The following is a 48,072-nucleotide window of genomic DNA, read 5'->3' as shown; positions in this document are numbered from 1 at the left end:
CTTTGCAAGCTCGAAGGCTTAAGAGCCGAAGGCTTAAGAGCCGAGGCAGCGTCATCGGAGCCTCCCGGGGTCACCAGGGGAATTGTGCCTGATCAGGGCACCGTTCCAAGACACAAGAGCCGAGCCCACGCTCGGCTGCTCTTCGCGCTGCGCGCATGAGTCGAGCATGGCTCGACTCTACAGAAGCGTCATCCACGCATGTCGGAGATCTACTGGGCAACGACCTACGCCGCAGGCAACTGCATCCCCACATATTCGGACAGCCCGCGGCAGGCCAGCAGCAGGCCGTCACGCACGTCATCGCCGACGTTCTGCACCTCTTCGCCATCCACACGCAGGCGCTCACTGGCGTGCAGCATTTCCAGCAGCACGGTCAGGCCCGCCGCCGCGCGGTCGATGCGGGCCCGGGCCATGCATTGGCCCGGCGAATGTTGTGCGCTCGGCCATGCCTGGCCATCGGCACCTTCGCCATGGCGGATGCGGCGCAGGTAGTCCAGCAGGCTGGGGCCCTCGCTGCTGTTTGCCGCCTGGGTGGCAGACAGCGTGGTTTCCAGCGTGCGCGCCAAGGCATCGGGGATGCTGGCGGCGGCGTCGCCCAAGGTGGCGAACAGCAGGGGATAGTGGGAAGCAGTCATGTCGGCAATCCTCATGCACAAGGCAGGAAGCCACCAACGCGTAGGCGAGGGTGGCGGGCGGTGGGTGGTTCCAATACCGGTGACCGTTGCTGAAACGCCGGCGGGCACGAGGCCCCCACGCACCGCCCGCCATAAGGCGCGCGGACGGATTGCCTGCCGGACGCCACGCACGAACACGCGCGCAACGCCGGCAGGCAAGCGTAAACAACACAACAGTCAAACGGGATTGGAAGCCCGTGCCATCCGTTGTCGATGGCCCCCCAACATTTCCATGTGAACCGTTGGCGCCTCTATGAGGATTGTTTGAAATCTCGAAATACGTGCAATCGAGGCGTGGGCGCGCGTTTGTGGTTGATTGCGTCAATCCTGGGTCGGAGGACTGGGGTCGGTCCATGCCCGGCGACCGTTCGCGCACCGCCTGTAGAGCCGAGCCCATGCTCGGCTGCCCTTCGCGCTGCGCGCGTGAGTCGAGCATGGGCTCGACTCTACAGAGGCCGCAGCCGACCAATGTCATCTTCATTCCTCCCCGGGGCAGGGTGGTCTTGCAACGGTCATCAACCCGGTCCACACTTCGTTGCCGATCTGAAGACGGCAACGATGACCCACAAGATCCCGCTGTTGATCGACACCGACCCCGGTGTGGACGACGCCCTGGCCCTGCTGATGGCCTTCGCCGATGAACGGCACGACGTGGTCGCCCTGACCATCGCCGCCGGCAATGTCGGCCTCGAGTACACCGTCCGCAACGCCCTCAAGCTCTGCGACATCGTCGGCCGCACCGACGTGCCGGTGTTCGCTGGCAGCCCCGATCCGCTCATCCACCCCTCGATGGACGCTGCCCACGTGCACGGCCGCGACGGCTATGGCGATGTCGACCTGCCGGCGCCGAGCCGCCAGGCCGAGGCCGAACACGCCGCGCTGGCCATCCTGCGCCTGTCGCACCAGTACGCCGGCGAGCTGATGCTGGTCATGCTGGGCCCGCTGACCAACCTGGCGCTGGCGCTGAAGCTGGACCCGACCCTGCCCCAGCGCATCAAGCAGATCGTGGTGATGGGCGGCGCCGTCACCTGCCACGGCAACATCACCCCGGCCGCCGAATTCAACATCGCCTTCGACCCCGAAGCGGCGCATGTGGTGTTCACCTCGTTCAAGCACCTGCGGGTGTCCGACTGGGAGGCCACGGTCGCCCACGGCCTGCCGCTGGAGCAGGCGGAGCAGTGGCTGCAGGCCGATTCCGAGCGCGCGCGCTTCTACGAGCTGATCTCGCGCAAGACCCGCGCGCTGTCCGAAGACGCCAAGGGGGGCCGCTGGTACACCGCCGATGCGGTGGCCATGGCCTGGGCGCTGAACCCGGAAGGCCAGCTGCAGGTGGAATCGCGCCCGCTGAACGTGGAACTGAATGGCACGTTCAGCCGCGGCGCCACCATCGTCGACTGGAACCGCCAGACGGGCCAGCCGGACAACTGCGACCTGCTGATGGCCTACGACCAGGCCCGCTTCGAGACCTTGGTCCGGCAGGCGCTGGGCGCGAATTGATCCCGATACGCAAACACCGGTTGCCCCGCGCGGCAACCGGTGTTTATAATGCCGCTCTTGACCACCAGCCCATTTACGGTGTGAGCCCATGAAGGCCGATATCCATCCGAACTACCGCGACGTCGTCTTCGAAGACGTCACTTCCGATTTCAAGATCCTGACCCGCTCCACCATGGCGACCAAGGAAACCACCACCTGGACCGACGGTAACGAGTACCCGCTGGTCAAGGTCGAAATTTCCTCGGCTTCGCACCCGTTCTACACGGGCAAGCACAAGGTGATCGACACCTCGGGCCGTATCGACAAGTTCCAGAAGCGCTACGCGCGCTGATCCGTCGATCCAGCTTCGAACCGACGGCCGCGCTTTGCGCGGCCGTTTGTTTTTGTCCGGCGCCCACCAAACGGGCGTTTGGAACGGCGGAACAGACCGTTCAGGGGATGGCATCTTTGCCCATCAAGGCCGCTTGCCGGCACGGTTGCGCCTGCCTGTCGTCTACGACTTCCGTCTAGCACCCGACAAATGCTGCTGTGCGATAATGGGCAGATCCCCGGCACAGGCCGAGGACGTCATTCACGTGCCTGACCAACGCGCTTGGGCAGGCGCCTTCCCATGAAGGAGCGCACACAGTGTCCGATCTTGATCAGGTCACGCTCAACGCCGGCGAAAAGTCGGTCGTTCTGCCCGTCATCAAACCCACCCTCGGCAACGACTGCGTCGACATCGCGAAGCTGACCAAGGAAACGGGGTTCTTCACCTACGATTCCGGCTTTACCGCGACGGCCAGCTGCAAGTCTGCCATCACCTACATCGACGGCGACAAGGGCGTGCTGCTGTACCGCGGCTACCCCATCGAACAGCTGTCGGAGAAGTCCAGCTACGTCGAAGTGGCCTACCTGCTGATCAACGGCGAGCGCCCGAGCGCCGAGCAGCTGAAGGCCTTCACCGATGAGCTGACTGCCGAAGCCAACGTCGATGCGTCGATCAACGCGCTGATCAGCAGCTTCGCCAAGGATGCCCACCCGATGGCCATCCTGACCGCGGCCATCGCGCAGCTGTCGGCCATCTACCACGACTCGCTGGACCTGTCCGACGCCGAACAGCGCCGCCAGGCTGCCGTGCGCCTGATCGCCAAGGTGCCGACCCTGTCGGCCTTGATCTACCGCCACGGCAAGGGCCTGCCGGCCAACAAGCCGGACACCTCGCTGGATTACGTCAGCCGCTTCCTGAAGCAGACCTTCGAGTCGGCCGATGGCCAGTACGATCTGAACCCGGACGTGGTCAAGGCACTGGACCTGCTGTTCATCCTGCACGCCGACCACGAGCAGAACGCCTCGACCTCGACCGTGCGCCTGGTCGGTTCGACCGGTGCCAACCCGTACGCGTCGGTCGCCGCTGGCGTCACCGCGCTGTGGGGTCCGGCCCACGGCGGTGCCAACGAAGCCGTGCTGAAGATGCTGGAAGAGATCGGCAGCGCCGACAACGTCGAGTCCGCCGTGGCCAAGGCCAAGGACAAGACCTCCGGCTTCCGCCTGATGGGCTTCGGCCACCGCGTGTACAAGAACTTCGACCCGCGCGCCAAGGTCATCGGTGAGATGACCAGCAAGGTGCTGGACCAGCTGGGCGTGCAGGATCCGCTGCTGGACGTGGCCGTGAAGCTGGAACAGGCCGCGCTGCAGGACGAGTACTTCGTCGCCCGCAAGCTGTACCCGAACGTCGATTTCTACAGCGGCATCATCTACAAGGCGCTGCAGATCCCGACCGAAATGTTCACCGTCATGTTCGCCCTGGGCCGTACCTCCGGCTGGGTGTCGCATTGGCTGGAACAGCAGGTCGACCCGGAAATGAAGATCGGCCGTCCGCGCCAGGTCTACACCGGCAGCGACGTGCGCGACTACCAGGGCTGATCGCCGGCGGTAGGTTGTGCTGAGAGCGCCCCGCATCCGCGGGGCGTTTTTTTTTGTTGCAGACTTGGTAGGTGCGGACCGTTGGTCCGCACGATCTCAGCGCCCGCACCGTACCCCGGTAGCGCCGGGCCATGCCCGGCGGCTGTTGCCCTGGTAGGTGCGGACCGTTGGTCCGCACGACGTCGGCGCCCGCGCAAAACCCTCCACCCACTGCGCCCATCAACCACGCCTGGTAGCGCCGGGCCATGCCCGGCGGCTCCTGCCCTGGTAGGTGCGGACCGTTGGTCCGCACAATGTCGGCGCACGCGCAAAACCATCCACCCACGGCGCGGACCCACCACGCCTGGTAGCGCCGGGCCATGCCCGGCGGCTTACAAACGCCAAGACCGCGTGATTTACAGGTCTCACCAGCTTCACAAGCGCTCGCGCAGCCTCGTCATGGCCAGCTGCAGCCGCAGCACTGTCATGGAGCGTCCACACATGAGTACCCGATTCGACCCACCCGAGCGCGGCCCGCTCGGCCCTGACGTCGCCACCGTCGTCACCGCCCCCATCGTGGCACCGCCCAGCGAAAGCGCTGTCTCCTGGGGCGCGATCTTCGCCGGTGCCGCCGCCGCTGCCGCACTTTCCCTCGTCCTGCTGATCCTCGGCGTCGGCCTCGGCCTGTCCTCGGTCTCGCCGTGGTCCTTCGAGGGCGTCAGCAAGGAAACCTTCGGCTGGTCCAGTGTGGCCTGGCTGACCTTCACCGCACTGGCCGCCTCCGGCCTGGGCGGCTACATCGCTGGCCGTCTGCGCACCAAGTGGACCCAGCTGCACGGTGACGAGACCTACTTCCGCGATACCGCACACGGCTTCGTATCGTGGGCCGTAGCCACGCTGCTCACCGCCGGTCTGCTGACCTCGGCCATTGGTGGCGTGCTGGGTGCCGGCGCCAAGGTTGCAGGCGCCACTGCAGGTGCTGCAGCGTCCACCGCGGGTGTTGCCGCAGCCGGCGCCGGTGCGGCGGCTGCGGGTGCGCCGGAAGGCGACCTCAACTACTGGGTGGATTCGCTGTTCCGTAATGCAACGGCTCCGGGCCCGGACGCCGCCGCTGCGCCGCCGGCCCCGCCTGCACCGGGCGCCGCCCCGGGTAATGCGCCGATGGACCCCGCTGCACCGCCGCCGCCGCCGGTGGCCGCCACTGCCGGCCCGCGTGATGCCCGCATGGCCCCGCCGCCGCGCCCGATGCCGGGCAATGGTCCGATGGGCGATCGCCGTGAGGTGCGTGCCGAGGTAAACCGGATCATCATCAACAGCCTGCAGGGTGATGGCCTCGACCCGGCGGACACCCAGTACCTGGCGAGCCTGATCGCCCGCGAGACCGGCATGAGCCAGGCCGAAGCCCAGGCCCGCGTGACCGACGTGCAGACCCGCATGCGTGCCGCGCTGGAGAAGGCCAAGAACACCGCCAAGCAAGCGGCTGACGATGCGCGCAAGGCCACGGCTTATGCCGCGCTGTGGCTGTTCATCACCCTGCTGATCGGTGCGTTCTTCGCCAGCCTCAGCGCCACCTGGGGCGGCCGCCGCCGCGACCTGTAACCCGCATTCCATGCAAGGAGACCTGCCATGAAAATGATTCTGCTCTGGCTGTTGGGCGTGCCGATTCCGCTGTTGATCCTGTACGCGATCTTCTTCTGATCGCGCGATGTTGAATGAGCATCAGGCCGCCGAAAGGCGGCCTGATGTTTTTGCGGGAATGTCCTGCGGCGGGCACGGCGCCCGACAGTAGAGCCACGCCATGCGTGGATGCCCTTTGCAGACGCTCTAGGCACGCAGCAAAGCATCCACTGCGGTTCTGTAAGCCTTTCGGTAGCGCCGGGCCATGCCCGGCGGCTTTGCTTTGCGCGTTGGGTGCCTGCAAAGAGCATCCACGCATGGCGTGGCTCTACAGCGGTTATGTACGCATCTCGGTAGCGCCGGGCCGTGCCCGGCGGCATTGCTGTGCGCGGATGGTATCGGCGAAGAGCATCCACGCATGGCGTGGCTCTACTGCTGCTCTGTACGCGCTTCGCTTCGGGACAGTGGGCATCTGCAAGAGCGCCCACGCATGGCGCCGCTCTCGTGCGGTGCGCCCGCGAACCTTGGAACGTAGCAATTGACCAGCGTCGCTTTGTCACCGCGCGCTCTGCAATGCATTTAATTGCATTATCGCGTGAGAAAAGTTGCATATCTTTAAATCTCTGATCGCCTTCAAAAAACGCTCTTAACAAGCCCAAATTTAGGAATCGTTGAATAGCCTCGGCAGCCAGACAATTCCTACCATTCTCTCCGTCACCCCATCACCCACCCTCCGGTGGGGTGACGCTCTCCTCCCACCTCCCCCCGGGAGGAGAGCACCTTCTTTTCATTGTCCGAGAGAGACAACACCGATGAACACTTTCCTGAAAAAGGCCGCGCTTGCTGCAGCGCTGGCCACCGCTTCGCTGTCCGCACACGCCGCCGAAGCCGAAATCGCTGTCTGGGCTGACGTTGACCCCACGCTCGCACTGCTCAAGGCTGACGGCAGGCCGTTGGACAGCTCTGTCAAGCTGGGTCACAACCCGGCCAACGGCAAGCTGACAAAGTGGAGCGAAACCGTGCGCATTTACTCCAATGCCACTGATAAGGATATTGAAGTTCGCCTGGGCTTCAGCCCCTCGCTGTCACTGGTCGGCGGCGGCGGTACCCCGGTGCCTTTGAAGGTGTCGTTGAACAAGCAGGTGCTGGCCACGACAGCGATCACCTTCGATGCCGATGCCATCTTCGATGGCGCCACGCCTGGCGCATCGCTGCCTATGGACCTTGAGATTGAACAGGGCAACGACGTTGCGATTGATAAAGAAGGCCGCTACGAAGGCATCGTCCGCATCGCCATGGTCCAGGCCGCTGGCACCCCGTAACACCCAGCGTTGACCCCCGCGCCGGCCCGACCACCGGGCCGGCCGCTCCAGGCACCACACCCATGAAAGCTCCCGCACCCGCCGTCACCCGGCTGGCGGTCGCGCTCGCCTTGTCGCTGGCCACGCCGCTGGTCGCGGCACGCGGCGTTCCCGTCGGTTTCGAGGATCTGGTCGAAGGCCAGACCGAACAACTCGATATCCGTCTGTTCGGCCGCAGCGCTGGGCTGTCGCCGGTGCGCGTCACCCTGGAACACGTGCAGCTGGAAGATCCCGCGCGCGTGATGCAGGCGCTCGATCTTTCACCCGAGGCGCAGGCCGCACTGCTGCCAGCGCTTTCTCAGCCGCTGCCGCGCAACAGCCACCTGGCTTGCCGTTTTGGCGGCGCCGAAGCCGGCTGCGGCTATCTCGATCCACCAGAGGATCCCAACGCCGTGCGTGCACTGTACGACGAAGGCGAGGGCGCGGTGCGTCTGTTCGTGGCCAAGCAGTGGATCACCGCTGAGCCCGCTGCCAGCCGCTTCCACCAGATCAGCAGCAACGCAGAAAATGCCTTCCTGCACCAGCAGACCATCAACCTCAGTGGTGGCCGCGGCTACCAGGCGCTGAGCGCGCAGGGCGCGGGCGCGCTGGGAATGTTCGAGCGTGGCCACGTGGCCGTGGACTGGACCTTCAACAGCCAGCAGTACCGCGGTGGCCGCCGCCGCCACGATTTCCAGTTCGACAACGCCTACTACCGCCATGACCTGGGCCAGCAGCATTACCTGCAGGCCGGGCGCATGGACCGCCGCAACCTGTCCAGCCCACAGGGCGGCACCTTCAGTTTCAGCATGCTGCCGATGGACCGCTTTGCCGGCCTGCGCATCGGCACCACCCAGGCCTATGTGGATACCGAAGCGGCCGTGCAGTCCACGCCGCTGACCGTGCTGTTGGCCCGCGATGCACGCGTGGACGCCTTCGATGGAGAGCGCCTGTTGCAGAGCTTCTACCTGCAGGCCGGCATCAACGATCTGGATACGCGCCGCTTCCCGTTCGGCAACTACACCGTCACCCTGCGCATCTACGAAGACGGTGTGCTCGTTCGCAGCGAGGAGGCACCGTTCGACAAGGGCGGCGACTGGGCCAACAGCAGCGTGCAGTGGTTCATGCAGAGCGGCCGCCGCAACGAGCGCCGCAGCGAGCGCTTCGATGGCGAGATGGCGGCCATGGCCGGCCTGCGCGTGCCGATGGGCCGCGACATGGCGCTTACCGCAGGCGTCGCCGATCTGGGCGGCTTCAGCTACGGCGAGCTGCGCGTGGACCTGCGCCACCTGTTCGCCACCCAGGACGTGCGCGCCAGCTTCAGCGGCATGCGCGGCAGCGATGGCAGCAGCGGCCAGCAGCACCAGTTGTCCTACCGCCGCAAGGCGTCCTGGAACGTCTACCAGCAGCGCATGCGTGGCCGTGCCTGCCAGTTTGAATTCGACGCCCGCGACCGCCTGGCCTGCGCTGATTCGCTCAGCGCCTCGATGTCATTGCCACTAGGCGGTGGCAACGCCTACGTCGCCTACACCCGCCGCCAGACCTGGAGCCGAGGCACCGTGCTCACCCCCGACCCCGATGACCCGATGGCTGCGCTCGACCCGCTGCTGCCGTGGGAGCCGCGCTACAGCCGCGACCCCAACCTCACCCGCACCTGGCAGGCCAGCTACAGCCGCGTGCAGCGCTGGCAGGAGTTCAGCGTTTCCACCCGCGTGGGCGTATGGCAGCAGGCCACGCAGCGCAGCGCGGGCGACAGCCGCGACCGCGGCATTTTCATCAACCTCAGCCTGACCCGCCTGCAGCGCCGTGACATCGGCAGCTCGCAGCGCCGCTACGCCGTGGACGTGCGCCAGCCGCAGCACGCGCGCCCGGATGTGAACTACGGCGCCAGCCAGACGCTGCGCCAGGAAGTGGATGCACTGTACCGCGAGGCCACCGTGGACCTGCGCGGCAACAACAATGACCGCTACAGCGCATCACTGAGCGCGCAGACCCAGAATAAGTACGGCCACACCGGCGCCAGCGTGTCGCACTACCAGCAGCGCGGTGGCGACGAACTGAGCTACACCGCCACCCACAGCTCCGGCCTGGCGCTGGGTCGTCGTGGTTTCTACTGGGGCGGCGGTCTGGGTGCCGAGGCCGGCCTGGCGGTGCAGGTGGATGGCACCGACGATCTGGAACTGACCGGCGTGGCCGCCGAGCTGCAGGTGGGTGGCCAGCGCAGGCAGCGCTTGGCGCTGGGCGAACGCCGGCTGATGCCGCTGTCGGCCTATCAATCGCACCGCGCCGAAGTGCAGGATGCCAGCGCCCTGAACAGCGACGCCGCCATCCGCGTGACCGGCGTAGGCGGCGCACGCCCGCTGTTCCTCGCGCCTGGTCGCCTGGTCCGCATGCCGGTACCGATTGAAGTGACCTACACCTTCATCGGCAATGCGCGCGACGTGGCCGGCGTGCCGCTGGGCGGCGCCCGCATCCTCAACGCCCCCGTGCCCGGCACCGGCAGCAATGGCGGCTTCGTGGCCGACTTCCCGCGCCGCGAGCGCACCTTGTACCTGCTGCAGGACGACCGCCTGCTGCAGTGCCCGCTGCAGGTGCGCGAACGCCGCAGCGTGGTGATGCTGGTGGGCGCGGTGAACTGCGAGCCGCTCTCAGTGGCGCAGCTGCCGCCGGATATTCGCCAGCAGGCGCGGGTAACTCGACTGCTGCAGGAACAGGCGTTGATTGCAGGCACGCAGCAGACCGCTGCGGCAGGAGGTACGCCATGAGGCGCGCGATGCGCGGGTTGATGTGGGTGATGTTGAGTACAGCGCTGGTGGTGATGGCGCCGCGCGCGTTTGCGCAGCGGCCGCCGGAGACGCATCCGGTGAGCGAGCATCGGGACATTGTGATGAGTTGGGATAGGTCGGCGTTGCCGGGGGATGTGGAGCTTTGGGTGCCGCGAACGGTGCTTGCCTATGACGGATCTGCGCCGTACCCGTACGCCGTTGCTCACGTCACATGCACGTCCTCCACAAGTGCGATCAACGGACGCTGCCCTGAGGTTGGGCAGCACGGTCTTGCGAGTCCCTATGGGGAGATATCCATACTCTTGAAGGAGTCTCGCTCAGGGATGCAAACCGAGGTGGCACTGCTGGGCAGCGGTCAGCGGCCAGCGTCCGGGCAGTCATGCTGGTCAAACTACTGGCCTAGCATTGCGACGATTCCGTTGTGGAATGCAGATGTAGAAGTTTGCGGACGGCATCAGGGCGCAGGTTTAGGTGCCGGACTCCTACTTCCAAGTGCGCAACTCACGAGGCTAGTGGCTGGCCACTGGACAGCGCAATTGATTTTGCGAATGAGCGCGTTGGTTGGTGGTCCCGCAATAGCTACATACACATTCAATCTTGATTTTACGATCACCGACCGCGACGCAGTAGCCATCTACTTCCCGCACTTCGACGAGATCTCTCCGCACGTCGGGATGAACCTGCGCTACGACCCTATCCACCAGACCGTGGGTGGCGGCACGACCGTGGATATGTGCCTGTATGACGGCCTCGGCTCGCAGGCCCCCTACCTGGGCGTCACCGTCCGCGATTCCGGCAGCCGAACACCCGGCCCCACCGGCTTCTCCGCATGGCATCGCGACAGTGGTGGCACGGGCGACAGCGAGCGCCTCGATTACAACGTCACCCTCGACTACAACGGCGCGCCGCTGCCCATGCGCAATGGGGTGGAAGAACAGCTTACCGGCATCGATGCCGCCAAGTTGAAGCTGGTGGTGCTGCCGGGCATGAGCCAGCCCGTGTTCTGCGTGGATACACCGCTGCGGCTGGAGATGCCGCGTGTGCCCATTGCCGAGAAACAGGCGGGCTATTACCGCGGCGATCTCAAGGTCGAACTGCGCGTCCCCACCGGTGTGCCCTGATCCCCACCAGGAGTGTCCATGAAACGTCTTTCTTTCTGTCTGCTGCCCCTCTGCCTGCTGCTGGCGGTGCCAGCCCAGGCAAACCTCACCGTGCATCCCATGCGCACCTCGGTGGATGCCAAGCGGGGCACGCAGATCCGCGTCTACTCGCAGTCCACCCAGCCGCAGTACATCCAGGCCTCACTGCGGCGCATCGTCAACCCGGCCGATTTCGATGAGCGTGAGGTGGAGGTGGAGCCTGGCGACGCAGCCATTGCGGTGACGCCTGCCAAGTTCGCACTGTCAGGCGCCGGCAATCGCCTGATACGGGTCATCCCACTGCAGCCAGTGGAACGGGAAGCGGCGTATCGCGTGTACTTCGAAGGCGTCAGCGGACCTGAAGAAGCAACCGCAGACGCCAAGGAAGTCGCGGAAGCCAAGGTCGGCGTCAACCTGGTCTGGGGCGCGCTGGTGAACGTGCTACCGGCCGACGGCACGGTGTTGCCACGCCTGCAGGGCGACACCCTGCGCAACGAGGGTACCTTGCGTATGGGCATTACCAGCATTTCCGATTGCGTCGGCAACCGCTGCACTGCGCACGACGTCTCCCGCAGCCTGTACCCCGGCAGTGCGCTGCAGCTGCCGTTTGCCGTGGCACCCGGTCACAGCGTTCAGCTGCGCTATCGGCTGACCCGCGATGGCTACCGCGAGCACGTGCAGACCCTTACCCCCTGATCCCCACACCCCGCCACGCGCAGGGTGCGGGCGGGTTTCTTCTGTATTCCCTGTTAAGGAGACACCTGATGAACAAGATCTATCGCCGTCTATGGTCCAGCGCCCGGCAGTGCTGGGTGGTGGCCAGTGAACTGAGCTGTACTCGTGGCAAGCGGGCGGACCAGCGTGGACTCAGCGCACCCCGCGCGATCTGCGCCACCGCGATTGCCTTGGCATTCGCGCCCGTAGCCCAGGCAACCTATTTTGTCGGCTGTGGGACGGGTACGGGCAGTGGCTTCGTAGGATGCACGCCGTTCATTGGCCAGAGCGACAGCACGCCGTATGCCAACGCGAGCTTGTCGAGCCACAACTTCATGTCCATGGGGGCTGGTGCGCAGACCGATGGTGGATACTCGACAAGTTTCGGCAACTATACGGTCGCGAAAGGCAATTACGTAGCAGTGTTCGGCTACGGCGCAAAGACCACGGACGGCTACTCTTCTGTCTTTGGTGCACGTGCGCTCGGCGATGGCGTCGGTACCAGCGTCTTCGGCAATCATGCAAAAGCATTCGGTGAGAACAGCATCGCCTTTGGCAGCGGCGCGCAGACCGCATCAGGCGCTGGCGAAAGCCGCGTCGCCATCGGTGGGGATGCCTACGCCGGCTCAAGTGGGTGGACCGGTGCCATTGCCGTTGGTGGCCGTGCCAGGGCAGAGCAGGACGCTGTTGCGCTGGGCTACGAGGCCGTGGCAAGCGGTGAAAAGTCGCAGGCACTAGGGCGGGGTGCGAAGGCCACGGCCACCGGCGCTACGGCCATAGGCGCCGCGTCACGTGCGTCCGGCAAGCAAGCGCTGGCAATGGGAATGAGCGCGCATGCTAGCGGTGAGCAGTCACTGGCAGTGGGCGAGAAATCAGTTGCAAGTGGCTGGTCGGCGTTCGCCGTGGGCGCAGGTGCAAAGTCCGAGGCAGAGAGCGGAATGGCATTTGGATATGAAGCCAGGGTATCCGGCACGTCCGCAGTGCGCGCGGTCGCGCTGGGTGAGAGAGCGAATGCAACGCATGCTGATTCGGTTGCATTGGGTGCAAAATCAGTCACCACCTCAGCCAACCAGGTGTCGGTCGGCAGCGCTTCACTGAAGCGCAAGATTGTTTTTGTGGCTGACGGAGCAGTGAGTCCTACCAGCAGCGAAGCGGTCAATGGCGGCCAGCTTTGGGATGCGCGCGAGCTGGCAGAGCGTGGAATCTACGATGCCGCACAGGCAAAGCGCACGGCCGATCAAGCGCTCATCAACACCCGGCTGGTGACCGAAGTGTCAGGCAACCAGATCCGTGTAGGTGGTGAGAACACAGGCAACGTAGTGAATGTCTCCAACAAGAGTGGAGAGATGCGCTACATCAACGGTGTGCGTAACGGCACACTGAGCGCGACCAGTACCGATGCGGTTACCGGCCAGCAGATGTTTGCCACGAACCAGAAAATGGAAGTAGCTCAGCGCGCGTTGGCCACTGGAAGTGTAATCGACGCATCCAGGAAGGCAACTGCCACCGGCGACCTCGCTGTGGCGCTCGGCCAATCAGCCAAGGCAAACGGAGTCGCAGCGATTGCCTTGGGCAACAGCGCCGTGGCCGAAGGCGGTAATACGATCGCCATGGGTAGCGCGGCCGGTGCCACTGGCTCCTTCGCCGTAGCGCTGGGCGGTAACGCCAAAGCCACACATGACAACTCCGTTGCGTTGGGTGAGAAGTCGGTCACCACGGGTGCGAAACAGGTGTCCGTCGGTAGCGCTTCAATGAAGCGCAGGATCGTCAATGTGGAAGATGGCACCGTGAATGCCGCCAGCAGCGAGGCAGTGACCGGCAAGCAGCTGTTCGCGACAAACACCCAGCTGACGGCGACTGCTGCCCGGCTGGAGGCGGAAGCACTTGCACTCGGCAAGGCTGCCGCAGCGGAGGGTGCTGGTGCGAATGCGGCCACCGCTGTGGGACAGGCGAGCAAAGCCTATAACGAGCGCTCCCTTGCCGTCGGCAACGATGCGCGGGCCGGCGTGGATGCCAGTGGCAACAAGGTTGCTACGGGAAAGGCCGGTGTCGCTCTCGGCAGTGGCACCCGCAGTGGTGAATCCTCGACGGCGGCGGGTGACAGTGCACAGGCCGTCGGCAAGCAATCTGTCGCAGTGGGGGCGCAGGCCAAAGCTACGGGTCTGCTGTCTACCGCGCTGGGTTACGGAGCACAGGCAACCACTGGGCAAGCGACCGCGCTGGGCCGGGAGTCCGTTGCCTCCGGATCTTACTCCACCGCGCTCGGAAACCTGTCCAAAGCAACGGCAGAAAGCGCCATGGCGTTGGGCGACCGCGCCGGGGCTGGTCACTACCGCTCCGTCGCGCTCGGTAGCCAATCGGTCACCACGGGCAACGAGCAGGTATCGGTGGGTAACGCGAGCCTGAACCTGAAGCGAAAGATCGTCAATCTGCAGGATGGTGCAGTGAACGCGACCAGTGCCGAAGCGGTGACTGGCAAGCAACTGCACACCACCAACGCCGAAATTGTCTCTGTGCGTGCGGTGGCAGCGGCGGCGCAAACCTCCGCCGACAGGGCACGTGCCACGGCCGATGACGCGCTGGGCAAGGCCAACGCACTTGGTGGTCTGCTCAGTGAATCAGCACCTGATGGCAATCTCCGCTTGGGTGGGCATAACTCGGGTAACGTCCTGGACGTGAGCAACAGTTCAGGCGTCGGGCGCAGCCTGACCGGCCTCGCCGACGGTGCCATCAATGCGACCAGCACCGAGGCGGTAACCGGCAAGCAGTTGCAGGCCACCCACGACCGGCTGGCAACGGCACAGTCGCGCGCTGATGCCGCCCATGCTGGCGCCACGGTCGCGCAGACGACGGCTGACCAGGCGAAGGCCAAAGCCAATGCGACTGGCAACGCGGTGGCCACGGCAGCGGTGATTGAAGATCGCAATCGCGCCACCGCCACGGGCAATCTGGCGATGGCGATGGGCCAGGCGGCCAAGGCCAATGGCATAGCAGCCTTTGCCATGGGCCACAGCGCCGTTGCCAGTGGCAACAATGCGGTGTCCGTGGGTAGTGCATCAGCCGCTTCGGCCAGGGCCGCGGTGGCATTGGGCGGCAATGCCAAGGCAAAGCACGAGAATTCGGTGGCTCTAGGTGAAGGCTCCGAGACCGCCGGCAACGATGAGGTATCGGTGGGCAACGCTGCGACGGATATGCAGCGTCGTATCGTCAACGTGGACGATGCACGTCTGACCGACAGCAGCACCGACGCAGTGACCGGCAAGCAGCTGTTCGCGACCAACGAGAAGGTCCAGGCGAATGAGAGCGTGCTGGCGGGCCACACCAGCGACCTGGCCGCGCAGTCCGGCCGCATTGCCGAGACGCGACGTGATCTGGATGCGCTGCGTTCGGAGTTTGAGGACTTCGATCCGGACCTTGATGGCGTCGTGAAGTTTGCTGGCGACGGGAGTGTGGATGTAGCTGGTGGTAAGGTTCGCGGCGTTGCTGCGGGTGACATCAGCTCGGCGACGAGTACGGATGCGGTGAATGGTGGGCAGCTGTTTTCTACCAATGAACGGGTGAATAGCCTTGAGTCTGACGGGCGGCTGGTGGCTCTCGGGCGTGAAGCCGGCGCCGAGCGCGCAGAGGCTGGTGACTACGGAGTTGCAATCGGAAACGGTGCCCAAGCCGCATTGAACTCTGATGGCGGCACCGCCATTGGCAGCTTCTCCAGTGCGCTTGGAGAGAACTCCGTTGCGTTGGGGCGTGGTTCGCTAGTTAGTGACTTTGCAGCGCTTGGCTTTGCATTGGGTACCGCCGCGAGGGTAGAGGCCCGATTGGGGGTTGCCTTGGGCGCTTATGCAAAAGTTGACGCCTCTGCTGTCGGGTCCGTCGCTCTAGGGACGCACTCCGAGGCATCCGAGGAAAATGTGGTCTCTGTAGGTAATGGGACCATTAAGCGGAAGATCGTCAATGTTGGCAGAGGCGGCCAGTCTGATGACGGAGCGGTAGTAGGGCAGGTGACTGATGCATTGGCTGCGGTTGGTGGTGGCGCTCGGATGGATTCCAGCGGCAACATCATTGCTCCAACCTACAACGTCCAAGGCGGCACTCAGAACAATGTCGGCGATGCCCTCGCCGCACTCGACAGCGCCGTAGTCACGGCAGACAGCCGCGTGGACAACCTGGAAGGCAAGCTTCGCTCCGCATTCCAGGAAGGCCTGTCGGTGCGTGCCGATGGTCTGAATCAACTGGTGCTGACAGGCGCCAACGGCTCGGTGCTGACCAATCTGGCTGATGGCCGCGTTGCCGCGGGCAGCCGTGACGCTGTGACCGGTAGTCAGCTGTTTGAGGCGAAGCAGGAGATTGCGCGCAACCGCAGTGATCTTGACGATATGCAGCGTCGAGGTAGCATTTCGGCACTAGGTGCCCTCGAGCTGGATGGCTCCGTGCTCGCTGATGTTCACTTCGGAGGCGCTCGACTGACTGGCGTTTCGGACGGGAGAATTTCGAGCGCGAGTTCGGACGTCGTGACGGGAGCGCAGCTCTTTGGTACCAATGAGCGTGTGTCTAATCTTGAGACATCAGGACGGGTAGTAGCTGTTAGCTCCAAAAATGAGTGGAACTCTCATGCGAAAGTCGGGAAGGATTCTGTCGCAGTGGGTGAGTATGCTGCGGCGAGCGTAGGCAGCGAAGGCGGCACGGCTGCTGGTCACTATGCCCAAGCGAATTCCAAGAATTCTGTAGCAATTGGTCAATCTTCGTGGGTGAGTAGCTTTAACGAAGGAGGCGTGGCAATTGGGTCGAGAGCGAGGGCTGACGGCCCGCGAAGCGTAGCCATAGGTGATGGTGCTTGGGTTTTCGCTGGTGCGGATAACTCGGTAGCTGTTGGGGCGGGCTCTGAATCGATGCGATCCAACGAGTTCTCGATCGGAAACTACTCGAACAGGCGGCGGTTGACGCATGTCGCAAACGGTATCCGCTCCTACGATGCAGCTACAGCTGGACAGCTGCAAGAGTCGCTGGAGGTTTTTGGCGGAGGCTCCACGCTGGATGCGCAGGGAAATGTGGTTGCTCCTACTTACCGAGTGCAGGGCGGAGTTCAGAGCAAAGTGGGAGATGCTTTGGCGTCCCTCGACTCTGCAGTCGTCAGCAACACCACCCGCACCGACCGCGTGGAGTCCCAGCTGCGCGCAGTCTTCCAGGACAGCCCCGGCGTCCGCAGCGACGGCCTGAATCAGCTCACCTTCGCCGGTGCCAACGGCATGGTGCTCTCCAACGTGGCCAACGGCGCCATCGCAGCCGGCAGCCGCGACGCGGTCAACGGTGGCCAGCTGCATTCCATGCAGCAGCAGCTCAACGGCCGCATGGACGGGCTGGAACAGCGTATCGATGGCCAGCCGCAGTCGCGTGCATTGACGGTCGCTGCCGCAGACGCCGGCACGCCCTCAACCGTGCCCGTCACGCCTGCCGAGGCCGATACGCCCTCAGCCCCCACGCCACCGTCCAGCAGTGACAACAAGTCCGTAGCCGATGCCGGCAATGCACCCAAGTCCTCGCCGCAGCCGCAGGCCGAGGCGCCCAAGCCGGAATCACCCAAGCCGCAGGTGGACACCGCCGAGCTGGAGAAGATGCTGGCCCGTGCCAACGAGTACAGCGATGGCATCTCCCGCGAGGTGGATGCGCGCCTGGACAAGATGGACAAGCGCTTCAACCGCATGGCGGCGATGACCAGCGCGCAGAGTGCGATGGCCATGAACACCGCCGGTCTGAACACCTACAACCGCCTGGGCGCGGGCGTGGGCTACAGCGATGGCGAATCGGCCATGGCCGTGGGCTACCAGCGCGTGTTGAACGACAAGGGCTCGGCCACCTTCAGCCTCAATGGTGCCTTCACCAACAGCGGTGAACGCAGCATGGGCGTGGGTGTGGGCATCGGCTGGTAAGCCGTGCAGCCCCGGCGTGGCGCGCAGAACCAGGCCCCCCGCGCCGGGGCACTTCAACGGGAGATGGAGGTGTACAGCATGTTCAGCCGGTTCATGACCTACCGGCGCTTCTACGTGTGGCGTGCGCGGTACAACTATGTGACCCGCGGGATCAGCGGACGCGCGTGTATCAACGCGGTGCTGCTTCTGGGCGTGTTGTATTCGGGCTGGATCATCTGGAAGCTCAGCGATCCGCCGGTACCGCGCGTGCATCCGGAGACCGCCAGGGTGCAGGTGCGGATGATGGCCGAGCAGGTGGCGCACAACATTGCCGTGGCCATGGATGGCGGCGGTACGCGGGGTACGCCGTACACCACGGCAGCGCAGGTGCGTGCCGCCGCGCGGCGGTCGATCCGCGTGCGCGAGGTCTATCTCACCCAGGAATCCCGGCAGCTGCAGGCGCACATGCTGGCCGACGTGGCCGACTACATCAAGGTGTCGGGGGTGTGCAAACCCTATCTGTGCTGGCATGTGGGTGAGAATGTCGCACGCCTGCGCCGGGCGCATGAGCGCACGGCGACGCTGGAAGCGGCGCTGCGGCCAGTGCTGGGGATGCGCGATGGCCCCGTACCCAAGCTGGGCGGGGATCTGGAGCGGCTGCAGAGCGCATGGTCGGAGAATTTCCATGATGTATCGACCTATGGCATGGCCATGAATGACGTGCAGGTGATGCACGAAAAGATGATGACCGAGTATCCCCGGCGTGCGCCGATGCCGTGGTTGTCGCGGTTGCTGGACAGACCGGTGGACCCGACGTACATGTTCTGAGCGTGCATGTAGAGCCGAGCCCATGCTCGGCTCCGGGCCATGGCGCAGCCGAGCGTGGGCTCGGCTCTACAATGGGCATGAGCGGACGGCGGCGCTGGAAGCGGCGCTGCGGCCGGTGCTGGGGATGCGCGATGGCCCCGTACCCAAGCTGGGCGGGGATCTGGAGCGGCAGCAGAGTAGAGCCGAGCCCATGCTCGGCTCCGGGCCATGGCGCAGCCGAGCGTGGGCTCGGCTCTACCACGGGGTTGCCTCGGGCAGCCACAGGATCACGGCTGCGCCGCCCAGCGGGCTGTCGCCGATCTCCACATGTCCCCCATGGCGCTGGGTAATGGCCTTGACCATCGCCAGCCCCAACCCGAAGCCTTCGGTGGACTGGCCCAGGCGCACGTAGGGCGCAAAGACCTGTTGGCGATGAGCGGGGGGAATACCCGGTCCGTCGTCTTCCACCCGCAGGCGCAGGCCTCCCTGGTGCACATCCGCGCGCATCCGCACTGCCGACCGGGCATGGCGCACCGCATTGGCCAGCAGATTGCGCACAGCCAGTTCCAGCGCCGCTTCGTTGGCATGTACCGTCAGCTGCGGGCAGCACTGGCGGGTTACTACCGGGCCGGGCGATCGGCAGATGGCCGCTGCCGCATCCTGCAGCAGCGTCTGTACGTTCACCGGGCGGCGTTCCACCAGAGGCATGCGCCCGAAGCGCAGATACTCCACGCTGGCGGAGGTCAGTTCCTGCAGCAGCTGCAGGTCGGTCTGCAGGTCGTGCAGCAGGGTGCCCTCATCGCCCGGCAGCGTCTGCTGTTCCTCCATCAGCCCCACCGTGAACCGCATGCGCGCCAGCGGCGTGCGCAGTTCGTGCGCCATGGCCTGGCCCAGCAGGCGCTGCCCATCCAGCAGCACCTGTAGCTGCTGGGAAAGATCATCCAGGGCATGACCCAACGGCCGCAGCAGGCGCGTGCGCAGTGGCGGGACGGGGTGGCTGAAGGCATTGGCCTGCAGGTGATGCACGGTGTCGTGCAGAACTTTGACGTCATGCCAGAAGCGGTGGATGAGAAAGTACAGCGGGAGCGCGACGGCGGCAGCTACGGTGGTCAGCAGGCTCAGCCAGTAGAGCCCGTCCTCCAGCAGGTTCTGCTCATCGTCGTCGTCCTCCGGCACGTTGCTGAAGTCCCCCAGCGTCAGCACGGAGTTCGTTCCTGCGAGCCGTTGGTGGCTGTAGGCACCGTCGGCGGACACCACGATCTGACCATTCCGCAGCTTGTCCGCGTCAGCAGCAGGCAGCTGCCCAACGACTTCATCCAGCTGCTGCAGCTGCAGGGGATACGCAAACAATGTCTGCAGCCCCGCCAGGGCCTCGGCCCGCTGCGCGTCGGGTACCTGCAGCAGGCGATCGGCCAGCAGCGCGTGGCTGCCCTGTACGCGGTAGTGCAGGGTGGATACCGGCGTCGGGTCGAGCAGCCGTTCCCACGCCAGTGTGCCGGCGGTCAGCAACAGCAGCTGCGCCACGATGAAGGTCACGCAGTAGCGGACATAGAGGGGCAGTGGCCCCTTCATGCGCCGTGACCTCACTGCCAGCCGCTTGCGTTGAACAGGTAGCCCCGCCCGCGCACGGTGCGGATCCGCAACGGCTCGGTATCGAGATCGCCCAGCTTGCGGCGCAGCCGCGATACGCGCGCGTCGATGGACCGGTCCATGCCGTCAAAGCCGATGCCGCGCAGGCCTTGGAACAGCGCATCGCGGTGCAGGATACGGCCAGCGTTGCGCGCCAGGATCAGCAGCAGATCGAACTCGGCCGTGGTCAGCGCGACCGGCGCGTTGTCCAGCTGCACGGTGCGGCTGCCGGGATCGATGCTCAGCTGGCCGAAGACAAGCGGCGCATGGTCGGCCTCCCCGCCAACGTGCGTGCGCCGCAGGTGGGCGCGAAGGCGCGCGACCAGCACGGCCGGCTCGATGGGCTTGGTGAAGTAATCATCCGCGCCCAGCTCCAGTCCCACCACTTGATGGATGTCATCGGCGCGCGCACTGAAGATACACAGCAGGCCGGCGTACGCACGCCGTAACGCCCGGCAGGTATCCAGGCCATCCATGTCCGGCAGACCCAGGTCGAGCAGAATGATCTGCGGGGTCTCGCTGGCCACGTGCTGGATGGCGTCTTGCCCGGTGGCAACCCGGGTGACGTGGAAGGCGTGGCGCTGGAGGTAGCGGGTGATCAGACCGGCAAGGCGGTCATCATCTTCAACAAGCAGGAGCCGATGCATGCGCGTTAGGAATAGTTGCAGAACGCGGTCGATGGTAGGCAGTGCATTGCCATTCACGTCACTGCCAAATGCGACATGGCGTTGCAATGCAGGGGCTGCGTTCAGCTGGCGTGGCGGGGTGTTACAGAACGTCAGGATGGGCCTGTCTGCCGTGACATGGGTGCCACAGACGCACTGAGGCACAGGCGGGCTGGCATCCGCAAGCTAGGGGCTCCAACAACGTGGAGTCCCACATGAGCAAGAAGCTGTCCCCCCTGATCGTCGCCCTGGCCCTGGTTGCCAGCCCCGCTGCTGCGTTCGCCGATGCCGGTGATCGCGTTGGCGCCTACGGTGTGGTGGGCCTGGGTAAGGGCAAGGTCACCGCACACGGCAAGCAGTCCGCTGCAGACAAGAAGTCGAAGGACGTGGGCAGCTCCAAGCTGGCCTACAACGTGGGTGCCGGTTATCGCATCAACGAGTATCTGGCCATCGAGTCGGATTTCAGCGGCACGGCCAAGGGCAAAAAGAAATCCTCCAAGAAGCAGGGCACCCTCCAGCGTGCCGATGTCAGCAGCCGCGCATTGACGGTATCGGCGCTGGGCATCATCCCGGTGGGCGACAGTGTGGAGCTGTTCGGTCGCGTGGGTGCCGGCCAGATGCAGACCAAGTACGCGCCTGGTGGTGATCTGGGCAAGGTGAAGGCACGTGGCTTGGCGACGCAGTATGGCGTGGGCGCGAACTTCTATCTCTCTGAAAAGAGCTTCATGCGCATCGAATACGACGTCCTGCGTTCCCGTAAAGGCAGCGAGGTGGCCAAGGCTGCAGGTGGCAACCGCCTGAACAATTCGCAGCTGACCGTTTCCTACGGCTACAACTTCTGATGCCTGAGCCGGGGCGGGTGGTGTCTCTCTCCCACCGCCCGCCCTGGCGGGTGCACTGCCACGGACGCGTGCGAATGAATGGTATTGCAGGGGTCTGGACCCCTTACATGCGGGCGCTTTCGCCCAAGCGACGGGCCATGGGGATGCTGGCCACGCTGCCGGATGCCGCCGGAGAAGCCTCGTGCTGGCAGGATCCGCTGAGCACCATCGCTCTGGCCCGTGGCCGCAAAGGCTTGTCGCCCGGCAAGCCGGTGCAGGTGTCGGCATGCGGCCGCTACGTGGTGGCCATCGACGGCTTGCTGATGACACCCTGTGGCCAGGAGCTGGCCGCACTGATCACCGGGCAGGGTATTGCTGCGGTGCTTCCGCAGCTGCGAGGTGCGTATGCGCTGGCTGTGCTGGATCTGCAGTCGCTGGAGCTGTGGCTGGTGCGTGATGTGGCCGGCCAGCACCCGCTCTACTACGGTTGGCTGCAGGGCGATTTCGTCTTCGCTTCTGCACTGCGCATGCTGCGTGCCGACCCGCGCTGCGAGCCCACGATCAACCGCGATGTGCTGGCCCTGTATCTGCAGCGTGGCTATGTGCCTGCGCCGCACTGCATGTTCAACGGCCTGTTCAAGCTGCGTGCCGGTGCGGTGCTGAAGATGGATGCACGCATGCTGGTCAACGGCCCACGCATGCATCACCCCGGCATTGACCAGCGCATTCTTTCGCTGGCGGAGGCCACTGCAGGTGGCGCACCGCTGGACACTGCAGCCGATGATCGCATCGCGGTGCAGCGGCTGGATGCATTGCTGCACCGTGCGGTGGGCGATGCGCACGCCGCAGGCGCACGCGCGTGTTTCCTGTCGGGGGGCGTCGACTCGTCTTTGGTGGCGACAGCGCTGCAGGCACATAGTGCAACGCCCGTCGACACGCTGTGCGTGGGTTTCCGCCATGAGGACCATGATGAGCGGCCGTGGGCGGCGGCAGTCGGCAAGGCGCTGGGTGTGCACCACCATGAGGTGCTGCTGTGCGGGAACTCGGCACGTGAGCTGCTGCCGGAGGTTGCCGAGGCTTGGTGTGAGCCGTTCGCCGATGCCTCCCAGTTGCCGACGCTGCTGGCCAGCCAGTGGATGGGCCATCGCCAGGGCTTGGCCCTGGCTGGCGATGGCGGGGATGAACTATGGCTTGGCCATGCGGCCCACGCCAAAGCGCTGCGCAATGCGCGGCTGGCCCGCCTGCTGCCGTCACCGCTGCGCCGCCTTGCCCGCAGCTGCGCAACGCGGTTCGGTGAACGTCCACGACTGGGCGGGTGGCCTGCGCTGATGGCGAACGTGGCCAGCGCCGATATCCGCCATCACTTCCATCTGCGCACGGTGCGCTGGCGGCAGCCCTGCCAGCTGGTGAAGGGCGCGCGGACGTTGCGCACCTTGTATGACGACCCGCACGGCGTGCCGCTGCATGCCGATGACGCGTTGCAGCTGCAGCAGCTTGAAGTGTCGATGGAACTGGCCGAAGGCATTCTCACCAAGACCCATCGTGCGGCGCTGCACGCAGGAGTGCAGGTGCAGTCACCGCTGCTGGATCCGGAGATCATGGCGTTGTCCTGGCAGTTGCCTGCGCACATGAAATACCGCGATGGGCAACACAAATGGCTGCCGCGGCAGGTGCTGCGTCGCTATCTGCCGGAAGCACTCGTGAACCGCCCCAAGCGGGGGTTTGGGCCGCCGCTGGCGACCTGGTTGCGCGGTCCACTGCGGCCTTGGGCCGATTCATTGCTGTCAAGCGCAGCGCTGCAGGTTCACGGCCTGTTTGACGAGGCGGTGATCCAGCGGATGTGGCGGCAGTTCCTGGCCGGCGAGCGGCGCTGGCACCCGCTGTTGTGGACCGTGCTGATGTTCCAGGCCTGGTACCAGCGGCACGTGCTCAGCCCGGTGCGCGCCCTGTAGAGCCGAGCCCATGCTCGGCTGCGCGGAATACAGCCGAGCATGGGCTCGGCTCTACAGGGGCGGCACGCTTGAGCTGCCGACGTAGGTGGTGATCTCCGCGTCCGCCAGCAGCTGCCGCAGCTGCGCGATCGACGCCCGCCGCATCGGCTTTTCATCCACCGGCGACAGCGGTGCCTGGCGCATGGCGTCGTAGGGCAGCACGGCCAGATCAAAGGTCAGTTCCTCCGCACTGAATACCCACACCGGGACATCCAGGCTGCGTTCGCGGTCCAGGCGCAGCCGCCGCACGCGCGATTCGGCGGGGATGCGGTGTTCGTCCAGGAAGCGGTGCACGGCCTCGGCGTCGTCGCTGTGCAGGTGCAGCTGCACGGGGCTGTTGGCATCGGCGGTGCCCTCCAGCACCGGCCCGACCAGGCGCGGGGCGAAGCCATGCAGGAACTCCAGGGCGTTTATGGCCGCTTCGCGGCGCCGCTGCAGTTCGTTGCCATGCTGGGGGCCGGCAAACAGCCGCTGGTGTTCGCGCAGGGCGTCTTCGATCTCGGAATTGCGGGGCAGGGAGGCATCGTCGTGGATGCCGAGGCGGCTGGCGGCCTTCAACTTGGCCTGGTGGTAGTCGCGGATGCCGCCTTCGGCCATGAGGCGGGCGGCTTCGTGGGCGAGGCGGTGGCGCCGCTCGCGGGTCTGGCTGGCAGCATGCTGACGTGCCCGATGCATGCAAAGACTCCTGATGCGACCTGGGGACAGGTTAGCGCAGTGATGTGACCTCTGCGTGGGGGCGCGGCTCCCGGAGCGCCAACCAAGGTTGGCATCTACCGGTAGCGCCGGGCCATGCCCGGCGGATGCGCGAGCGCCAACCAACGCCGGCCCCCGGTAGCGCCGGGCCATGCCCGGCGGATGCGCGAGCAGTGCCAACCAACGGTTGGCACCCACCCGTACCGGCAGCCATACCGGTCTTAGAAGATATCGAACGCGGCAGCGTCGGCCTGCGGGGTGTTCTGCAGGTTGAGGTCGTAGTCGGTCAGGCGGTCCATGTCTTCCACCTTCACCCACTCCACCGCGCCGTTGAGCGTGGCCTGGACCATGCCTGCCGGCGGTTCGTTCTCGGCCAGCGGCACGTCCTTCAGGGCGGTGCGCATGTAGTCGATCCAGATCGGCAGGGCGGCCTTGCCACCGTATTCGCGGTAGCCCAGTGAGCGGAAGTCGTCGCGGCCCACCCAGACCGTGGTGACGTAGGGGCCGCCGAAGCCGGAGAACCAGGCGTCGCGGTGGTCGTTGGTCGAACCGGTCTTGCCGCCCAGGTCGGCGCGGCCGAGCACCTTGGCGGCGGTACCGGTACCGCGCTGGACCACGTCGCGCATCATCGACACCAGCTGGTACGCCGTGCGGGCGTCGATCGCGCGCGGGGCGGTGCGAGCATCCGGGTTGACCGGCGCGGCCGGGGTCTCGGTGGCCGGCGTGGCAGCCGCAGTGGCATCGGGCTTGGGCGCCGGGGCGCCGAAGTTGAAGCCATCCACCACCTGGTTCACCGGCTGGTCGCTGGTGCCGGCGCACTCGCGGCAGGCCAGGGCCGGGTTCTCCTTGAACACCACGGTGCCCTCGCGGTCGCTCACCTGGTCGATCAGCCAGGTGTCCACGCGCGAGCCGCCGTTGGCGAACACGGCGTAGCCGCGGGCCACCGACAGCGGGGTGAGCGAGGCGGTACCCAGTGACATCGACAGGTTCGGCGGCAGTTCCGATTCGGCAAAGCCGAACTCGCTGATGTACTTGCGCGCGTAATCCACGCCCATGCCATCGAGCAGGCGCACCGAGACCAGGTTGCGCGACTGCACCAGCGCCTCGCGCAGGCGCATCGGGCCGCGGAAGCCGCCGCCGTCGTTCTGCGGGGCCCAGGTCTTGCCGCGACGGTCGCGGAACACGACCGGGGCGTCGAGAACGATCGAGGCCGGGTTGTAGCCCTTGTCGAAGGCGGCCGCGTAGACGAACGGCTTGAAGCTTGAACCCGGCTGGCGGCGGGCCTGGGTGGCACGGTTGAACTTGTTGCCGGAGAAGCTGAAACCACCAACCAGGGCCTTCAGGGCGCCGCTGTGGGCATCCAGCGAGACCAGGGCGGACTGGCCGCGCGGAATCTGGTCCAGCAGCCACTCGCCTTCCTTGGCACCAGCGCGCACGCGCACGATGTCGCCGCGCTGCACCAGCTTGCCCGGGGTCTTGTTGGTCCACTTGGCGGCACCGGCCGGCAGCACGATCTCGCTGCGGTTGGCCAGGACCACGGTGGCGCTGCCGTCGGCGCCGGTGCTGGCGACGATGGCCGGCAGCAGGCCGGCCTGGCCGGCGATGCCGCGCAGGTGCTCGGCCAGGGCGGCGGCGTCATCACCGGCGCCCAGCTGCACCTGCTTCTCCACGCCGTGCCAGCCGTGGCGGTGGTCATACAGCAGCAGGCCGTCACGCACGGCCAGGTTGGCCGATTCCTGCAGGGTGGCATCGATGGTCGTGGTGACGTGGTAACCCTTGTTGACCACGTCGCCGCCGAAGCGGGCGATCATTTCCTGGCGCACCAGCTCGGCCACGTACGGGGCGTACACCTCCACCGGCGGCTCATGCGGGGTGGCGTGCATCGGCACGGCCTTGGCCGCATCGGCCTCGGCCTGGCTGACGAACTTCAGGTCGGCCATGCGCTGCAGCACGTAGTTGTCGCGGCGCTGGCGGGCACGTTCCGGGTTGGAGATCGGGTTGCCGGAGGAGGGGAACTTGGGGATGCCGGCCAGCGAGGCCATTTCGTCCAGGTCCAGCTCGTTCAGCTTCTTGCCGTAGTAGAACTCGGCGGCGGCGGCCACGCCATAGGCGCGGTTGCCGAAGAAACTCTTGTTCAGGTACAGCTCGAAGATCTCGTCCTTGCTCAGCTCGGATTCGATCTTGCGGGCCAGCAGGATCTCGGCCAGCTTGCGGGTGTAGCTGTACTCGGAGCTGAGGAAGAACTGGCGGGCGACCTGCTGGGTGATGGTCGAACCACCGGGCACGCGCTTGTCATTGGTGGTGGCCAGCAGCCAGACCGCGCGGGCGATGCCCTTGTAGTCCACGCCCCCGTGTTCATAGAAGCGGGCGTCCTCGGTCGCCAGGAACGCCTTCTTCAGCTTGTCCGGCACGTCCTCCATGGTGATGGGCGTGCGCCGGGTCTCGCCGAAGACGGCCATCAGCTTGCCGTCGGCGGCATAGACGTACATCGGCTCCTGCATCTCGACATCGCGCAGGGCCTGCACATCGGGAAGCTTGGACGATACGGCGTAGTACAGGCCGCCGATTGCGGCAGCACCGACCAGCGCCAGGACCAGGACAACAATAAAGATCCAGCGCAGCCAGCGGCGGAGACGGGTCATCGACGTCAGATTCCGATTGCGAATTTCACGGTCGCAGAGTATAGATTACGCAAGGTGACGGCTGGGGCCGGTACCGGGGAACGCAAGGGGAGTCGCCAGGGGCTGCGTGTTCATCCTGTGAAGGGGTTCACAGCAGGGCGGTTGCGATTTGCTAAAAATACGTTATTAATGCGCGGACGCAGATCGTGTGTCCAAGTGCCCGTCGGCAGGGGAGAAACCGTGGGGCTCATCCCAAAAAGTCAGTCGCCGCTCATTGGCGTCGACATCAGTTCGACTGCGGTAAAGCTGTTGCAGCTTTCCCGCAGCGGCAACCGTTTCCGCGTGGAACACTACGCCGTGGAACCGCTGCCGCCGAATGCTGTGGTTGAAAAGAACATCGTCGAAGTGGAAGCCGTGGGTGAGGCCATCCGCCGGGCGATGAGCCGTTCCGGCAGCAAGGCCAAGCTGGCCGCGGCCGCCGTGGCCGGTTCGGCGGTGATCACCAAGCTGATCCCGATGCCGGCCGACCTCGACGAAGCCGACATGGAAGCCCAGATCGAGCTGGAAGCGGTCAACTACATTCCGTATCCGATCGAAGAAGTGAACCTGGACTTCGAGGTGATCGGGGCGATCCCGAACAACCCGGAGATGGTCCAGGTGCTGCTGGCTGCCTCGCGCTCGGAAAATGTCGAGCTGCGCCAGTCTGCGCTGGAGCTGGGCGGCCTGCAGGCCAAGGTGATGGACGTGGAGGCCTTCGCGGTCGAGAACGCCTTCGCCCTGGTGGCCAGCGAGCTGCCGGTGTCCCACGACGGGGTGGTGGCCCTGGTCGACATCGGCGCCACCATGACCACGCTGAACGTCCTGCGCAGCGGCCGCAGCCTGTACAGCCGCGAACAGGTGTTCGGTGGCAAGCAGCTGACCGACGAGATCATGCGCCGCTACGGCCTGAGCTACGAGGAAGCCGGCCTGGCCAAGCGCCAGGGCGGGCTGCCGGAAAGCTACGACGTGGAAGTGCTGGAGCCCTTCAAGGAAGCGACGGTCCAGCAGATCAGCCGCCTCCTGCAGTTCTTCTACGCGGGCAGTGAATACAACCGGGTCGACCACATCGTGCTTGCCGGCGGTTGCGCCGCGCTGGCCGGTCTGCCGGAGATGGTCGAAGAGCAGCTGGGCGTGCCGACCGTGGTCGCCAACCCGCTGGCACAAATGACCCTGGGCCCGAAGGTGCAGGCGCAGGCGCTTGCCCAGGATGCCCCCGCGCTGATGATCGCCACCGGTCTGGCACTGAGGAGCTTCGACTGATGGCACGCATCAATCTATTGCCCTGGCGCGCCGAACGGCGCAAGCAGCGCCAGCGCGAGTTCGGCGTCATGCTGGGCATGGCCGCGCTCGGTGGCCTGCTGCTGTCCCTGCTGATCTGGTTCTACTACGACATGCAGGTCAGCGGCCAGCAGGAGCGCAACGCCTACCTGCAGACCGAGATCGACAAGGTCAAGAAGCAGAACGAGGAGATCAAGCGCCTCGACGAACAGAAGAGCCGCCTGCTGGCGCGCAAGGCCGTCATCGAACAACTGCAGGCCAAGCGCTCGCAGATGGTCCATCTGTTCGATGCGCTGGTCCGCACCATTCCCGATGGCGTGGTGCTGACCGCCCTGACCCAGGATGGCGACATGCTCACCCTGGAAGGCCGCACCCAGTCCAACGCTCGCGTTTCGGCGTACATGCGCAATCTGGAAGTGTCCGGCTGGATGACCAATCCCGAGCTGTCGATCATCGAAGCCAGCAACCCGGAGAAGGACAAGGAAATCCGTGCCGGTGGCCCGGTGGCTGACATCAAGGCCCTGCCGTACCTGTTCAAGGTGACGGTGAAGCTGCCGGCACAGAGCGACGAGAACACCACCCCCGGCCTCAATGCCGATGGCTCGGTGGCGACGCCCGCAGCTGCGGCTCCCGCTGTCGCGCCGTTGTCGGCAGGCCCGGATGCGGCTGCTCCCGCAGCTGGCCAGGCTCCGGCACCCGCGGCAGCCCCGGCCAACGCGCCGGCTGCCCAGCCCGCGCCGGCAGCGCCGGCCGCCCGGCCGGCATCCCCGCCCAAGCCTGAGGGCAGCCGCCTGGCGCAGCCGCCGCAGGCCTTCCACGCCCCGCTGCAGGGGGACCGCGCATGAGCAGGAAAGTCGACCTCAAGAGCCTGGACTTCAACGACATCGGCAACTGGCCGCGGAACGCGAAGATCGTGTTCTGCGCGCTGATCGCCCTGGTCATCATGTTCGTGGCGTACATGCTGCTGATCAGCGGCAAGCGCGAGGAACTGGAAAGCCTGGAAGGCCAGGAGGCCTCGCTGCGCGAACAGTTCAGCACCGAGCAGGCACGCGCGGTGAACCTTGAACCGCTCAAGCAGCAGCTCGCACAGATGGAACAGGTCCTGCAGCAGATGCTGCGGCAGCTGCCCAGCAAGACCGAGATGCCGGACCTGATCATCGACATCTCGCAGACCGCGCTGTCCAGCGGCCTGACCAACCAGCTGTTCGAGCCGGAACAGGAACAGATCAAGGAGTTCTACGCCGAGAAGCCGATCAAGCTGAAGATGGTGGGCAGCTACCACCAGTTCGGCGCGTTCGTCAGTGGCGTGGCCTCGCTGCCGCGCGTGGTCATCCTGACCATGCACGACATCAACCTGAAGCCGGCCGACAAGACCGGTGGCAGCATCCGCGCCGGCGCGCTGGAGCTGTCTGGTACGGTCAAGACCTACCGGTACCTGGATGAGTCCGAGATCGCAGAGCAACAGGTTGAACCCGGCAAGGAGGCACAGAAGTGATCCGTTCCTTCATTGCACGGGGTGGCATGGCGATGGCGGTATTGCTGCTGGCCGGCTGCGGCCGCGGCATCACCAGCACGCCGGGCGACGCCCCCAATCTGGAAAAGTGGGTTGAAAGCGAGCGCGCACGACCGGCGCAGCCGTTGGAGCCGCTGCCGGTGATGCAGCAGTTCGAGACCTTCGAGTATTCCGCGCAGGGCATGCGCGATCCGTTCACCGATGCCTGGGCCAATCCGCAGCAGGGGGCTGGGGGAACCCGTCCGGATCCGAACCGGCGCAAGGAGCCGCTTGAAGGCTTCCCGCTGGATGCGCTGGACATGGTGGGGACCATCGGTACCGGAGGCGGCACGGTCGCCCTGGTGATGGGGCCCGACAAGGTGACCTACCGGGTGCGCCCGGGTGGATACCTTGGGCAGAGCGACGGGCGGGTCACCGCGGTCTACGAAGACCGCGTGGAACTGATCGAACTTGTGCCGGACGGTGCGGGGGGCTGGCTGGAACGTCCGGCCACGCTCGCGCTCGATGATCAATGATCGTTTACTGGGGATAGCACGATGACTTTTCACCAAGCCAAGGGGCTGCGACCCATCCGGCGCTCCACCTTGAACCGCATCAGCGCGCTGGGAGTCGCGCTGATGCTGGCCTGCGCTCCGGCGCTGGCTGCCGCACCGGCCGAAAAGCCGGCAGGCACCGCCGTAGCGACGCAGGCTTCGGCGCCGGCCTCGCTGTCGGTGCAGAAGATCGATTTCAAGCGTGGCGATGACGGCAGTGGCCGCCTGATCGTCCAGTTCGACGGCCAGGGCGCGATCCCTGACCTGCGCACACAGGACAACAGCGTGGTGGTCGACGTCGGCAATGCCCGGCTGCCGGCCAACCTGCAGAAGCCGCTGAACGTCACCGACTTCGCCACGCCGGTGCAGCGCATCGACGCCAAGCCGTCCGGCGCGGGCACCCAGCTGGTGCTGAGCACCGGCGGTGCGGTCGAATCGCTGGCCTACCAGAGCGGCAACGAGTACGTGGTCGAGATCAGTGCCCGCAAGGCACCGGCCGCCGTCGGTGCCGTCACCGCAGGCAGTGTCACCCAGGCTGCCAAGGGCGTGCCGGAGCGTGGCTACAGCGGCAAGCCGGTCACCTTCAACTTCCAGGACGTGCCGGTGCGCACCGTGCTGCAGTTGATTGCCGAAGAGTCGAACCTGAATGTCGTGGCGTCGGATTCGGTGCAGGGCAATGTGACCCTGCGCCTGGTCAACGTGCCCTGGGACCAGGCACTGGACATCGTGCTGCGCGCCAAGGGCATGGACAAGCGTCGCGACGGCAGCGTGATCTGGGTCGCGCCGCAGGCCGAGCTGGCCAAGTTCGAGCAGGAAAAGGAAGACGCACGCATCGCCATCGAGAACCGCGAGGATCTGGTGACCGATTACGTGCAGATCAACTACCACAGCGCCACGCAGATCTTCAAGGCGCTGACCGAGGCCAAGGGCATCGGCGGTGGTGGCAGCGGTGGTGGTGGCGGCTCCAGCTCCAGCCAGGAAGAGAGTGGCTTCCTGTCCTCGCGCGGCCGCATCGTCGCCGACGAGCGCACCAACACCCTGATGATCAGCGACATCCCGAAGAAGATCGCGCGCATGCGTGAGCTGATCAACGTGATCGACCGCCCGGTCGACCAGGTGCTGATCGAGAGCCGCATCGTCATCGCCACCGATACCTTTGCCCGCGAACTGGGTGCGAAGTTCGGCATCAGTGGCAGCCGTGACAATGTGTACTTCAGCGGTGATCTCGACTCCAACACGGAGACCCGCAAATCGCAGGTAGCCACTGCTGCGACCAATGCAAATGCTGTTCGTGACTGGATCGCCGGCGGCAGGGTCGGTCCCGCACCGGTGCCGGTTGCCTCGAGCATTACCCGAGGCTTGAACTGGGACCTGCCGGTGGCCTCCACCAGCAACCCCGGCTCGCTGGCACTGTCCATCCTCAACGCGGGTTACCTGCTGGACGTCGAACTGTCGGCCATGCAGGAGGAGTCGCGTGGTGAAGTGATCTCCAACCCGCGCGTGGTGACCACCAACCAGCGCGAGGCCCTGATCAAGCAGGGTAAGGAAATCGGCTACGTGACCATCAGCGGCGGCGGTGCGGCCGGCGGTGCGCAGACCCCGAACGTGCAGTTCAAGGAAGTGGTGCTGGAGCTGAAGGTCACCCCGACCATCACCGACGACAACCGTGTGTTCCTGAACATGGCGGTCAAGAAGGACGAAGTGCAGCGCTACATCACCCTGGCCGGCTACGGTGAAATCCCGGAAATCAACCGCCGCGAGGTCAACACCGCCGTGCTGGTGGAAGACGGCCAGACCGTGGTGATCGGTGGCGTGTACGAGTTCACCGACCGCAGCAGCGTCAGCAAGGTGCCGTTCCTGGGCGATGTCCCGTTCCTGGGTAATCTGTTCAAGAAGCGTGGCCGCAACAAGGACAAGGCCGAACTGCTGGTGTTCGTGACCCCGAAGGTGCTGCGCGTGGCCAAGAAGAGCTGAGCCAGCCCACATACGCTGTACGAGACGGGGCCGCCATGTGCGGCCCTTTTTCGTGGTGGATCCACGGCCTGTGCGGATGGCCATTCATCCGTCCTTGATCCAATCCGCGGACCGGCCTGCGATGATGTGGGGAACCCGTGCCGTTCCGCGCCGGTCAAAGGCCCCCATGAACCTGCCACCGCCGATGCCCGAATCCGCCACGCCGCCGCCCGCGCCGACCACTTCGCAGCTGCATGCCGCCTTCACCGGGCTGCGTGATGCCCTGTCGGCCGAGATCGTCGGCCAGGCCGCGCTGGTCGAGCGCCTGCTGATCGCCCTGCTGGCCGACGGCCACCTCCTGGTCGAAGGCGCCCCCGGCCTGGCCAAGACCACCGCCATCCGTGCGCTGGCCTCGCGCCTGGAAGCCGATTTCGCCCGCGTCCAGTTCACCCCGGACCTGCTGCCGGCCGACCTGACCGGGACCGAGATCTGGCGCCCGCAGGAGGGCCGCTTTGAATTCGTGCCCGGCCCGATCTTCCACCCGATCCTGCTGGCCGACGAAATCAACCGCGCCCCGGCCAAGGTACAGTCGGCGCTGCTGGAAGCGATGGGCGAGCGCCAGGTCACCGTCGGCCGCCATACCTATGCGCTGCCGTCGCTGTTCCTGGTGATGGCCACGCAGAACCCGATCGAGCAGGAAGGCACCTTCCCGCTGCCGGAAGCGCAGCTGGACCGTTTCCTGATGCATGTGCGCATCGGTTATCCGGATGAGGCCGCTGAAGCGGAGATCCTGCGCCTGGCCCGCGACCGCGCGCGCGGTGCGCTGGACAATGCCGCGCCGGCACCGGAAAAACTGCCGATGCAGGTGGTGTTCGACGCCCGACGCGAAGTACTGGACCTGCACATGGCGCCGGCACTGGAGCGTTACCTGATCGAACTGGTGCTGGCCTCGCGCGATCCGTCGCGCTACGACGCCGGCCTCGGCCGCCGCATCGCCTGGGGCGCAAGCCCGCGCGGCTCGATCGCACTGGAGCGCTGCGCGCGAGCGCGTGCGTGGCTGGCCGGTCGTGACTTCGTTACCCCGGATGACGTGCGTGCCGTGGCCGCCGACGTGCTGCGCCACCGCGTGCTGCCCAGCTATGAAGCGACGGCCGAAGGCTGGGATGGCGAGCGCCTGGTGCAGGAACTGCTGGCCCGAGTGCCGGCGCCCTGAGCCTGCACATGTCCGATTCATCCCCGCCGCACAGCGCCAGCGTGGCCGAAGGCGATGGCCTGCGCCCGCAGCTGGCCGAGCTGGTGGCCCTGCGCCGGCTGGCGCAGCGACCGCCGCCGCCGCGCCGTGGCCGCGTGGGCAATGCCGGCCAGGCACCGTCACCGCTGCGCGGACGCGGCATGGAATACGCCGAGTCGCGCGAGTACGTACCCGGTGATGACGCCCGCCATATCGACTGGCGGGTGACCGCGCGCACCGGTCGCGCCCATACCAAGCTGTTCCAGGCCGAGCGCGAACGGGTCAGCCTGATCGTCGCCGACACCTCGCCAGCGCTCTATTTCGGTACGCGCGTGCGCTTCAAGTCGGTGCAGGCCGCGCGTGCCGGTGCCGTGGCGGCGTGGTCCGCACAGCGTCGTGGCGACCGCATCGGCGCGCTGCGTGGCAGCGACCATGAACCGCCCATCGCTCCGGCCGGCGGCCCGCGTGGCGTGCTGCGCGTGCTCGACGCACTGACCCGCTGGTACGCGCAGCCGCCCGCCGATGACCTCGGCCTGGAGCGCGCGCTGGACCACGCCGGCCGTGTGCTGCGCCCCGGTGCGCGCATGCTGGTGCTGGCCGATCCCCAGCAGGCCCTGCGCATCGCCCCGGCGCGCTGGAGTGCGCTGGCCCAGCACCACGACCTGAGCCTGCTGCTGCTGGTCGATCCGCTGGAAATGCAGCCGCCCTCGGCACCGCTGCAGTTCCTGGCCGCGCAGCAGCGCATCGGCCTGGATCTGCGCCGCAGCGACGTGCAGGAGCACTGGCGCGCGCACTTCGTTGAACCGCTGCAGGCCATGCGCCAGCAGCTGGCCGCACGCCGGGTGGATGTGCAGATCCTTTCCACCGATGCTCCCAGCGACGCCTGGCTGGCACCTGCACCGACCGAGGTGCCGGCGTGAGCGCGGCCCCGCCACTGCGCGACGTCGCGCTGCCGCCGTCGCCCTCGTGGTGGCCACCGGCGCCGGGCTGGCTGATGCTGATCGGCGCTGTGCTGCTGGTGCTCGGCATCGTGGTCTTCATCGGCGAGCGTCGCCGCCGTCGACGCCAGCGCTGGCTGCAGCAGTTCGACCAGGAACTGCAGGCCGCGCCTACTGCAGCGGCCGAACTGGCCGCCGTCGCCGGCCTGCTGCGTCGCGCCGCGCGCCTGGCCCAGCCGGGCAGCGAAGCGCTGTATGACCAGGCCTGGTGGCAGCGGGTCGATCCGAAGGATGACCTGGCCGAGCCGCAGCGCCGGCTGCTGGCCGAAGGCGCGTACCGCCCGCAGGTGGCCGCGGACGAAGTGGCCGAGGTCCGTCGCTGGGCACGCGAACGTTACCTGCAGCTGCTGCAGGAGCGTCGCCGATGAGCCTGCTGGCAAGTTACTGGCCCTGGCCGGACCTGCAGCTGGCCTGGCCGCTGGCATTGCTGGCACTGCCGGTGCCGCTGCTGATGCATCTGTGGAAACGCCGGGCCGAACCCGGCGCCGCCCTGCGCGTGCCGTATGCCGCCGCCGAGCTGCAGGCGCTGGCCGGCGGTGGACGCGTCGATGCGTCCTGGCTGCGCACGATCATCCTGTGGTTGGCCTGGGCCGCGCTGTGCGTGGCGATGGCGCGGCCGCAGCAGTTGGGCGAAGCGATCACGCCGCCGCAGGAAGGCAGGCAGATGATGCTGGCGATGGACGTGTCCGGCAGCATGAGCGAGCCGGACATGGTGCTCGGTTCACAGGCGGTGGAGCGTCTGACTGCGGCCAAGGCGGTGCTGGCTGACTTCCTCGACCGCCGCGCCGGTGATCGCGTCGGCGTGCTGGTGTTCGGCGACCGCGCCTATACGCTCACCCCGATCACCGCCGATCTGGCCAGCGTGCGCGACCAGCTGCGCGACAGCGTGGTCGGCCTGGCCGGGCGCGAGACCGCCATCGGCGATGCCATCGCGCTGGCGGTCAAGCGCCTGCGCAGCCAGCCGGAAGGGCAGCGCGTGCTGATCCTGCTGACCGACGGCGTCAGCAATGCCGGTGTGCTGGAGCCGCTGCGCGCGGCTGAGCTTGCGCGTGCCGAAGGCGTGCGCGTGCATACGGTCGCCTTCGGCAGTGATGGCAGCATGCGTCTGTTCGGCATCCCCATCGCCAGTGACCGCGACCCGGTGGATGAAGCCACCCTGCGAAAGATCGCCGAAATGACCGGCGGCCGTTTCTTCCGCGCCCGCGATACCGACGAGCTGGCCGGCATCTATGCCGAGCTGGACCGGCTGGAACCGATCGCGGCGAAGGGCCCAAGCCTGCGCCCGCGCAATGAACGCTATGCCTGGCCGCTGGCCCTGGCGCTGTTGCTGGGCGCATTGGCATGGCTGTGGCCGGAGCGCCGCCGATGATCGCCACGTTCCTGCAGACATTCCAGGCCGCGCTTCCCGATTGGAGCGCACTGCATTTCCTGCGGCCCGAGTGGCTGTGGGCGCTGCTCGCGCTGCCGCTGATCATCGCCGCCACGCTGTACCGGCAACGTCGCAGTGATGCGTGGCGGCAGGCGGTCGACGCGCATCTGCTGTCGCACCTGCTGGCCGCAGGTGGGCGCCGCCGTGCGCGTCTGCCCTGGGCCATCCTGCTGGGCTGGACGCTGGCCGTGCTGGCCCTAGCCGGCCCGAGCTGGCGCCAGCAGGCGCAGCCGATGTACCAGGCCGGCACGCCGCTGGTGGTGGTGCTGGATCTGTCCAGCCGCATCACCGCCACCGACCTGCCGCCGTCGCGGTTGCTGCAGGCACGGGCCAAGATCGGCGCACTGCTGCGTGCGCGGCAGGGCGGCCAGGTGGGTCTGGTGGTGTATGCCGACGACGCCTACACCGTTGCACCGCTGACCGATGACACCGCCAATGTCGCGCTGTATCTGGATGCGCTGTCGCCGGAGGTGATGCCGCGCGATGGGCAGCATGCCGACCGTGCCATTGACTGGGCGACCCAGCTGCTGCGCCAGACCGGCACGCTGCGTGGGCACATCCTGCTGATCAGCGACCACGCCGATGCCGCCGCTGCGCTCGCCGCGACGCAGGCACGCAGTCTCGGCCTGCAGGTGTCGGTGCTGGGCCTGGGCACGCCCACGGGCGCGGCCTACCGCGATGGCAGCGGGCAGATCGCTCAGGCGGCGCTGGATGAAGGCAGCCTGCGCACGGTGGCTACTGCCGGTGGCGGCCAGTACGCGCGCATTGCTGCCGATGACCGCGATCTGCGTGCACTGGATGTGCTGGATGCCAGCGATGGCACCGCGCGGCAGCGCCCGGGGCAGGGTAGGCAATGGCAGGACGAAGGCTACTGGCTGCTGCCGCCGCTGATGCTGCTGGCCCTTCTGGCGTTCCGTCGCCGCGCGGTGCTTGCCGCGGTGCTGGCGGTGGGCCTGCTGCCGTTGGCCGGCAACCTGCACGCGCAGCCACGCAGTGCGCCGGCAAAAGAAGCCGGCACGCTCTGGCAGCGTGCCGACCAGCGCGAGCACGAACGCATCGCCGAAGGCGTGCAGGCCTACCGCAACGGTGATTTCGACACCGCGCGCGCACGCTTCGAGGGCATCGACAGTGATGCCGGCCTGTACAACCTCGGCAACGCGCTGGCGCGGCAGGGCGACTACGACGGCGCCATCGCCGCCTACGACCGCGCGCTGGCCAAGCATCCGGGCATGGCCGATGCCGTGGCCAACCGCGCGGTGGTCGACGCCGCGCGCAAGCGCAAGCCGCCGTCGAACAAGGACCAGAACGACCGCTCCAACCAGAACAAGGGGCATGGCCAGCCGCCGCCGCAACCGAAGCAGGGGCAGCAGCCAGGTCAACAGGGCAAGCAGGGCCAGCAGGACCCGAAGCAGGGCCAGCAGGATCAACAGCCTCCGCAGCAGGGCAGGCCCGGCGACACGAAGGACGGCCAGGATGCCGGTCCGCAGGCCGCCGATGCGAAGGCGCAGGCGCAGGCCGACGCCGAGCAGCGCCAGCGCATGCAGCAGGCCATGCAGCAGTCCAGGCCCGGCGAGCAGGGCAAGCCGACCACGCGTGGCGACGGCCGCACGCCGCAGCAGCGCGAGGAACGGCAGGCAGTGGAGGCGTGGATGCGTCGCGTGCCAGATGACCCGGGCTCGCTGCTGCGGACCAAGTTCCAGCTCGAAAACGAACGTAGAAAGAGGGAAGGGCGATGATCGGCGTGCCGCACAGGACATTCCAGGTGACGGTGCTGCTGGCGATGCTGCTGGCGTGGCTGCCGTCGGCCGCGCTGGCGCAGACGCGCGCGTGGCTCGACCCGGCCAGTACCACCCTCGGTGAGCCGGTCACCCTGCAGGTGGAAACCGACCAGGGCAGCCCGGACTACGCGCCGTTGAATGCAGACTTCGTGCTCGGCGCGCGGGGCAGCAGCCGCCAGGTGCAGTGGAGCAACGGCAGCATGCAGCAGCGCAACGTGTACTCGGTGACGCTGACCCCGCGCCGCAGCGGCACCCTGCTGGTGCCCTCGCTGCAGGTCGGCAGCCAGCGCACCGAACCGCTGCAGCTGCAGGTGGGCACCGGCACGGTGGCCAACGCACAGAGTAATGCCGCCGCCTTCGTCGAGACTGAAGTGGACGACGCGCAGCCTTACGTGCAGCAGAGCGTGGGCGTGGTGGTGCGTCTGTACTTCGCCTCGCAGCTGGCCTCGGGCGAGCTGGTGCTGGATACGCCCGAGGGTGCTTCGCTGCAGCGGGTGGGCGAGGACCGCACCGATGTGCGCCAGGTCAACGGCCGCCGCTACAACGTGGTGGAGCGCCGCTTCCTGCTGATTCCCGAACGCAGCGGGCCGTTGCGGCTGCCCGGTGCGCGCTTCAACGGGCGCACGGCAGGTGGCTTCTTCGATGATTTCTTCGGCGCGGGTGGCGACGGGCGCATGAACGCCGTCTCGCCCGAGCGCACCCTGCAGGTGCGCGCGCAGCCGGCGCAGGCACCGCAGCCCTGGTTGCCGCTGCACGGCCTGCAGCTGCGCTATACCACGGCGCCGGACAGTGCGCGTGCCGGCGAAGCAGCCACCGTGGTGGTCGAAGCCGTGGCCAACGGTGCGACCCGCGCCCAGTTCACCGATCTGCCGGTGCCCGACGTGGGCGATGCCGGGCAGGTCTTTGCCGAACCGGCCCAGTACGATGAGACCTTCAGCGGCAGCACGCCGCGCCTGAAGATCACCCGGCGCTATTCGATCGTGCCGCGCCAGGCCGGCACGCTGGTGGTGCCGGGGCCGAAGGTGACCTGGTGGAACGTGGACAGCGGCAACGCCGAGCAGGCCACGCTGCCGGACCTGACCCTGACGGTGGCCGCTGGACGCAGTGGCACCCCGGCGCCCCAGCCCCTCGATACCCAGGCCGCGCTGCCCGGCGACGACGCGCCGCCGGCCGCACCGACCGCAGTGCCGTTGGGCACGGCCGTTGCGCGCCCCTGGCCTTGGATCGCGGCCGCCGTTGGCCTGGCCGTGCTGTGGCTGCTGACCCTGGCCTGGGGCTGGCGCCGTGGCCGTCGTGCAGCGTCTGCCGGCGCACCGATCATCGCAGGCACCATCCATAGCGGCGCATCGCGTGGCAGCGTGGCCGAGCTGCGCCGCGCACTCGATGGCGAGGGCTTCGACCAGGTGCAGGCGCAGTTGTGTGCGATGGCCGGCGTCGAGCGCCTGGAGCAGGTGATCGAGCGTCTGGCCGATCCGGCCCAGCGCCAAGTGCTGCTGGACCTGCAGGCCGCGCGCTGGGGCGGGCAGGGCGAAGCGTCGGTGCTGCGTGCGCGCCTGCGCGAGTGCTTCCGTGACGGACCGCACTGGTCGGCGCCGCAGAAAGCCGTCGACACTGGTCTTGCGCCGCTGTACCCCACGCAGCGACCCTGAACCGGCGCGGCTTGCGCGCTTTGTTAGAGTAGATTCATTTTTCGAGGAATGCCGCGTATGACAGCAGCTGCTGCCGACAAGAAGAAGTTGCCCCTGCACTGGAAGATGGGCATCGGCTTTGCGATCGGCCTGATCCTCGGGTTGACCGTGCATGCCCTGGGCGGCAGCGTCGATGGTCTGCAGGCCGGTGCCAAGTGGGTGATGGACTACATCACCACGCCGGCGTCGGGTCTGTTCCTCAACCTGATCTTCATGCTGATCGTGCCGCTGATCTTCTCGGCGCTGATCATGGGTGTTTCCGAGATGGGCGACATCCGCGCCCTCGGCCGTATCGGCTGGAAGACCCTGGCCTACACCGTGCTGCTGTCGGGCATCGCCGTGGGCATCGGCCTGGTGCTGGTCAACGTGCTCAAGCCGGGCGCCGGCGTCGACCCGCAGACGGCCGCGCTGATGCTGTCGGAGAACGCCGAGCGCAGCAAGGAGATTGTCGCCGGCATCCATGGCACGCCCAAGGGCATGGACATGCTGCTGTCGATCGTGCCGAGCAACGTGCTGCAGGCGGCATCGGACAACGGCGCGATCCTGTCGCTGATGTTCTTCGCGCTGATGTTCGGCATCGGCATGGTGCTGACCGACGAAGAGAAGGTCGCCCCGCTGCGTCGCGCAATCGAAGGCGTGTTCGAAATCTCGATGACCCTGATCAACCTGGTCATCCGCCTGGCCCCGTACGCGGTGGCCTGCTTCATGTTCAACCTGGCCGCGCTGTTCGGCTTCGAGCTGATCCTCCGCCTCGGCGCCTACGTGGGCGTGGTGGTGCTGGCGCTGGGCCTGCACATGGTGGTGACCTACGGCGCCGCGGTGTGGCTGTCGGGCCGTTCGCCGCTGTCGTTCTTCCGCGATACCCAGGAAGCGACGGTGATGGCCTTCTCCACCGCCTCCAGCAACGCCACCCTGCCGACCGCGCTGCGCGTGGCCGACCAGATGGGGCTGCCGCAGCGCGTGTCGCGCTTCGTACTGACCGTGGGCGCCACCGCCAACCAGAACGGCACCGCGCTGTTCGAGGGCGTGACGGTGATCTTCCTGGCCCAGTTCTTCGGTGTGGACCTGTCCATCGGCCAGCAGGTCATGGTGATGGCGGTCTGCATCCTGGGTGGCATCGGTACCGCCGGTGTGCCGTCGGGCTCGCTGCCGGTGGTGGCGATGATCTGCGCCATGGTCGGCGTGAACCCGCTGGGCATCGGCCTGATCCTGGGCGTGAACCACTTCCTGGACATGTGCCGTACCGCGCTGAACGTGACCGGCGACCTGGCCCTGACCACGCTGGTGGCCAAGGGCGAGGCCCCGGATCCCCAGGACGGGGTCGCACCGCGCGATTGAACCCCGGCCCGAGGGTAGGGATACTGACCGGCGCATGGAAGGCGCCGGGATTGGCGCCGTGCGAATGGGAGATGAAATGAGGATTTCGTACGTTTTGACGGCGGTGCTGGCCCTGGTGGCCTTCGACGCCAGCGCCGAAAAGGCCTGTCTGACCAATTACTCCAACAACGGCAGCTTCTTTGCCGGCCGTACCTTCACCACCTGGGACGTGGTGCCCGGCGTGGCCCCGGCCGATGCCCTGAAGCGTATCCAGATCGAAGGCGTGAAGGCCGGCCTGAAGGTGGCCAGCATCGACAAGGACCTGGGCATGCTGACCTTCGAGCAGATCGGCCAGCTCAACGGCGGCCAGATCACCCTGCCGTGGAACGTGCTGGTCGAGGCGGACGGCAAGGGCTCGAAGATCACCGTCACCAAGTCGACCCCGCCGGCGTACGCCACCGGCGAGGACTTCCAGCAGAAGTCGATGTGCGGCGTGATTGAAGCGGTTGCACCGGCCGCCAAGTAAACCGCCCATCACCGATGCCGAGGACGCCCCGCACCGCGGGGCGTCTTCATTTCTGCTGAATGTGGCCCGTTCGGCCGGAAAAGCGCCATCGCCGGCGCAAGCGCCGAGACGCTCAAACTGCGACAATAGGCCGCCCGCACGTCCGCGGCCGCCTCCCGATTCCGACAGAACCATGACGCAGCCTACCCGTCGCCAGTTGGCCAACGCCATCCGCTTCCTTGCCGCTGATGCGGTTGAAACCGCAAATTCCGGCCATCCCGGCATGCCCATGGGCATGGCCGATATCGCCGAAGTGCTCTGGAACGACTATCTCCGGCACAACCCGAACAACCCGCAGTGGTTCAACCGTGACCGCTTCGTGCTGTCCAACGGCCACGGCTCGATGCTGCAGTACGCGCTGCTGCACCTGAGCGGCTACGACCTGCCGATCGAGCAGCTCAAGCAGTTCCGCCAGCTGGGCAGCCACACCGCCGGCCACCCGGAGTATCACGAGACCCCGGGCGTGGAAACCACCACCGGCCCGCTGGGCCAGGGTTTCGCCAACGCCGTGGGCTTCGCCCTGGCCGAGAAGCTGCTGGCACAGCGCTTCAACCGCCCGGAGCTGGAGATCGTCGACCACCGCACCTGGGTGTTCATGGGCGATGGCTGCCTGATGGAAGGCGTGTCGCATGAAGCCGCTTCGCTGGCCGGCACCTGGGGCCTGCACAAGCTGGTCTGCTTCTGGGACAACAACCACATCTCCATCGACGGCAACGTCGAAGGCTGGTTCACCGACAACACGCCCGAGCGTTTCGAAGCCTACGGCTGGAACGTGGTGCGCGATGTCGACGGCCATGACCCGGAAAGCATCAAGGCCGGCATCGAGGCCGCCCTGTCGCAGAGCGACAAGCCGACCCTGATCTGCTGCCGCACCACGATCGGCTTCGGATCGCCGAACAAGGCCGGCAAGGAATCGAGCCACGGCGCCGCGCTGGGCAAGGACGAGCTGGCCGCTACCCGGAAGGCGCTGGACTGGAACTACGGTCCGTTCGAGATTCCGGAAGAGATCTACGCCGGCTGGCGTGCCGGCGGTACCGGTACCCTGCGCCAGGCCGAGTGGGAACAGCAGTTCGACAAGTACGCGGCGCAGTTCCCGGCCGAAGCCGCCGAGCTGACCCGTCGTTCGCATGGCGAACTGCCGGCCGACTTCGTCGCCCAGGCCGATGCCTACATCGCCAAGGTCGCTGCTGAAGGCGCCACCATCGCCTCGCGCAAGGCCTCGCAGCAGGCCATCGAAGCCCTGGCCCCGCTGCTGCCGGAAATCGTCGGCGGCTCGGCTGACCTGGCGCATTCGAACCTGACCCTGTGGAAGGGCAGCACGTCGGTCGCCAGCGATGATGCCAACGCCAACTACGTGTACTACGGCGTGCGCGAGTTCGGCATGACCGCCATTGCCAATGGCCTGGCCCTGCACGGTGGTTTCATTCCGTTCGACGCCACCTTCCTGGTGTTCAGCGATTACGCCCGCAACGGCGTGCGCATGAGCGCGCTGATCCCGGCCCACGCCATCCACGTCTACACCCACGACTCGATCGGCCTGGGCGAAGACGGCCCGACCCACCAGCCGGTGGAGCACCTGGCCTCGCTGCGCTACATCCCGAACAACGACGTGTGGCGCCCGTGCGATGCCGTCGAGTCGGCGGTGAGCTGGAAGGCCGCGATCAGCCGCCAGGACGGCCCGAGCTGCCTGGTGTTCAGCCGCCAGAACCTGCCGCACCAGCCGCGCAGCGCCGAGCAGATCGCACAGATCGAGCGCGGTGGATACGTGCTGGCCGATGCCGCCGGCACCCCGGACGTGATCCTGATCGCCACCGGTTCGGAAGTCTCACTGGCCACCGAAGCCAAGGCCCAGCTGGACGCCGCCGGCCTGAAGACCCGCGTGGTCTCCATCCCGTCCACCGACGTGTTCCTGCGCCAGGATGCGGCCTACCGTGAATCGGTGCTGCCCAACGCCGTGCGCAAGCGTGTGGCGATCGAAGCCGGCGTCACCGGTTTCTGGCGCCAGTTCGTCGGCCTGGACGGCGCGGTGATCGGTATCGACACCTTCGGTGCCTCGGCCCCGGCGGACAAGCTGTTCAAGCACTTCGGCATCACCACCGACCACGTGGTGGCCGCTGCCAAGGCGCTGTAAGCAGCCCCGCGAAGCAGGAAAGGGAAAGGCCGGCGCAAGCCGGCCTTTCTCGTTTTCGGGGGGACCACTGCCTTTCCCGGAATGATGCATCGGCGAACCGGTGATGACGTGTTGGCCTCTTCCGCTTGGACTGCGCTTTCTGCGAAAACAACGATCTTGGTGGATTAACAGTAGGAGCACCTGCAATGCCGATGCATGACCCGCCTCATCCGGGGCAGTCGCTGCGCGAGGACATTCTGCCTGCGATCAACATGTCCATCAGCGCGCTGGCGCTGCACCTGGGGTACTCCCGAGGGCAGCTGTCGACGATCATCAACGGGCATGCGGGGATTTCCGCAGAGCTGGCGTACCGGCTGGAACTGGCTGGCCTGGGAAATGCACGGATGTGGCTGGCGATGCAGGCGGCCTATGATCTGTGGCAGGCAGAACATCGGGAACACCCGCCGATCAAGCGGCTGTACCTGGCCGATGTTCTGAACAGCCAGCAGTAGCTCCACGCCATGCGTGGATAATCGCTACATCGTCCCGCGCACGTCCATCAGCGCGAACCCCAGCAGATTCAATCCACGCCACTGTGCCGGGTTGTGCGCGTCGGCGTGATCCTTGGCCAGGCCGATGCCCCAGATGAAATCCACCGGGCTGGCTTCGACCAGCACCCAGCCTTCGGTCGAGCGCAGTAACGCACCCAGTTCCGGGTTCTGCGCGAACTTGGCTTTGTTGCCCTCCACGACGAGGTCGTAGCGGGCCTGCGTCCAGCGCGCCTCGTCGAAGCCTTCGATCTTGCGACCGAGTGCTTTGGCCTTGTCCGGCGTGGTGCTGGCGATGATCTTGTCGAGCAGGTCGGTGGCACCGAACAGGCGCGCCTTGCCGGCCATCATGTAGTGTTCGGCAGTGCGGTAGTGCACGCCGTCGAAGTCGAAACCGGCGTCATACCACTGGCTGAAACAGGAGGCGGATACGCCGCTGCGCGGCGGCTGGTGGCCCCAGAAACAGAGGTAACGCAGGTCTTCGCCTGCAGCCGGGCGCTGCTGCAGGTCATGCAGGAAACGGGAATCGTCTTTCGTCGCCACAGGATAGTGTGCCGCCGTGTCCAGGTAGGTGCCAACCTTGGTTGGCACTGATGCTTGTCCGCCGGGCATGGCCCGGCGCTACCGTCGCCGCGATTACGCGATTACGCGATTACGCGATTACGCGATTACGCAGTTACGCGGTGCGGGCGAGGGCCAGGCGCAGCAGGCGCGCGTTGACGCGCTCGCCGAGATCCTTCGGTGCCTGCAGGCCCATGCGCTGCAGGTACACCGCATCACCATCGCCGGCGGGCTGGCGCACCGCGGCCCACAGCGTGCGCAGCGTGTCGCCGCGCGTCTGCGTGTTCGCTTTCAGCCAGCCCAGTGCCTTCACCAGTACCTGCTCGATCTCGTTGAAATCGCTACCCAGCGGATAGTCGGGCAGGGTGCCATCGGCACGGAACGGTGCCAGCGCCGCCGCCAACGCCTGCGGTGTGTTGCGCTGTTCGCGCTGCGGGTCCGGGTGCCGCCCCGTGCGCAGCTTGCGCGATGCGTAGGCCTGCTGCAGCAGCCCCGCCTGGAACGGCGCTTCGGTGATCGCGGCCATCGCCTGCGCGCAGTCGTCGTCGGTCAATGCGCGCAGATCGGCGATGCCGTACTCGTTGAGGTAGATGTCGCGCAGGTGCCGTGGAATGGTGGTGTGCCCGTAGTTCCAGCGCACGTTCGAGGCACGCTGGCCCTTGTCGTCGCGCGCGGCGCGGAACATCAGCACGCTGCGTGCTTCGGGCAGCGCATGCGCCATCGCCACGAAGTTGTACTGCCCACCCACGCCGGACACCACGCGGCCGTCGTCCAGGGCATCGGACACTGCCGCACCCAGCGCGGTGGCCATCATGCAGGAATTGAAGAAGCGCGCATGGCGGCGCTGCAGGCGCTCCAGCGTCTCGTTGCCGCCGTACAGCTGGTTGATCTCGCTGATGCGGCGCATGCCGATGGCGCTGCGCTCGTCGTCGGGCAGGCTGCGAAGCCATTCGTAGAACTCGGGCGAACCCAGGCAGAACGCGCCGTGCAGGTACTCGCCCTCTGCTTCCAGCGTGGCGTGGTCGATGGACAGCGTGCTGCCGTTCTCGATGCGCTGCATCAGCGCCAGGTCATCGTGCACCTTGCGCCGGATCACACCGGTCTGCACCAGCCGGCGGAAGCCTTCGTTGAGCATTTCGCTGCAGCCGTACAAGCCGACCTCGAACGGATCGAGGCCGCCGATCTCCTCCACCAGCGGATGGCTGGCCAGCTGCGGATCCAGCGCATTCAACACGCGGCGGTAGCGCGCGTTGTCGGTGTGGCGCAGCACCAGCGCATGGCTGAGGGCATCGGCCAGCGTACCGATGCCGATCTGCAGCGTGCCGCCGTCGCGCACCAGGGTGCTGGCGTAGAGGCCGATCGCGTAGTCCGCATCGGCCACCGGCTGCCGCGGCAGGCCGAACAGCGCCGGGTACGGCGGTGGCGGGGTGATCACCAGATCGAAGAAGGACACATCGACCGTGGCCGTGCCGCCCAGGTAGGGCAGCTGCGGGTCGATCTCGGCCACCAGCAGCGGGCGTGGCAGTCCACGCGCGGCCATCGCGTCCAGGGTGTCCTGGGTGATGTCGTTGTTGCACGACAACGAGAGCCGGCGATCGTCCGGGCGCATCGCTACCTTCTGCACGATCACGTGCGGCGCGCGCTGCGCCACGGCATCGGCGGCATGCGTGTAATTCAGGCTGGTGTAGCTGGACTGCGCTTGGCGCGAGCCGAGCAGTGCACCGGACTGCATGTAGAACTCCTCCACCTCCACATGCGTGGGCAGCGCATCGCGGGCGATCGCATCGGCGTAGGCCAGGCGCGGGAAATCCTCGCCGAAATGGCGCTGCACGAACGGCGCCATGAAGCGCGCCTCCAGGCCATCGCCGCGTGCCTTGGGCGGGTTCAACGACAGTGCGGTGTACAGCTGAAGCGGCCGCGACGCATCCCCTTCCACCCGCGCATACAACGCATTGAGCAGCCGGTGCGGCTTGCCCAGTGCCAGCGGTGCGCCCACCCGCAGCGGCCCGTCCACGCGCGCGAACAGCCAGTCAACGGCGGCGTCGAGGTCGGTCAGGTGTTCGGTCATGCGTGGCGGTCCTGCGGCAAGGGGAGTGCTGGCATTACAGCATGTCGGGCTTGAACCGCCGTCGACGCGAGATTTCCTGCCCCGAAACCATGAACCGGCCATCGCCCCGGTAGTGGAACGTGCGTGGCAGCTTCGGTCGCGGTGCGACGTGGGCGCGCACGATTTCCCAGATGAAAAGGTTGTCGGCCTGCACCTGGCTGTCGTCGTGCAGCCGGCACTCGAAGCTGGAATGGCATTGGCCGACCAGCGGCGCGGCGACGTCGTGGGCGGGCACTGCATCCAGGCCGAACCGTGCGAACTTGTCCACCTCGCGGCCGCTGCAGTTGCCGATGTCCACCACGGTGTCCAGCAGCTCCACGCCCGGCACGTTGATCACGCACTGCCGGCTGTCGCGGGCCAGGGCGAAGCTGTGGTTCTCGTTCCAGATGTAGGTGGCCAGCAGCGAGGGCGAGAAGCCCATCACCATGTGCCAGCCCAGTGTCATCAGGTTGCGCTGGCCGTGGGCCGCCGTGCTGACCAGCACGATGGGGCCCGGCTCGAGGAAACGCCGGGCCTGGTCCACCGGGTAATCCAGTTTGCGCAGCGGCTTCATGCGGGCTCCGTAGGCAGAAGGGCCGATGCTGGAGCAGGCCGGATGAACCGGCAGTCGAGGGCTTGACATCCTATTCGATTACGCGCGTAATCGGATTGTCGATTACGGATGTAAACCATGACCCCGATCAGCGAAGCCGAAGCCGTCGTGATGGAGGTGCTGTGGCAGCAGGCGCCGCGCAGCGCCGATGAGGTGGTGGCCGCACTGGCCCACCGTGAATGGGCCGAGCCGACCATCAAGACCCTGCTCAACCGCCTGCTGACCAAGGGCGCGATCGCCGCCGAGCGCGATGGCCGCCGCTACCTGTACCAGCCGCTGCTGCAGCGCCAGGCCTGGGTGGAAACGCAGAGCCAGGACTTCATCGGCCGCGTGTTCGATGGCCGGGTGGCGCCGCTGGTGGCGCACTTCAGCGAGCGCGGGCAACTGACGGCGCAGGACATTGCCGAACTGAGGAAGCTGATCCAGGAGATGGACGATGAATGAGCTGCTCGATGGACTGTGGCAGGCCAGCCTGTGGCTGGCGCTGGGCGTGCTGCTGCTGGCGGCCGCGCGGCCGCTGCTGGTGAAGCTGGGCGGCGCGGAGCTGGCCTATCGCAGCTGGTGGCTGCTGCCGCTGCTGCTGGTGGCCCTGCTGCTGCCGTTGCCGGCGCTGCGGGCATTGCCGGTGCTGCAGCATGTGCCGACATTGCCGCTGAAGGTGGTGCCCGGCGCGGTCGAGAGCTCTGCCGCGCAGCTGCCGATGTGGCCGTGGCTGCTGGCCCTGGCCTGGGGGCTGGGTGCGGGCCTGCACCTGGCGCGGGAACTGCGCGCGCAACGCCGCTTCGAGCGCGCACTGGGAACGCTGCAGGCGCGTGGCGATGGCAGCTGGCAGGCCAGCGCCGACCCCGGCCTGCCAGCGCTGGTCGGCCTGTGGCAGCCGCGCATCGTGGTCGGCCCGCACTTCGACCAGCAGTTCGATGCCGACGAACAGGCGCTGATCCTGCGCCACGAACGCAGCCATCGCCGCAATGGCGACCACTGGGCCAACGGCGCACTGCTGCTGGCACGGTCGGTGTTCTGGTTCCACCCGTTGTTGCCCTGGGCTGCGCGC

Annotated in this window: 37 protein-coding genes (1 of these 37 only partly in view); 29 read left to right on the top strand and 8 right to left on the bottom strand. The window is 66.6% G+C overall.

Going from position 1 to position 48,072, the window contains the following annotated elements; translation table 11 throughout:
* Window positions 1–224: 224 nt before the first annotated feature.
* On the bottom strand, window positions 225–635 hold the full coding sequence (locus FJU31_RS09455; RefSeq protein ID WP_150454527.1) for a hypothetical protein: 411 nt from the start codon (window positions 633–635) through the stop codon (window positions 225–227).
* 597 nt (window positions 636–1,232) lie between these two features.
* On the opposite strand from FJU31_RS09455, the gene FJU31_RS09450 reads away from it, so the two are divergent.
* The 10 genes from FJU31_RS09450 (at window position 1,233) to FJU31_RS09405 (ending at window position 18,382) form a co-directional block, all read left to right on the top strand.
* Window positions 1,233–2,171: a nucleoside hydrolase gene (locus FJU31_RS09450; RefSeq protein WP_150454526.1), complete on the top strand. Its 939-nt coding sequence runs from the start codon at window positions 1,233–1,235 to the stop codon at window positions 2,169–2,171.
* A gap of 88 nt (window positions 2,172–2,259) precedes the next feature.
* On the top strand, window positions 2,260–2,502 hold the full coding sequence (locus FJU31_RS09445) for a type B 50S ribosomal protein L31 (RefSeq protein WP_079223041.1): 243 nt from the start codon (window positions 2,260–2,262) through the stop codon (window positions 2,500–2,502).
* Window positions 2,503–2,798: 296 nt separating this feature from the next.
* Window positions 2,799–4,076 (top strand): citrate synthase, encoded by a 1,278-nt coding sequence (locus FJU31_RS09440; RefSeq protein ID WP_150454525.1) that lies wholly within the window; start codon window positions 2,799–2,801, stop codon window positions 4,074–4,076.
* Between the two features lie 480 nt (window positions 4,077–4,556).
* Window positions 4,557–5,654 carry a hypothetical protein gene (locus tag FJU31_RS09435; RefSeq protein WP_150454524.1) on the top strand — a complete coding sequence of 366 codons (1,098 nt, stop codon included), beginning with the start codon at window positions 4,557–4,559 and terminating at the stop codon, window positions 5,652–5,654.
* Window positions 5,655–6,484: 830 nt separating this feature from the next.
* Window positions 6,485–6,994 carry a CS1 type fimbrial major subunit gene (locus FJU31_RS09430; protein ID WP_150454523.1) on the top strand — a complete coding sequence of 170 codons (510 nt, stop codon included), beginning with the start codon at window positions 6,485–6,487 and terminating at the stop codon, window positions 6,992–6,994.
* A 62-nt stretch (window positions 6,995–7,056) separates the two neighbouring features.
* Window positions 7,057–9,777: a TcfC E-set like domain-containing protein gene (locus FJU31_RS09425; RefSeq protein WP_150454522.1), complete on the top strand. Its 2,721-nt coding sequence runs from the start codon at window positions 7,057–7,059 to the stop codon at window positions 9,775–9,777.
* Window positions 9,774–10,919, top strand: coding sequence for a CfaE/CblD family pilus tip adhesin (locus FJU31_RS19465; RefSeq protein ID WP_150454521.1), 1,146 nt, complete (start codon window positions 9,774–9,776; stop codon window positions 10,917–10,919). The genes FJU31_RS09425 and FJU31_RS19465 overlap by 4 nt, the downstream gene beginning before the upstream one ends.
* An 18-nt stretch (window positions 10,920–10,937) precedes the next feature.
* Complete coding sequence (locus FJU31_RS09415; RefSeq protein WP_150454520.1) at window positions 10,938–11,633, top strand: pilus assembly protein; 696 nt, start codon at window positions 10,938–10,940, stop codon at window positions 11,631–11,633.
* A gap of 68 nt (window positions 11,634–11,701) precedes the next feature.
* On the top strand, window positions 11,702–17,575 hold the full coding sequence (locus FJU31_RS09410) for an ESPR-type extended signal peptide-containing protein (RefSeq protein WP_150454519.1): 5,874 nt from the start codon (window positions 11,702–11,704) through the stop codon (window positions 17,573–17,575).
* A gap of 78 nt (window positions 17,576–17,653) precedes the next feature.
* Complete coding sequence (locus tag FJU31_RS09405) at window positions 17,654–18,382, top strand: hypothetical protein (RefSeq protein ID WP_150454518.1); 729 nt, start codon at window positions 17,654–17,656, stop codon at window positions 18,380–18,382.
* A 234-nt stretch (window positions 18,383–18,616) separates the two neighbouring features.
* On the opposite strand, the gene FJU31_RS09400 is transcribed toward FJU31_RS09405, so the two are convergent.
* On the bottom strand, window positions 18,617–19,933 hold the full coding sequence (locus FJU31_RS09400) for a sensor histidine kinase (protein ID WP_150454517.1): 1,317 nt from the start codon (window positions 19,931–19,933) through the stop codon (window positions 18,617–18,619).
* Between the two features lie 11 nt (window positions 19,934–19,944).
* Window positions 19,945–20,637: a response regulator gene (locus tag FJU31_RS09395; RefSeq protein ID WP_150454532.1), complete on the bottom strand. Its 693-nt coding sequence runs from the start codon at window positions 20,635–20,637 to the stop codon at window positions 19,945–19,947.
* 233 nt (window positions 20,638–20,870) lie between these two features.
* On the opposite strand from FJU31_RS09395, the gene FJU31_RS09390 reads away from it, so the two are divergent.
* Both FJU31_RS09390 and FJU31_RS09385 read left to right on the top strand, forming a co-directional pair.
* On the top strand, window positions 20,871–21,497 hold the full coding sequence (locus FJU31_RS09390) for a porin family protein (protein WP_150454516.1): 627 nt from the start codon (window positions 20,871–20,873) through the stop codon (window positions 21,495–21,497).
* Between the two features lie 107 nt (window positions 21,498–21,604).
* Window positions 21,605–23,428 carry an asparagine synthetase B family protein gene (locus FJU31_RS09385; protein WP_188115479.1) on the top strand — a complete coding sequence of 608 codons (1,824 nt, stop codon included), beginning with the start codon at window positions 21,605–21,607 and terminating at the stop codon, window positions 23,426–23,428.
* A 51-nt stretch (window positions 23,429–23,479) separates the two neighbouring features.
* Here the strand turns inward: FJU31_RS09385 and FJU31_RS09380 are convergent, their stop codons facing one another.
* Together FJU31_RS09380 and FJU31_RS09375 are read right to left on the bottom strand one after the other, a co-directional pair.
* Window positions 23,480–24,142: a hypothetical protein gene (locus FJU31_RS09380; protein WP_150454514.1), complete on the bottom strand. Its 663-nt coding sequence runs from the start codon at window positions 24,140–24,142 to the stop codon at window positions 23,480–23,482.
* Between the two features lie 239 nt (window positions 24,143–24,381).
* Window positions 24,382–26,802, bottom strand: a complete 2,421-nt coding sequence (locus FJU31_RS09375) for a penicillin-binding protein 1A (RefSeq protein ID WP_150454513.1) — start codon at window positions 26,800–26,802, stop codon at window positions 24,382–24,384.
* A gap of 219 nt (window positions 26,803–27,021) precedes the next feature.
* Between FJU31_RS09375 and FJU31_RS09370 the strand changes: the two genes are divergently transcribed.
* From FJU31_RS09370 to FJU31_RS09300, 15 genes are all read left to right on the top strand, one after another.
* On the top strand, window positions 27,022–28,080 hold the full coding sequence (locus FJU31_RS09370; protein WP_150454512.1) for a pilus assembly protein PilM: 1,059 nt from the start codon (window positions 27,022–27,024) through the stop codon (window positions 28,078–28,080).
* Complete coding sequence (locus FJU31_RS09365; RefSeq protein ID WP_150454511.1) at window positions 28,080–28,943, top strand: PilN domain-containing protein; 864 nt, start codon at window positions 28,080–28,082, stop codon at window positions 28,941–28,943. The genes FJU31_RS09370 and FJU31_RS09365 overlap by 1 nt, the downstream gene beginning before the upstream one ends.
* Window positions 28,940–29,593, top strand: a complete 654-nt coding sequence (locus FJU31_RS09360; protein ID WP_150454510.1) for a type IV pilus inner membrane component PilO — start codon at window positions 28,940–28,942, stop codon at window positions 29,591–29,593. Before FJU31_RS09365 ends, FJU31_RS09360 begins: the two co-directional genes overlap by 4 nt.
* Window positions 29,594–29,619: 26 nt before the next feature.
* Window positions 29,620–30,126: a pilus assembly protein PilP gene (locus tag FJU31_RS09355; protein ID WP_108770744.1), complete on the top strand. Its 507-nt coding sequence runs from the start codon at window positions 29,620–29,622 to the stop codon at window positions 30,124–30,126.
* A gap of 21 nt (window positions 30,127–30,147) precedes the next feature.
* The gene (locus FJU31_RS09350; RefSeq protein ID WP_150454509.1) at window positions 30,148–32,118 is read left to right on the top strand and encodes a type IV pilus secretin PilQ; all 1,971 of its coding nucleotides are present in this window, start codon (window positions 30,148–30,150) and stop codon (window positions 32,116–32,118) included.
* Between the two features lie 166 nt (window positions 32,119–32,284).
* Window positions 32,285–33,310, top strand: coding sequence for an AAA family ATPase (locus FJU31_RS09345; RefSeq protein WP_150454508.1), 1,026 nt, complete (start codon window positions 32,285–32,287; stop codon window positions 33,308–33,310).
* Window positions 33,311–33,318: 8 nt separating this feature from the next.
* Window positions 33,319–34,248: a DUF58 domain-containing protein gene (locus FJU31_RS09340; RefSeq protein ID WP_150454507.1), complete on the top strand. Its 930-nt coding sequence runs from the start codon at window positions 33,319–33,321 to the stop codon at window positions 34,246–34,248.
* A complete protein-coding gene (locus FJU31_RS09335) occupies window positions 34,245–34,694 on the top strand; it encodes a DUF4381 family protein (protein WP_150454506.1) in 450 nt (149 codons plus the stop codon). Before FJU31_RS09340 ends, FJU31_RS09335 begins: the two co-directional genes overlap by 4 nt.
* Complete coding sequence (locus FJU31_RS09330) at window positions 34,691–35,695, top strand: vWA domain-containing protein (RefSeq protein ID WP_150454505.1); 1,005 nt, start codon at window positions 34,691–34,693, stop codon at window positions 35,693–35,695. The genes FJU31_RS09335 and FJU31_RS09330 overlap by 4 nt, the downstream gene beginning before the upstream one ends.
* Window positions 35,692–37,491 carry a VWA domain-containing protein gene (locus FJU31_RS09325; protein WP_246161267.1) on the top strand — a complete coding sequence of 600 codons (1,800 nt, stop codon included), beginning with the start codon at window positions 35,692–35,694 and terminating at the stop codon, window positions 37,489–37,491. Before FJU31_RS09330 ends, FJU31_RS09325 begins: the two co-directional genes overlap by 4 nt.
* On the top strand, window positions 37,488–39,182 hold the full coding sequence (locus FJU31_RS09320) for a BatD family protein (protein ID WP_150454503.1): 1,695 nt from the start codon (window positions 37,488–37,490) through the stop codon (window positions 39,180–39,182). Before FJU31_RS09325 ends, FJU31_RS09320 begins: the two co-directional genes overlap by 4 nt.
* A 57-nt stretch (window positions 39,183–39,239) precedes the next feature.
* On the top strand, window positions 39,240–40,559 hold the full coding sequence (locus FJU31_RS09315; RefSeq protein WP_150454502.1) for a dicarboxylate/amino acid:cation symporter: 1,320 nt from the start codon (window positions 39,240–39,242) through the stop codon (window positions 40,557–40,559).
* Window positions 40,560–40,635: 76 nt separating this feature from the next.
* Window positions 40,636–41,064, top strand: coding sequence for a hypothetical protein (locus FJU31_RS09310; protein WP_246161266.1), 429 nt, complete (start codon window positions 40,636–40,638; stop codon window positions 41,062–41,064).
* A 172-nt stretch (window positions 41,065–41,236) separates the two neighbouring features.
* Window positions 41,237–43,234 (top strand): transketolase, encoded by a 1,998-nt coding sequence (gene tkt, locus FJU31_RS09305; protein ID WP_150454501.1) that lies wholly within the window; start codon window positions 41,237–41,239, stop codon window positions 43,232–43,234.
* A 125-nt stretch (window positions 43,235–43,359) separates the two neighbouring features.
* Window positions 43,360–43,725 carry a HigA family addiction module antitoxin gene (locus tag FJU31_RS09300; protein WP_246161265.1) on the top strand — a complete coding sequence of 122 codons (366 nt, stop codon included), beginning with the start codon at window positions 43,360–43,362 and terminating at the stop codon, window positions 43,723–43,725.
* A 24-nt stretch (window positions 43,726–43,749) separates the two neighbouring features.
* On the opposite strand, the gene FJU31_RS09295 is transcribed toward FJU31_RS09300, so the two are convergent.
* The 3 genes from FJU31_RS09295 to FJU31_RS09285 all read right to left on the bottom strand — a co-directional run bounded on the left by FJU31_RS09295 (window position 43,750) and on the right by FJU31_RS09285 (window position 46,982).
* A complete protein-coding gene (locus FJU31_RS09295; protein WP_246161264.1) occupies window positions 43,750–44,352 on the bottom strand; it encodes a riboflavin biosynthesis intermediates N-glycosidase in 603 nt (200 codons plus the stop codon).
* An 85-nt stretch (window positions 44,353–44,437) separates the two neighbouring features.
* Complete coding sequence (locus tag FJU31_RS09290; RefSeq protein WP_150454499.1) at window positions 44,438–46,390, bottom strand: acetyl-CoA hydrolase/transferase C-terminal domain-containing protein; 1,953 nt, start codon at window positions 46,388–46,390, stop codon at window positions 44,438–44,440.
* A gap of 34 nt (window positions 46,391–46,424) precedes the next feature.
* On the bottom strand, window positions 46,425–46,982 hold the full coding sequence (locus FJU31_RS09285) for a flavin reductase family protein (protein ID WP_150454498.1): 558 nt from the start codon (window positions 46,980–46,982) through the stop codon (window positions 46,425–46,427).
* A gap of 117 nt (window positions 46,983–47,099) precedes the next feature.
* On the opposite strand from FJU31_RS09285, the gene FJU31_RS09280 reads away from it, so the two are divergent.
* Window positions 47,100–47,465, top strand: coding sequence for a BlaI/MecI/CopY family transcriptional regulator (locus FJU31_RS09280; protein WP_150454497.1), 366 nt, complete (start codon window positions 47,100–47,102; stop codon window positions 47,463–47,465).
* Window positions 47,458–48,072, top strand: partial view of a M56 family metallopeptidase gene (locus FJU31_RS09275; protein ID WP_150454496.1) — the 5' end (the start) only. 648 nt of this gene lie beyond the right edge of the window; 615 of the gene's 1,263 nt are visible here — the first part of the coding sequence; it begins with the start codon at window positions 47,458–47,460; its stop codon lies beyond the right edge, outside the window. Before FJU31_RS09280 ends, FJU31_RS09275 begins: the two co-directional genes overlap by 8 nt.

The organism is Stenotrophomonas cyclobalanopsidis (assembly GCF_008710035.1).
In the GTDB taxonomy this organism is placed as follows: Bacteria; Pseudomonadota; Gammaproteobacteria; order Xanthomonadales; family Xanthomonadaceae; genus Stenotrophomonas; species Stenotrophomonas cyclobalanopsidis.
Note: the sequence above shows the minus strand (reverse complement) of the source record. Positions and strands in the feature narration are given on the sequence as shown.

Excerpts from the sequence above, each read along its gene's own strand:
- FJU31_RS19465 (WP_150454521.1), top strand. The coding sequence starts at position 9,774 with ATGAGGCGCGCGATGCGCGGGTTGATGTGGGTGATGTTGAGTACAGCG.
- FJU31_RS09450 (WP_150454526.1), top strand. The coding sequence starts at position 1,233 with ATGACCCACAAGATCCCGCTGTTGATCGACACCGACCCCGGTGTGGAC.
- FJU31_RS09375 (WP_150454513.1), bottom strand. The coding sequence starts at position 26,802 with ATGACCCGTCTCCGCCGCTGGCTGCGCTGGATCTTTATTGTTGTCCTG.
- FJU31_RS09310 (WP_246161266.1), top strand. The coding sequence starts at position 40,636 with ATGAGGATTTCGTACGTTTTGACGGCGGTGCTGGCCCTGGTGGCCTTC.
- FJU31_RS09380 (WP_150454514.1), bottom strand. The coding sequence starts at position 24,142 with ATGCATCGGGCACGTCAGCATGCTGCCAGCCAGACCCGCGAGCGGCGC.
- FJU31_RS09385 (WP_188115479.1), top strand. The coding sequence starts at position 21,605 with ATGCGGGCGCTTTCGCCCAAGCGACGGGCCATGGGGATGCTGGCCACG.
- FJU31_RS09405 (WP_150454518.1), top strand. The coding sequence starts at position 17,654 with ATGTTCAGCCGGTTCATGACCTACCGGCGCTTCTACGTGTGGCGTGCG.
- FJU31_RS09435 (WP_150454524.1), top strand. The coding sequence starts at position 4,557 with ATGAGTACCCGATTCGACCCACCCGAGCGCGGCCCGCTCGGCCCTGAC.
- FJU31_RS09430 (WP_150454523.1), top strand. The coding sequence starts at position 6,485 with ATGAACACTTTCCTGAAAAAGGCCGCGCTTGCTGCAGCGCTGGCCACC.
- FJU31_RS09280 (WP_150454497.1), top strand. The coding sequence starts at position 47,100 with ATGACCCCGATCAGCGAAGCCGAAGCCGTCGTGATGGAGGTGCTGTGG.
- FJU31_RS09285 (WP_150454498.1), bottom strand. The coding sequence starts at position 46,982 with ATGAAGCCGCTGCGCAAACTGGATTACCCGGTGGACCAGGCCCGGCGT.
- FJU31_RS09360 (WP_150454510.1), top strand. The coding sequence starts at position 28,940 with ATGAGCAGGAAAGTCGACCTCAAGAGCCTGGACTTCAACGACATCGGC.
- FJU31_RS09325 (WP_246161267.1), top strand. The coding sequence starts at position 35,692 with ATGATCGCCACGTTCCTGCAGACATTCCAGGCCGCGCTTCCCGATTGG.
- FJU31_RS09345 (WP_150454508.1), top strand. The coding sequence starts at position 32,285 with ATGAACCTGCCACCGCCGATGCCCGAATCCGCCACGCCGCCGCCCGCG.
- FJU31_RS09415 (WP_150454520.1), top strand. The coding sequence starts at position 10,938 with ATGAAACGTCTTTCTTTCTGTCTGCTGCCCCTCTGCCTGCTGCTGGCG.
- FJU31_RS09330 (WP_150454505.1), top strand. The coding sequence starts at position 34,691 with ATGAGCCTGCTGGCAAGTTACTGGCCCTGGCCGGACCTGCAGCTGGCC.
- FJU31_RS09290 (WP_150454499.1), bottom strand. The coding sequence starts at position 46,390 with ATGACCGAACACCTGACCGACCTCGACGCCGCCGTTGACTGGCTGTTC.
- FJU31_RS09365 (WP_150454511.1), top strand. The coding sequence starts at position 28,080 with ATGGCACGCATCAATCTATTGCCCTGGCGCGCCGAACGGCGCAAGCAG.
- FJU31_RS09355 (WP_108770744.1), top strand. The coding sequence starts at position 29,620 with ATGGCGATGGCGGTATTGCTGCTGGCCGGCTGCGGCCGCGGCATCACC.
- FJU31_RS09425 (WP_150454522.1), top strand. The coding sequence starts at position 7,057 with ATGAAAGCTCCCGCACCCGCCGTCACCCGGCTGGCGGTCGCGCTCGCC.
- FJU31_RS09445 (WP_079223041.1), top strand. The coding sequence starts at position 2,260 with ATGAAGGCCGATATCCATCCGAACTACCGCGACGTCGTCTTCGAAGAC.
- FJU31_RS09350 (WP_150454509.1), top strand. The coding sequence starts at position 30,148 with ATGACTTTTCACCAAGCCAAGGGGCTGCGACCCATCCGGCGCTCCACC.
- tkt (WP_150454501.1), top strand. The coding sequence starts at position 41,237 with ATGACGCAGCCTACCCGTCGCCAGTTGGCCAACGCCATCCGCTTCCTT.
- FJU31_RS09395 (WP_150454532.1), bottom strand. The coding sequence starts at position 20,637 with ATGCATCGGCTCCTGCTTGTTGAAGATGATGACCGCCTTGCCGGTCTG.
- FJU31_RS09320 (WP_150454503.1), top strand. The coding sequence starts at position 37,488 with ATGATCGGCGTGCCGCACAGGACATTCCAGGTGACGGTGCTGCTGGCG.
- FJU31_RS09400 (WP_150454517.1), bottom strand. The coding sequence starts at position 19,933 with ATGAAGGGGCCACTGCCCCTCTATGTCCGCTACTGCGTGACCTTCATC.
- FJU31_RS09315 (WP_150454502.1), top strand. The coding sequence starts at position 39,240 with ATGACAGCAGCTGCTGCCGACAAGAAGAAGTTGCCCCTGCACTGGAAG.
- FJU31_RS09455 (WP_150454527.1), bottom strand. The coding sequence starts at position 635 with ATGACTGCTTCCCACTATCCCCTGCTGTTCGCCACCTTGGGCGACGCC.
- FJU31_RS09390 (WP_150454516.1), top strand. The coding sequence starts at position 20,871 with ATGAGCAAGAAGCTGTCCCCCCTGATCGTCGCCCTGGCCCTGGTTGCC.
- FJU31_RS09410 (WP_150454519.1), top strand. The coding sequence starts at position 11,702 with ATGAACAAGATCTATCGCCGTCTATGGTCCAGCGCCCGGCAGTGCTGG.
- FJU31_RS09340 (WP_150454507.1), top strand. The coding sequence starts at position 33,319 with ATGTCCGATTCATCCCCGCCGCACAGCGCCAGCGTGGCCGAAGGCGAT.